This window comes from Pseudomonas sp. RC3H12 (assembly GCF_018596375.1).
Taxonomy (GTDB): domain Bacteria; phylum Pseudomonadota; class Gammaproteobacteria; order Pseudomonadales; family Pseudomonadaceae; genus Aquipseudomonas.
In genome coordinates this window covers 5,022,501-5,080,171 of the sequence record NZ_CP075595.1, presented here as the reverse complement: position 1 = coordinate 5,080,171, position 57,671 = coordinate 5,022,501, and the positions used below count along the sequence as shown (strand labels likewise).

Sequence of the window (57,671 nt, the reverse complement as noted above, 5' to 3'; positions counted from 1 at the left end):
GGTGTTGCGCAGGAAGGCGAGGATCGCCGCCAGCACCAGGATCGCCTCCAGGCCCTCGCGCAGCAGGATCAACAGGCCAGAGATGTAGCTCAACGACCAGCTCAGGCCATCGCTGCCCAGCAGCTTCGAGGCCTGTTCGAGCTTGACCTTGGCTTCGGCCAGGCGCTGGTCGGCCTGGGCCACCGGCAGGCCGTCCTGCAGCGACTGACGGTAGGCCATCAGCGACTTCTCGGTGTCCTTGCGAGCCTGGGTGTCGATGTTGTCGAGCGAGCTTTCCACCAGCTCGAAGCCTTCCAGGTAAGCCGCCACCGACAAGTCGTAGGCCTGGTCGTGGTCGCCGGCGCGGTAAGCCGCCAGGCTCTTGTCCAGGGTGCTGGAGGTGTACTCGAGCAGTTGCGCCGGGCCACGCTTGACCTGCGGCGGTTGCGCCCGCTGGGCGCGGAACGCGGCCACGGCGTTTGCGCCTTCACTGGCGGCAACTTCGGCCGGGGTCTGCCGGGCCAGGTCGGCGAGGTTCCAGGTCTTGTCGCTCTTGGCCGCCTGCGGATCGGCGGTGAAGCTGGCGATGTAGGCCGCCACGTCCCAGCGCTGGCGCTCGTCGAGCTGGTCGGCGAACGAGGGCATCTCGGTGCCCTCGATGCCCAGCCCGAGGGTGTTGTACAGGTCGAACAGGCTGAGCTGGTCGAGGCGCGCGGCATCGCGCAGGTTGGCCGGCGCAGGCTCCAGGCCGACGCCGGCCGGGCCATCGCCCAGCCCGGTATCGCCGTGGCAGATCGAGCAATACTGGGCATACAGCGCTGCGCCACGGGCCGGATCCGGGGTGATCACCGGTGCCTGGCTGACCTCGTAGGCCACCGCCAGGCGTGCGCCCAGCTGGCGGGCCTGGCGAGCAACACCGGCGCCATCCTGACGCTGGTCGATGGCCTGGCGCAGGCTCTGGACACCCTGCTCCAGCGCGCCGCGCTCGGCATGCTCGGGCAGCCCCTTGACCAGCTCGGCCAGCACGCCGCTGAACTCCTGTTGCTCGCGGTATTCCCCGTCGTCCACCACCTTGCCGTCGCGCACGGTCGGCGGGTAGTCGGCACCGATGTAGTCCAGCAGATGCAACGCCTTGGTCGCCTCGGCCGGTGCTTCGGCCAGCGTCGGGGTGCTGCACAGCGCCAGTACCGGGCCAAGCAACAAGGCAGGCAGCCAGGCAAGCAGACGGGAACGGGAAATCATGGCCAATCTCGACGGAAATACGAAAGAGAACATTGTTCACTTCCACTCTCCCCCGCTCAAGGCTCACCCGCATATTTCATGAAAAATCTTGCGACAAATTGACCGGTCGACAACCTGGAAAGCGGTTTTCCGACCTGGCACGCCTGCAGAAAATGCGAAGCAATTCGCCATCACGTAGCTACTACTTTGGGTATAATCCCGCGCCGCCGTAATAGCCATTAGCAATCAAGGCGCCTCCATCGAGAGGTTCTGGCGATAAAACAGAGGGATCTGCCGCCCCCGCCCACGCGGCCAACCGTTTCAGGGAAAGAAGAAGTCCGATGGTATCCCGCGCCCTCACCCTGGCGACCCTAGTCGCCGCCGTGCAGCTCACCGGCTGCTCGGTGTTCCGCAGCTACGACAGCGAACTGCAGGAGACCAACAAGCAGTTGGCCGCCGGCAATGTCGACGCCGCCCTCGCCCTGCTGGAAAACAACAACAAGGGCGACAAGAAAGACCTGCTCTACTACTTCGAGAAAGGCGAGCTGCTGCGCTCCAAGGGCGACCTCAAGGGCAGCCAGGACGCCTGGCGCTCAGCCGACAGCGTGGTGTTCCAGTGGGAAGAGTCGGTCAAGCTCGACACCGACAAGTACCTGAGCCAGTTCGGCAGCTACCTGGTCAACGACAAGGTCCGTCGCTACGAAGGCTACGACTACGAAAAAGTCATGCTGACCACGCAGATGGCCCTGAACCTGCTGGCACAGAACGATTTCGACGGCGCCCGCACCGAGATCAAGAAGACCCACGAGCGCGAGGCGATCATCGCCGAACTGCGCGACAAGGAATACCTCAAGCGCGAGGAAGAGGCCGAGAAGGAAGGCATCAAGACCGAGTACAAGGACCTGCAGGGTTACCCGGTCGCCAGCCTCGACGCCCCTGAGGTGGTCGGCCTGAAGAACAGCTATCAGAGCGCCTTCAGCCATTACCTGTCCGGCTATGTCTACGAGGCCCTCGGCGAGAAAGGCCTGGCCGCGCCGGGCTACCGCAAGGCCGCCGAGCTGCGCCCGAACACGCCGCTGCTCGACCAGGCGTTGCTCGAACTGGACAAGAACAGCGCCAAGGCCGGTGAAAGCGACGTGCTGATCGTGGTGCAGACCGGCCTGGCCCCGGCCCGCGATTCGATCCGCATTCCCCTGCCGCTGCCGATCCAGGACAACCTGGTGATCACCCCACTGTCGTTCCCGATCATCCGCGAAGACACCTCGACCGCGCACCTGAGCGAGATCCAGCTCAACGACAAGGCCCTGGCCCTGACCGCCCTCAACAGCACCACGGCCATGTCGCGCCGCGCCCTGCGCGACGACATGCCGGGCATCATCCTGCGCACCAGCGTGCGCGCCATCAGCCGTGGCGTGGCACAGAAGAACCTGAACCAGTCCAACCCGATGGCCGGGCTGGTGGTGGGTATCGCCTCCACCGTGCTGGAAGGTGCCGATACCCGCACCTGGCGCACCCTGCCCGACGAAACCCAGGTGGCCCGTGTACGCCTCAAACAGGGCGAACACCACCTGAGCCTGCCGTCGAGCCTCGGCGGCACCCAAGTCACGGTGAAAGTCGATCGCCCCTACCAGGTGGTCAGCCTGCGCGTGGTCGGCAACCGCGTGTTCGCTGGCGGCCCGTCCGTCGAAGTCGCCCCGCAGGCCGCAGCCACCGCTGTCGCCAGCCTCAAGTAACCCAAGGATCGAACATGCGCAGAACATGCCTCGCCCTGGCCGCCGTCGCCCTCCTGGCCGGCTGCGCCACTCCACCCCCTGCCCCCGGCAGCGCCGCCAGCAAGGTGGTGACCATGGGCCAGCTGGATGACATCGAAATCGGCCAGATGCGTGTCGCCCGCGAAAACGGCTACCTCACCGTCAACGTGGCGCTGACCAACACCAGCCGCAGCAACCAGACGCTCTTCTACCGCTTCGCCTGGCTGGGCAGCGACGGTTTCCCGGTGGCCGACGAGGAGAGCTGGAAGGCCCTGCCGCTGTACGGCAAGCAGGCCAAGTTCCTCCCCGCCATCGCACCGACCCCCGCTGCCCGCGACTTCCGCCTCGAAGTCCACACCCGGTAACCCCTTTCAGGAGCACATTCGATGTTTGCACGCCTTTCCCTCGCCGCCCTCGCCATTGCCCTGGTCAGCGGCTGCAGTACCCCTTCGCCGGTTCTCGGCGGCAAGAACATCAGCTACGGCGACAGCAAGGCTGTCGAGCTGGTGACCAACGAGTTCGGCTCCACCGACCTGCAGATGATCGCCGAGAGCATGACCCGTTCCCTGGCCCAGTCCGGCGTGCTGCACGGCCGCCCGGTGGTGCAGGTGTACGACGTGAAGAACAAGACCAGCGAGTATATCGATACCCGCGAGATCACCACCTCGATCAAGACCCAGCTGATGAAGTCCGGCGCCGCCCGCTTCGCCAGCGACAACACCGACATGCAGAGCCAGGTCGACCAGCTCAAGCTGCAGAACCAGAGCGGCCTGTACAAGAAGAAGACCGTGGCCAAGACCGGCAACATGATCGCCGCCAAGTACCGCCTGGAAGGCTCCATCAGCTCGATCGTCAAGCGCAGCAGCGACTACAAGGACGTGTTCTACAAGTTCAGCCTGCAGCTGATCGACGTGGAAAGCGGCCTGGCCGAGTGGATGGACGAAAAAGAAATCCGCAAGACCACGGAGCGCTGATCGATGCGTGCATGGATGGCAATCATTGGCCTGGCCTGCGCCTTCGGCGCGCAGGCAGCCCCCAAGGTGGCGGTGACCGACCTGGCTTATCAAGCGCAGGTGGAGGAGTACATCCACACCATCAACGCCCAGAGCAGCGGCCAGGCCGGCATGTACCACGCCAGCGGCCAGTCGAGCTACAGCGAGTACGAGAGCCTCAACAGCTACATCGAGCAGACCGAGCTGCGCAAGTTCGGTGGCGACATCAAGGGTGAGATCCTCAAGACCGGCATGTTCCAGCTGGTCCAGGGCCGTCCTTATACCGCCGACTCGCAGGAAGACGTCTACGACGTGATCCGCCGCATCAAGAACGGCGCGTTCAAGGGCGCCGACTACGTGCTGTTCGGCACCCTGTCGGACATCGACTTCCAGCAGGACATCAACTCGCTGGACCACACCGACAGCTACTCGGCGGTGCTGGGCCTGACCGTGGTCGCCGACTTCAGCCTGATCAACACCCGCACCTACGAGATCACCTCGGCGTTCACCGCCATGGGCGAAGGGCAGGACACCAAGCTGGTGAAAAGCCAGGACCGTCGCGTGACGTTGAACCGTCCGCGGGTGGTGCGGGATGTATCGAAGGCACTGGGCGAGGATGTGGCGCAGCAGCTGGCCGAGCAGTTGGGCGGCTCGGTGCCTGGGCAGGCGAAGCAGCCGCGTGGGCGGGACAACCTGCCACCGGATGAGCCGGCGCAGATTCTGCAGTGAGGGTAGTCAACGCCCGACCTAAAGGTCGGGCGTTTTCGACGACAGCACATATCTGATTAGAGCCACAAGTGTTGTCAGGACACTAAGTATGGCCACCAACGTCCCGGATATGAACCATCTTCGTTGTGATATGCGTCTTTGAGTCAGTTGATTCTTCTAGGAAGAACGTCACGCGCTGTCGTTGGCTAAGTCGCAACTGCCACTGATGTTGACCTGGGCGAATATTTTTTTTCAGAATTTTCAAATCAACATCTCCCAAATTATCGGCAGCTTCATGCGCCCCTACCTGCGGAACCATTTCCAGGAAGCGCTGATACTGGCCTGCTAATAAAGGAGGCAACTCCTGTACGATACGCTCATTCTTCCGGTTCAATTCCCACACAATCTTGTTCTTTGACTCCGCACTTCCCGATAGCCGCGAGACCGCCGAGCCTTTCTTATTTTTTGCAGGCGATATGACATTCGTGTCAATGGCGGGTCCTGGTGTCCGCCCTCCGTAGCCGATTGCAGCAAGCCTCATTTCGAAAGAGGTAGACCTCTGGGGCTTGGGTTTCTTACCTCCTCCCATGTGCCCTGAAGGATCTGTCTGGTTAACAGGATCCCCCAGAACATATGCATAGGCATTCACACCGCCCTCACCGAATGGACTCCAATCGTCCGGGCTGTTGAACCGCATCAAGACCGGGTTGTACAGCCGGAAACCTTGGCCCAGCAGGTAATGACCAATCACGGGCTCCTGCCGTTCCCCGTTGAAACCAAGGCGGCAGTCCTCAACCCCTTCGGCGTGGCGAAACCCATAGGGTGGATAGGCAAAAGGGGGCGTCTGGCGGGCCAGCCATACCCTTAGAATCGATCCTTGCCAATCTGTTGTCAGCAACTGGTTTTGCCTGACCTTCCGGGCCATCATTGTCTCCTGGGTAAGCTGCCAGTAACGCTAGATTGCGGCCCTGTTCAATTGACGTCTACTGACAGAAATGCCAGCTCTACTGACCGTGCAGGGCAGCGTACCTCAGCGCTGAGCGCTGCCCTTCCAGCCCCCACCCAGCGCCAGAAACACCCCGATCTGCCCCATCGCCACCTGACTGTTGGCCGCCGCCAGCTGCGCCCTTACATCGGTGTAGGTCCGCGTCGCCTGCAGGTCGGCCAGGAACGACTCGCGCCCAACCTGATAACGCAGATGCGTCTGGTCCGCCGACTCCTTGGCGGAACGCTCCGCCTCGGCCAAGGCGTCGCGCCGGTCCAGCAGCGCGCTGTACTGCGCCAGACGGGTCTGGGCTTCGCGAATGGCATTCAGCACCACCCCGTCGAAATGCGCCAGCGCGGCCTGGGTCGAGGCCTCGGCCATGCGGATGCGCGCGCGGGTGCCGTTGGTGGGGATGGTCCAACTGACCTGCGGGCCGAAGCCCCAGCGGTTGGTGGCCGGCTCGCCGAGGTTCTCGAGAATGCCGATGGTGCCCACCTGGGCGCCGATGCTGATATCCGGATACAGCGCGCCGGTGGCCACACCGATGGTGGCAGTGGCTGCCGCCAGCTGGCGTTCGGCCTGGCGCACATCCGGGCGGCGCTTGAGCAGAGCGGCGCCATCGCCGACCGGAACCAGTTGCGACAGCTGTGGCAGCTCGGCGCAATCGGCGGTGTCGGCAGGCAATTGCTCGACAGGCTTGGCCAGCAACGCGGCCAGCGTGTAGAGGCCCGCCTCGCGCTCGGCCTTGAAGCGCGGCAGCTCGGCGCGCAAGGACTTGAACTGGGTCTGCGACCGGGTAACCTGGCTCTCGTCGCCACGGCCGGCGTCGCGCAGACGCTGGGTCAGTTGCACGCTCTGCTGCTGCAGGTCCAGCGACTCGCGGGCGATGTGGTACTCCTCATTGGCCGAGCACACCTGGGTGTAGGCCTTGACCACATCGGCCACCAGGGTGATGCGCGCGGTGTCGGCGGCGGCCTGCACGGCATCGGCATTGGCCTTGGCGGCCTCGGTGCCGCGTTTGAAAGTCCCCCACAGGTCGAACTGGTAGCTGGCGCTGATGATCGCCTCGCCGATGTTGGCCACCGGCACTTTCTCCGGCAGCAGGAACGCTTCGCCGGACTCCTGCAGGCGCTGGGCACCCAGCTTGACGCCACCATTGAAGCCACCCTGCGACTCGGCCACCTCCACCTGGGCGCGGGCCTTGGCGATGTTGGCGGCAGCCACGCGCAGCTCGGTGTTGGCACCGAGCGCTTCGCGCACCAGTTGGTTGAGCCGTTGATCCTGATACAGCTGCCACCAGCCCTCGGGCACCGGCGCCGAGACCACGCTGTCGGCGTCCTGGCGCAGCGGACCGTTGAGGTCGCCGCGCTGCACGGCGGCCTCCTTGGGCAGCTCGTAGTCCGGGCCGACCATCATGCAAGCGCCGAGGGACAGGCACAGCCCCGCCAGGATCAATTGTTTCATGGGCGTTGGTCCTCGATGATCGACACCGTGGCGGTACGTCCGGCGATCATGCGAAAGTCTGCCGGCACTTCGTCGAAGGTGATGCGTACCGGGATCCGCTGGGCCAGGCGCACCCAACTGAACGCCGGGTTGACGTTGGGCAGCAGGTTGGCGCCGCTGCTGCGGTCGCGGTCCTCGATACCGGCAGACAGGCTCTGCACCCGGCCGCGCAGGCGAGTGGGGTCGCCCATCACACGGATATCCACGGCGTCGCCGATATGGATCCCACCCAGCTTGGTCTCCTCGAAGTAGCCATCGACGTGGTACGAGGCGCTGTCGACCACCGACAGCACCGGGCGCCCGGCGCTGACGAACTCGTGGGCGCGCGGGGCGCGGTCGTTGAGGTAGCCGTCCACCGGGCTACGCACCACCGAGCGATCGAGATTGAGCTGGGCCACATCCACCTGCACCTGGGCCTCACTCACCGCCGAGCGGGCGCGGGCCTCGCGGGACTGGCTCTCTTCAAGCTGCTCGGCCGCCACCAGGTTGCCCAGCTTGCGGTTGCGCTGGGCCTCGCGGGAGGCCTGCGCCAGGGTTTCCTGGCGCTCGGCCAGGGTTGCCTTGGCCTGGCGCAGGGCCAGGGTGAAACGGTCCTGGTCGATGGTGAACAGCACGTCACCGCGCTTGATGGTCTGGTTGTCGCGCACCTCGACCTGCTGGATCAGCCCGGAAACATCCGGGGCGATCTGGATCACGTCAGCGCGGATATGACCGTCGCGGGTCCAGGGGGCGAACATGTAGTACACCACCATCTGCCACACGAGCACGGCGGCGAAGGTCACTACCAGCAAGGTCAGGACCACGCGGCCCAGGGTCAGCAAAGGTTTTTTCATGGCAGCATCAGGCTTCGGCAAAAGTGGTCCACCGCGCCAAGCAGCACGGCATACAGGGCAACGTTGAACAGCGCCCGGTGCCAGACCAGGCGGTAGAAATGCAGGCGCACCAGCACCGCGTGCACCCCCAGGTACAACAGGTAGGTGCCAAACATCATCACCAGCAGCGTGGGCAGGAACACCCCGCTGATATCCAGTTCACCGATCACAGGGGTGCTCCGTCGAGGCCCGGGGGCAGTTGCGTTTGTTCGGCGGGCTCGAGCATCACCTCGACACCTGGCAGCAGCGCCAGGCGCAAACCGGCCAGGGCGTGCAGCAGGTGGGTGCGGGCATCGCCGCGCTCGTAAAGCTCATCGAGGTTCAGCGCCTGGCGCGCGCGCTCCATATTGCGCAGCAGTGCCGCCGGGGCATGCAGGCGCTCGCCGGTGCGCAGGCAGGCGGCGTAGTGCGCGCCGACTTCCTCGATCACCGTCTGCAGGCGCTCGCGAGCCTGGGCGCCGGCGCGGGGCATGTAGGCCAGCAGGTCGAGCAGGTTCAGGCCCACGCGCAGGTCGCGCAGGGCCACCCCGCTGTCCTGGCCGGTCTGCGACAGGCGTGGCAGGTGCTGCATCAGGCGGTCGAGCATCTGCACCCCGACCTGGCGGTGCTCGGCCAGGGTGGCCGGCGCGGTCATCTCGACGATGTCGCGCCAGGCGAAGCGGGTCATGCGCTTGGCCGCCAGCTCCACGCCGAACGGGCGTACCACCAGGGTCCAGATAAAAGCGAACAGCAGCCCCACGGGGCCGGCCAGGTTGGAATTGAGGAATGTGAAGAAGTCGGCGTCGTAGGCGCCCTGGATGCTGATGAAGGTCGAGGTGTTGACGATGGTCAGCAAGGTGCCAAGATAGAAACGCGGCTGCACGGTCAGGGTGCCGACGCAGATGAACGGCACGGCGAAGGCCAGCACCAGCATGGCGAAGTCGTGCAGGTTGGGCAGCACCAGGAACAGATACAGGCTGGAGAAGATCACCGACATCAGCGTCCAGAAGAAGAACCGGTAGATCTGCGGCGCCGGGTCGTCCATGGCGGCGAAGAAACTGCACGACACGGCGGCGAGGATCACCGCGCTGGCGCCGTCGTTCCAGCCCAGGCCGATCCACAGGCCGCAGGCGACGACGATGGCGGTGACCGTGGAAAACACCGAGTAGAGCATCAGGCCGCGGTCGAAGAACGGTGTCAGCCGGCCCAGGCGCCAGTGACGGTAGACCGCGCGCCAGGGCGTGGCGTCGTCCTTGCGCAGGGCGTGCTGCAGGCTGCAGCAGTCCTGCCAGAGGTCGGCCCATTCGGTCAGGCGATAGAGGGCGTTGGACAGCAGCAGCTCAGAGCGCTGGTCGAGGGCGGCGGCGCCCGGCTGCAGGCGGTCGATCTGCTCGTGCAGGGCGGTCCAGCGTGCCACCGAGGCGCTGTCGGCGGTGCCTTCGAGCCATTCACGGGCGCTGCCCAGCACCGGTTGCAGCAGCGCGAACTGCGCCGGGGCGCGACCTTCAAGGGCGATCAGGGCATCGTCGAGCGCGTCGATCACCGGCAGCAGATGGATCATCCGCCCGCGCAATTCGCGGGCGTTCTTCAAGGTATGCGGGCCGGCGCCTTCATGGCCGAGCTGGCCGATCATCAGCTCCAGCGAGTTGAAGGTGGCGACCATCGCGCCACGCATGCCGCCGACCTTGTCGGCGCCGGCTTCGCGGGCCAGGTAGGTGTCGCAGTAGCGGATCGCCTCGCCGAACCAGCTGCCGGTGGCGCCGACCACCACGGGCGCCAGCCGGCGCGGCCAGAACACCGCGCCAACCACCGCCGCACAGACGATCCCCAGGCAGATTTCCTGGGCCCGGGACGAGGCCACGTCGAACACTGCCAGCGGGTTGTCGACCACCGCCAGGGCGATCATCGGCAGGGTGTAGCCGGCCAGCATCAGCACGTAGTTGTTGGCCGTGCGCAAGTTCAGCGAGAGGAATAGCAACGTGCCGGTCCACAGGGCGATGGCGATGCTCAGCAGCAGCGGGGATTGCACCAGCGGCGGCACCAGCAGGATTGCCCCACCTGCGCCCAGCAGGGTGCCCAGGGCGCGATACAGCGCCTTGGAGGTGGTCGGGCCGAGGAATGGGCTGGAGACGATATAGACCGTGGCCATGGCCCAGTAAGGGCGTGGCAGCTGCATCAGCAGGGCGATATACAGGGCAATCATCGATGCGGCGAAGGTGCGCACGCCGTAGAACCAGTCGCGGGCCGGCGGGACCGAGCTGAAGAAACCATTCATGGCTGCATGCCTGCCTGTTCGAAGGCATGGATGACCCGCAAGGTGGCCTCCAGGTCGGCCTGGTCGATGCCTCCAAGCACCTCACGACGCAGGCGTACCAGCTCGCCTTCAATGGACTCGGCCAGGGCGCGGCCCTCGACGGTCAGGCTCAGCGCCTTGGCACGACGGTCCAGAGGGTCCTCGCTGCGGCATACCAGGCCAGCCTTGCACAGTTGGTCGAGCAGGCGCACCAGCGACGGGCTTTCCAACCCGGCCGCCTGGGCCACCGCCACCTGATGCACGCCATCGCCCAGGCGCACGATCATCAGCAAGGGGACGGCGCAGGCTTCGGAAATGCCATAGCCGGTCAGGGCGCCCTGACACAGGCGGCGCCAGTGCCGGGCAGCCACAACCATGCCGCTGCTGATCTTCAGGTGCAGTGCGTCGAGGGACATGTGAGAACCGAGGATATTCATAGTTTGCTAACTATCAATATACGCCCTGCCCTCCCCCTGTCGTCAACCGCAGGTGACGGAGGGAAAAGATGAAAGGTTGTTCATGATCCCTGCAGGCACGCTGCGCTCAAGGCTGGATCTGGTCTTCCAGCTTCATGGTCAGCGCCAGCGTGCTGCCCAGCTGGATCGCCTGGTCGCGCCAGCCAAGGTAGCGCGCTGCGTCGCGGCTGCTGAAATGCACCGCCAGCTCCTCGGCGGCCTGCATCACCCCGGTCGCCGCCGCCAGTTCCAGCCAGTACAGGCCGGCCTTGGTGTCAGCCTCCACATACACGCCATGCAGCAATCGGTAGCCCACCTCGAAGCGACAGCGCTTCTCACCACGCTCGGCGCCACGCAGAAACCATTGGTAAGCCTCGAGCGGATCGACCTGCCACACCTGGTCGCCCTCGCACACCTCCTCCTCGTACAGATCGCCCAGCGCCGCAGCGGCATGCACCATGCCCCGCTCGAAAGCATGGCGGTAGTATTCGGCCGCATTGACGTAGGAAACATCGACGCCCTTGCCGAAGTAGTGCTGCTGCCCAAGGTTGAACCAGGCCGCAGCATTGCCCTGCAACGCCGCCATGCGCAACAGGTGCCCCGCCAGCACCGTGTCGCCGCGCCAGTATTTGCCATTGAGCCAGATCCAGCCCAGGTCATTGAGCGCCGCGACATTGCCCAGCAGGGCCTGGCGGCAGAGGTCGTGGTAGACCGCCTGCAGGTCCACTGCCTCGTCCAGGCGGTCGATCAGGCCAAAGCGCTCGCCGCTCAGGGCCTGCTGGGCGGGCATGCCCACCCCGGCGAACAGCCGGTGGCGCTGCCCGGGGCGGGCCGGCGCCGGAACGATCCGCTCGGGTAGAAGCCGGGCAAGCAGCGAATGGATATTGCTGGCGGCAGACATGTTCATCCTCATTGAACGACCCACAGCTCCAACCTCCACTGTGGTGAGGCGTGATTCTGCGCGATGCCACGACAAAACCTGTCGCGAACGAATTGATCCCAGGCAACCAAATGCATCTTCCTTGATCTGAGCAGGCTGTGGCCAATTGCCATGCCCTGCCCGTGCCGCCATCCTATGCCGGCAAGCCTAGACAAGGACGTTTCCTTTTGCCGTTCGCCACCACCCGCGCCACCCTCAGCCGCCAATGGGCATTGCTGCGCCAGCTACCCAGCCGCTCTCCCGGGATCACCAGTGCCGAACTGGTGTGGCGCCTGCGTGACGTGGGCTTCAATGTCAGCAAGCGCACGGTCGAGCGCGACCTCAACGAGCTGTCGCTGATCTTTCCGCTGGAGCGCAACGACAAGAGCATCCCGTTCGGCTGGCACTGGTCGGCCAACGCCGGCGGCGAGTTGCGTGGGAACTTCGACCTGCAGGGGTATTTGCGCGGCGATACGTTGCAGCCTGGCCAAGGGGAAGGCATCGAACTGCAGGCGTGGATCAGCGACTTGCTGGCTCGCCGTCTGCGCGAGACGCCGCTGACCGCCGACATGCAGTTGACCGCGCTGGATCAGGGGCACCGATTGCGGGCAACCGTGGCGGATGGCTGGCCCTTGCGCTGGTGGTTGCTGAGCCAGGGGGATGGGCTGGTGGTGGAAGCGCCGCAGGCATTGCGCGAGGAGATTGCGCGGACGTTGGCCAGCGCAGCGGCGCAATACCTGGAATGACTGGAGGCCCAATCGCGGGGCAAGCCCGCTTGTATGGTTAGACTTGAAGGGGTGGTGGGACTAAATGCCCGATTCTGACTGTTCGCATCAGTACAGACCGTGGGAGACATCGCCCCACCCCTTCCACCAAAGCGCCGATAAAGAATGCATCGTTTGCAAGCGACGATAGAAGCAAGCCAGCGCCTCTTGGTGAAACCCCTTCAAGCCCAAAAACCATAACGTGAGGAAGCGCCCATGGCAATGCAGGTTGGCAAGCTGATCGTGGGTGCGGATGTCGCGAAAGCTGAACTGGTGATTCATCACGATGATCGCGATGAGGTCATCAGGCTGAAAAACTCCAAACTCGAAATCAAAAGATGGCTGAAGCGACAGCCCCTCAACACGGCTATTGCTGTTGAGGCGACTAATGTTTATCACCTCGATCTGGTTGAACTGGCTCATAGCCTGGGCTTCGAGGTGTATGTCATTGATGGATTCCAGCTGAGCAACTACCGGAAAAGCGTGGGTGGACGAGTAAAAACGGATCCTTCTGATGCTCGGCTGCTGTCCCGGTTTTTGAAAAACGAGGGGGAAGACCTTCGCCCTTGGACTCCTCCTCCCGCCGTCTACGGCAAGCTACAGAGCCTTCTTCGACGTAGATCGGCCTTGGTGACTGCTCGCACTGCAATGACGCAGAGCTGGGCTAATGAAGCCTTGTTGAAAGCCGCCTTCAAAACCTTTGTAAAATCCATAGACCGGCTGGATCTGCTGATCCAAAAGAAGATTAAGGAGGTGCTGCGAGAAGCTGGCCTGCACGAACAAGTTGCCCGCTGCCAAGCAATAGAGGGCATTGGTTTTCTCACCGCTACGGCATTGGTGATGGCCTTTATGCGGGGCGAGTTCAAAGGCAGTGACTCGTATATTGCATTCCTGGGAATGGATCTACGAGTCAGTGATTCAGGGCAGAAGAGTGGACGCCGCCGCCTGACGAAACGAGGCTGCTCGGAGATCAGGCGTCTATTGCATAACGCCGCCATGGCGGCGAGCCGATCGGCTGCTTGGAAAGACGTCTACGAACAGTATCGGAAAGCCGGTAAAGCAACGACACAAGCGCTGGTAATCCTGGCTAGAAAGCTTGCACGGGTGGCATTCGCCCTGATGAAAAATCAGGACGAATATGTCACCAAAGGTGGAAAACTGGCTTGCTGCAAACCATAGAATCTCCCACGATGTGGCCCTGAATCTCTGCGTGGGAGCGGGCTGGCCCCGCGATCGGGCGCGGATATCTAGCGCTGCATCCCCCAGCGTCGCACGGTCAGCCGTTCGAGGGTGTTGAACACCAGCCCCTCCACCAACAGGCCGATCAGGATCACCACTGCCAGCCCGGCGAACACCTTGTCGGTATACAGCTCGTTGCGGTTCTGGAAGATGTACCAGCCAAGCCCACCCTTGCCGCTGCTGGCGCCGAACACCAGCTCGGCGGCGATCAATGTGCGCCAGGCGAAGGCCCAGCCGATCTTCAGCCCCGACAGGATCGACGGCAGCGCCGCCGGCACCAGGATGTGCAGCACCAGGCGCAGGCCACGCAGCCCGTAGTTGCGCCCGGCCATGCGCAGGGTCTCGGATACGCCGAGAAAGCCTGCGTAGGTGTTCAGCGCCAACGCCCACAGCACCGAATGCACCAGCACGAAGATCAAGCTGTTGTCGCCCAGGCCGAACCAGAGCAAGGCCAGCGGCAGCAGGGCTATGGCCGGCAGCGGGTTGAACATCGAGGTCAGCGTGCCCAGCAGGTCGCGCCCCAGCTGCGTCGAGACAGCCAGGCTGGTCAGGCCGAATGCCAGGACGATGCCCAGCACATAGCCCTTGAGCAGCACCACCAGCGAAACGCCGACCTTGGCCGGCAGCTCGCCGCTGAGCAGCCCGTCCCACAATGCGCTGGAGGTTTGCAGGAAGCCCGGCAGCAGCAGGTCGTTGCCGGTATAGCGAGCCACCGCCTCCCAGGCCACCGCGAGCAGCATCAGGATCACGGCCTTGCGCAGCCAGCCCTGTTGCCACAAGCGTTGCACCAGCGGCAACTCGCGCTCCAGCGGCACACCCGGCAGGGGTTGCAGCTGCACTTCGTATTCCTGGCGTACAGGTGTCGTGGTCATGTCCTGGCTCCTGTTCAGTAGGCAATACGGATATCGTTGAAGCCCAGATCACCCGTGCTTTCCGGGGCGTCGGCCTGGTCGAACAGCAACCGGTGGATGCGCCGGCCACTAGCCTGGAAGTCGCTGGCGCCGAGGCTGCCGAGGTCGTACTGATGGCTGTGCACCTCGGCCCGCACGCGCCCGGGATGCGGCGACAACAGCAGGATGCGGTTGCCCACCACCAGCGCCTCTTCGATGGAATGGGTGACGAACAACAGGGTGAAACGCACCTCTTCCCACAGCAGCAGCAGCTCCTCCTGCATCTTGCGCCGGGTGAGCGCATCGAGCGCGGCGAACGGCTCGTCCATCAACAGGATCTTCGGTTGCGTGGCCAGTGCCCGGGCGATCGCCACGCGGGCTTTCATGCCGCCGGACAAGGTATGGGGGTATGCGTCGGCGAAGGCGGCCAGGCCGACCTTCTCCAGGTAATGCAGCGCCCGCTCTTCGGCCTCGGCGCGCTTGAGCTGGCCGGACACCAGCAGCGGGAACATCACGTTCTGCTTCACCGTCTTCCAGGGCGGCAGCTGGTCGAATTCCTGGAACACCACGATGCGGTCGGGCCCAGGGCCGCGCACCGGCTGGCCCTGCAGCAGGATCCGCCCTTCCCGGGGTTCGATGAAGCCAGCCACGGCCTTGAGCAAGGTGGACTTGCCGCAGCCGGACGGGCCGAGCAGGACGAAACGGTCGGCGCGGTCGACTTCGAAGCTGACTTGATGGGTGGCCCGCACCACGCGTTGGGCAGTGCGGTATTCGAGGCTCAGGTTGTCCACCGCCAGCAGCGGTGGCGTGGCGACACGGCTCAGGGTGCTGGCCGCGTGGCCTGGCAATGGGGCGGTCATTGGCGGTCAGCTCCCTTGCAGCGGGCGTTCATCCTGGAAGAAATAGTCCTTCCACGATTCGGGTTTGTGCTTGATCGCGCCGACCCGGTAGAGGAACTCGGCCAGCTTGTAGGTGTTCTTCGGAGTGACGGTGAATTCGTACTGCGGATTGTCGATCAGCTTGATCAGCGTCTCGCGGTCGATCTTGGCCTTGGTCACGCGGATGTAGGTATCGGCCGCGGCGGCCTTGTCTTTCTGGGCGAAGTCGGCGGCTTCGGCAAGGGCATCAACGAAGGCCTTGTAGGTCTTGGGATTGTCCTTGCGGAATTTCTCGGTGGCGAACAGCAGGGTCGGTGAGTTGGGGCCGAGCAGGTCGTAGCTGTTGAGCACCACGTGCACGTTCTTGTTGGCCAGTACCTGGTCCTGGAACGGCGGGTTGGAGAAGTGCCCGTTAAGCTCGGTGCCGCCGGCCAGCAAGGCTGCAGTGGCGTCCGGGTGCGGCACGGCCAGGGTGTACTTGTCCAGGCGGTTGTATTCCTTGTCGCCCCACTGCCGTGCGGCGGCATACTGCAGGAAGCGCGACTGTACCGAAACCCCCACCGCTGGGACGGCGATACGATCTTTCTCGGAAATATCGGCGATGGTCTTCACATTGGGATTGCTGCTGACCAGGTAGTAGGGGAAGTTGCCCAGTGAGGCAACGGCCTTGACGTTCTGGCGGCCCTTGGTGCGATCCCACACGGTGAGCAGCGGCCCGACGCCGGCGCCGGCGATGTCCACCGAGCCGGACAGCAACGCGTCGTTGATCGCCGCGCCACCGGAGAGCTGGGCCCAGTCGACCTTGATGTCGAGACCCTGCTCCTTGCCGTGCTTCTCGATCAGTTGCTGGTCACGGACCACGTTGAGCAGCAGGTAGACGATGCCGAACTGCTCGGCGATGCGGATCTGCCCTTCGGCGTGAGCCACGGTGGGCGCCGCCAGACTGCCAACAACCAGGCTGGCGCCCAGGCCGATACTTGCCGCCAGGCGGCTGATGGATTTGCGCATGGTGTATTTCCTCAGTCGTCAGAACGGGGCATCGCCCTGGATGGTGGTGCGGTACAGCTTGCGGCGCAGGTGCGCGGGGCAACCGGTGGCCAGGTGGATCAGCGAGCGGTTGTCCCAGAACACCAGGTCGTGGGGCTGCCAGTGATGGCGGTAGAGGTTCTGCTCCAGCACGCTCAGGGCGTACAGCTGTTGCAGCACGTCGCGGCTTTCGTCATCCGGCAGGCCGACGATACGGGTGGTGAAGCCTTCGCTGACGAACAGCGCCTTGCGGCCGTTCTCCGGATGAGTACGCACCACCGGGTGGATGACCTCCTGGACCTGGGCCAGTTGCTCGGCGGTCAGCGTCGGGCGCCAGTTGCCTTCGAACTTGGTCTCGGCATAGCGGGCGGTATAGGAATGGGCGGCACTGCGGCCCTCGACGACCCGGCGCAGGGCTTCGGGCACCGCGTCCCAGGCCTTGTGCATGTCGGCGAACAAGGTGTCGCCGCCCTCGCTGGGCAGCTCCTGGGCGTGCAGCATCGAGCCCAGGCTCGGCAGTTCCTTGTACGACAGGTCCGAGTGCCAGAACTTGCCGGCGTCGCCCAGTCCGACGTTGCGACCGTTCTCGACGATGTTGGACACGATCAGGATCTCGGGATGGCCGGTGAGCAGGAACTGCTTGAGCACATGGATCTGCAGTTCGCCGAACCGGCGGCTGAAGGCGATCTGTTGTTCAGGGGTGATGCGCTGGTCGCGAAACACCAGGACATGGTGGTCCAGGTGGGCGCGGTGAATGCGGGTGAAATCCTCGGCATTGACCGGACGGCTCAGGTCGAGGCCGATGATCTCGGCGCCAACGGCGCCGGGGAACGAGCGGATGTCGAAGGTTTGCGGTTGGGCGCTGTCGATGGTCGACAAGGCGTTCGAGGCGGCTGGCATTGTTCACTCCCACGCAGTGCGCGACTCCAGGGCGCGCAACGATCGGAAACGCACGGGGATTGCCCGTGTGGGTTCGAGTCGTGCGGCGCGCCGATTGGTCAGCGGGTACGCAGTGGGGTGACTATAAAGTCATAAGAACCGCAATTTAAATACCTTTATTGCATATCCATATGAATATGCTAAGCCCTGCTCCAGCCTACAAAGCGAGGGCGTGGGAGAGGGCTTGCCCCGCTCCCACAGGATTTCCGCCCCCGCGCGCGATCAACGCTCGCGCAAGGCTTCGGAGCGCGCCTTGATGATCGGCTTGAGCAGGTAGCTCATGATGGTCTTCTTGCCGGTCATGATATCCACCGTGGCCACCATCCCCGGGATGATCAGCAGCGGCTTCTCGTCGGTGCCCAGGTGACTCTTCTCGGTACGCAGCTTGATCAGGTAATAGGTGGTCTTCTTGTCTTCGTCGGTGATGGTGTCGGCACCGATCTGCTCGAGCTTGGCCTTCATCCCGCCGTAGATGGTGTAGTCATAGGCGGTGAACTTCACCGTGGCTTCCTGGCCCGGGTGCAGGAAGGCAATGTCCTTGGGCAGGATCTTCGCCTCGACCACCAGGGTGTCGTCCAGCGGCACGATCTCGATGATGTCGCTGCCCGGCTGGATCACGCCGCCGATGGTGTTGACCAGCAGCTGCTTGACGATACCGCGCACCGGCGAGATGACCATGGTGCGGTGCACGCGGTCGTCCAGCGCCTTGCTGGTGGCAGTGGCCTTGTTCAGCTCGGTACGGGCCTCGTTGAGCTGGGTCAGCGCCTCGCTGCGGAACTTGCCGCGGGTCTCCTCGATCTTGCTCTCGACCTCCTTGATCGCCGCCTCGGCCCGCGGGATGGCCAGGGTGGTGGAGTCCATCTGGCCCCGGTTCTCGACCTCGGCGCGGCGCAGGCGCAGCACCTCGACCTGGGAAATAGCACCCTGAGCCACCAGTGGCTCGGACATCGAGATTTCCTGGCGCAACAGCTGCAGGCTGTTGGCGTACTGGGCGCGCTTGGAATTGAACTCGCGCAGCTCCTGCTGCTTCTGCACCAACTGCTGCTGCAGGCCGCCGATCTCATCCTGCAACTGCTGGCGACGGCTCTGGTACAGCGATTGCTCGTTGGCGGCCTGGCTCGGCGCGGCCTTGCGCAGCTCTTCGTCGATCTGCAGCGGCTTGTCCTCGACCTCGGCCGTGAGGCGCTGCACGCGCAAGGCCATGGCCAGACGCGAAGCCTCGGTCTCGTCGACATTGGAGGCGAAGCGGGTCTCGTCCAGACGCAGCAGCGGCTGGCCGACTTCGACGATCTCCCCCTCCTTGGCGAAGATCTCGGCAACGATACCGCCTTCGAGGTTCTGGATCTTCTGCACCTTGGACGACGGGATGGCCTTGCCCTCCCCGCGCGTCACCTCGTCGATGGGCGCGACGCTGGCCCAGACGATGAGAAACAGGAAGAACGCGATCACTCCCCAGATGGTCAGGCGCACCACTCGCGGCGCGTCCTCGATCAGCGCCTTGTTGACCTCGGGCAGCGGCTGCCCGGCCAGCGACTCGGAGCCCTTGAAGTAGCGGCGCAGGTTGTCCTTGAAACGCCCCATATCCAGCTTATGCAACACTGATCTGCCCCTTCTTCAGCGCATCCATGACGGCGGCTTTCGGGCCATCCGCGACGATCTGTCCACGATCGATGACGATCAACCGGTCCACCAGCGACAGCAGCGACGCCCGGTGGGTGACCAGCAGCACGGTCTTGTTCTCGATGACTGCGGCCAGGCGCTGCTTGAGGCGTTCCTCACCGGTGTTGTCCATGGCGCTGGTGGGTTCGTCGAGCAGCAGGATCTGCGGGTTGAGCAGCAGCGCCCGCCCCAGGGCGACGTTCTGCCGCTGGCCACCGGAGAGGTTCTGCCCGCGCTCGCCGACCTGCAACTCGTAGCCGTCGGGGTGCAGGCGGGCGAACTCGTGCACGCCCGCCAACTCGGCGGCTTGCAGGATCAGCTCGTCCTCGATGTAGCGGGCGCCACTGACCAGGTTGTCGCGCAGGGTGCCCGCCAACAGCTGGATATCCTGGGGCACATAGCCGATGTTATGGCGCAGTTCACTGACATCGATCTGACGAATGTCCACGCCATCGACCAGCAGCGAGCCGTTGTCCGGCTCGTACAGGCCGACGATCAACTTGGCCAGCGAGCTCTTGCCCGAGCCGCTGCGGCCGATGATGCCGACCTTCTCGCCTGGGCGGATGTTCAGGTTGATGCCCTTGAGCGCCTGGTTCTGCTGGTTCGGGTAGGTGAACTCGACGCCGCGGAACTCGATGGCGCCCTGCAGCACCTGGCGGCTCAGCGGACGCTCTTCGAAGTTGCGCTCCTGGGGCAGTTCCATCATCTGGTCGGTGGCGACCATGGTCACCTTGGCTTGCTGGTAGCGGGCCAGCAGGCCGTTCAGCGAGCCCAGCGGGCCAAGGGCGCGACCGCTGAGCATGTAGCAGGCCACCAAGCCACCCATGCTGAGGTTGCCGTCGATGATCAGGTACACGCCCACACAGATCATCGCCACGCCGGCCAACTGCTGGATCAGCAGGGTGATGTTCATGGCCAGGCCTGAAAGCACCTTGACCCGCAGCTCGAGGCGGCTGAGGGTGCCGAGGGTCTGCTCCCACATGTACTGGCGCTCGCTCTCGGCGTTGTTGACCTTGATCCCGTCCAAGCCGGCCAGGGTCTCGATCAGGCTCGACTGGCGCTCGGAGGCCAGGGCCATGGTGCGTTCCATGGTCGCCATCAGCGGCTTCTGCAACGCGTAGCCGATACCCAGGGCCAAGGGGAAGGCAAGGACCGGGATCCACACCAGGTGCCCGCCGATGATGGCGATGACCATCAGGATCAGCAGGGTGAACGGCAGGTCGATCAGGCTCGTCAGCGTCAGCGAGGCGAGGAAGTCGCGCAGGCCCTGGAACTCATGGATGTTCTGGGCGAAGCTGCCGACCCGCGCCGGGCGGTACTTCATGGCCATGCCGACGATGCGCTCGAACAGCGTCGCCGAGATGATCAGGTCGGTCTTCTTGCCGGCCAGGTCCAGACAGAGGCTGCGCAGCCCCTTTAGAATCAGGTCGAAGACATAGGCCCCGGCGATACCCACCGCCAGCACCCATAGCGTCGAGGTGGCCTGGTTGGGCACGACGCGGTCGTACACGTTCATCACGAACAGCGGCGCGGCCAGGGCGATCAGGTTGATCACCAGGCTGGCGGCGATGGCATCGATGTACAGCCATTTGCTGCGCAGCAGCGTGTCGCGGAACCAGGAGCGCGCGCGTGGGATCAGGTTGCCGTGGTTGACGTCGAACTTGTGCTGGGGCTGGGCGAAGAACACCTTGCCGCTGTAGTCGCCCAGCAACGCCTCACGGGTGACATGCACTTCACCGCCGTCGCTCTCGCTGAGCAGCAGCCGCGCGGTGTCCTCGTTTTCCCAACCCAGCAGCACCGCGCAGCGGCCTTCCTTTAGCAGCAGCATCGCCGGCATGGCGATGCTGGGTATCTGCTCCAGCTTGCGCTGCAACAGGCGCCCCTGCAGCCCGGCCCGGGCGGCCGCACGCGGCAGCAGCTCGGCGGTCAGGCGTTGCGAGGGCAAGGGCAGCCCGGTGGTCAGCATGGCCCGGCTGGCGGGCTTCTGATGCAGGACACACAGGGTCAGCAGACTGTCCAGCAGCGGGTCGTCATGCTGACTGCGTGGATCGTGGCTGAGTTGGACTCGACTGACTTCGGATTCCACGCGGCGCTCTCTTCATCCTTGCGGGGGTGGGTTCAAGGCGCCTTTCAGTTCATGCCTGGCAGGTTCACCTTGGGTTTCAGGTCGTTCTGCACAACGGTGCCAGCGGTGCTACGACACCCTGACTCTTGAGCAGTTGGCCAATGGTCGCCTTGATTCGGTACTGAGTAAACATTTGTATGTTCTTCACCTCTACCAGACGACGCTGGGCGGTGAAGGTTTCATTCTCGCTGTCGAGCAGGGTTCGCTCGCCCAGGCCGAACTGCTGTTGGTAGGCGCTGCGCACCCGGTTGCTGTGATCGACGTACTGCTGGGCGATCGGCACCTGGGCGTTGGCGTTTTCCAGAGCATTCCATGCCAAGCCTAACTCCTCATTGAGCTGGCGCAAGGCGTTGTTGCGAATGTCCGACTCGGCCGAACGCAGGATCGGACTGTCCTCAATCAACTGATGACTGCCTCCTCAGGGTGGCCGGCAGCAGGTCGAGAAATGGCGCAGGCGTGCTCAATTCGCCGGGCATCTGTCCGACGACGCTCAGGTAGTTGGTGTTGGCATCGGCCAGGTTGGTCTGCTCGGTGATCAGGTTGTTGCGGGCTTGGGCAAAACGCGCTTCGGCCTGGTCGAGGTCGGCCAGGCGGCCCACACCACGGCTGGTACGCAGTTTGATCGGATCAAGGATGCGTTCGTGGTTGCGCAGGTTGTCTTCGGCCAGACGCACCATCTCACGGCGCGACAAAACGTCCAGGTAGACCTGGGCGACGCTCAGCACGGTGCGCTCGGAGGTCCCCAGCAAGGAATAGGCGCGAGCGTTGACAGTGGCCTGTTGACGACCGACCTCGCTGGAGGTGACGAAGCCGTCGAATACCATCTGCCGCAGGCGGATCGCCGATTCGCCACGGCTGAGCGTCTCCCTGCGGTTGCGGGTGCCTGGGCTGTCGGTGCCCTCGCGGCCATAACCAGCTGTCACATCGACCCGCGGCAAATAGCCTCCTTGAGCGGCGTGCAACTGATAGTCCGCCGCCGCGCTGGCGTTCAACCCGGCCTGGATTTCCGGATGCACCTCGAGGGCTTTCTGTATGGCTTCGGGCAACGTCTGGGTTTGAACAACAGTAGTGATGAAAGTGAAAGGCAGGACGGCGCACAAGGACACACGCATTCAACTGATTCTCGGAAAAATACTGGCACAGACATAAAAACTAATTTTTTCTAACTTTTTAAAGTGAAAGCTCACTTGTGGTCGTGGGAATTCTTCCTCAATCATGTACGACAAGTAGGAATATTCTTCAGGCAGGCCACTACCAATATGAGGCGCTTGAATTATTGCTTAGCATTATCCGAAAGATGCCAAAGACTCAGGCACACAAACCTGGGACTTGTGCAAATAGTAGTCTAGCGGCGATCAGGCAAGGCAAAAACAGGCGAGGAACGGGCCGAGTCGCGCTCGGCTTTACAGGCTATAAATGAACACCCCAAGCCTATTTTCAACGCGACATAGTCGTCGCGCAAGTAAAACCTAAAGCCTGCCCTACACACCTAAGTACGCCAAACCCAAGTTAAACACCAACATGATCGCCACTATGGCAGACCACCAAATACAATTCTGGAGATTTAAATGAGCACTGTTGTCGCCATCGTCAAAAGCATTGTTGGCCAGGTTATCGCAGTTTCCCCAGAGGGTATCCAGCGTGTATTGATCGAGGGTGACCGCTTACTTGCCGGAGAGCAACTGGACACCGGCATCGGTGGCTCGGTGGCCCTTGAACTGGCCGATGGCCGCATCCTCGAACTGGGTCGCAACACCCGGTGGACCGGCTCCCCCCCAGACAGCAGCGACCTCAGTAAGGCCGCATCGTCGACTGAAGCGCTGCAGCAGACCATCATGGCAGGCACAGACGCAACTATCGAGTTCGAAACCACAATCGTCGCCCCAAACGCCCCTGATGACGGTGGCCACAGCAGCGTGATGCTACAAGAAACCGCGGGAAAGGTTGCCCCGAGCATCGGCTTCCCAACCAAGGCAGGCACGCCATCGAGCTGTAACGATCTCCACGACTCGCCTGGCAATGCATATACCGTAAGCAATCGGGCGCACAACACGCTCCATGCATCTACCGCGACGCCATCCTTTACTGATCAGCCGCAGGCCTACGTCGACATCAATCTGAACGAGGGAGATGACAGCTACACCGGTACCGCCGATCACAATATCGTTGTGGCAGACATCGCGGGCTGGCGTGTCCTGCCTGGGCAGAACTACAACCTTGCGTTCATCGTCGACACCTCTGCCAGTATGAAAGAGGAAGGCGTAAGTGCAGCGAAAAAGTCCCTCGAGTCAGTATTCAAGATATTGGCCGCCAGCGCCCAGGGCCCACACTCAGGCAGCGTGAACATTCTCCTGGTGGACTTCTCCTCCGAGGTCAACAGCATCGTTTCGGTAACCCTGAACGATGCAGGCCTACAGCAATTGCTCGGTAGCTTGAACACCCTCAAAGTGGGAGAGGGCCAAAACGGGGGCACAAACTATGAAGATGCATTCAAGACAACTGCCAACTGGTTCAATAATCTCCAGAGCGCTGGCAGCTCCGCCAGCAACCAGACATTCTTCATCACCGATGGCGTGCCAACCCATTATCAAGAAGAGCGCATCAATCCGACACTGGGTGACTCAGGCATTACCCTGGACATTTTTCTGAGCACGATAGGCTATCAGCAGGGCATGGTATACAACGGCCATCTGGACAGGGGCACCACCACTATAAACATCGACAGCGATGGCAGCCTGAAGCTGAACTATCTCAGCGATAATACATGGGAGTATGAGTTTCTTGGAAAACTGCGCGCAAATGGCAATGGCGCTTACGAACTGTCAACTGTAGTACTTGAAAACCCAAAGAAAGGCCCTAACTCCCATATCAATGCACTTGCCAGCTTCAAACTGCTGACAGGCCTGTCCAATGTCGAGGCCATCGGCATGAATGACAGTATCAAGCTTACGGAGCTGAACCCTTTTGACTCCGACGGCGAGCCGCAGGCCAATATCGACCCCAGCAAGCTGGCCGGGGCTATCTTCGGAAATACCGAGTACATCCGACCGGGTAACGATACCGTCAATGGTGGTGGCGGCAACGACATTCTTTTCGGCGATCTGATCAGCTTCGACGGCATCGCCAGCGCTGGTGTTCATGCGATTCAAGCTTACGTCGCCGACAAATTGAGCATGACAGTGAATGCTGTGAATACCGAAACCATGCACAATTTCATCACCGAGCACAGCGCCGAGTTTAACGTTTCGGGCAGCAATGATGGGGCCGACACTCTGCTGGGCGGTGCCGGCCAGGACATTATCTTCGGCCAGGGTGGCGACGATCACATAGAGGGTGGCAAAGGTAACGACGTGATGATCGGAGGCAAGGGAGCCGATACCTTCATGTGGAGGGTCGGCGACCAAGGTAAGGATGTGATCAGGGACTTCAACGTTCGGGAAGGCGACCGACTCGACCTGCGCGATCTGCTACAGAGTGAGGAGGACATTGCCATCGATAACTTCCTCAGAATCACCACCATCGACGACGAGACCACGCTACAAGTGAGCAGCGACGGCAAGTTGAACGCTGCCGGCGGCTTGGCAAATGCCGATGTCAGCATCAAGCTCGAGGGTGTCAACTGGTCGAACACCACGATCCACTCACTGATCAGCGGTGCCGATCCGACCATCAAGATCGACCACTCCAACAGCTGAACCCGCTCCCACCAACGACCTGCAGCCGCCGCTGGAAGGAGCCGGGGATACTCAAGACTTCCCTCAGTTCATACCCGGCAGGTTCACCTTGGGCTTCAGGTCGTTTTGCACAACCGTTGCCATCGGCGCGACGACACCCTGGCTCTTGAGCAACTGGCCAATGGTCGCCTTGATTCGGTACTGAGTAAACATTTGTATGTTCTTCACCTCTACCAGACGACGCTGGGCGGTGAAGGTTTCATTCTCGCTGTCGAGCAAGTCGAGCAGGGTTCGCTCGCCCAGGCCGAACTGCTGTTGGTAGGCGCTGCGCACCCGATTGCTGTGATCGACATACTGCTGGGCGATCGGCACCTGGGCGTTGGCGTTTTCCAGAGCATTCCATGCCAAACCTAACTCCTCATTGAGCTGGCGCAAGGCGTTGTTGCGAATGTCCAGGGCCTGGTTGGCCAGATACGACTTCGATTCCAGGTCCGCCTTGTTGCTGCCGCCGGCGTACAGGTTGAAGTTCATGCGCAGCATGGCCTGCCACTCATTGTTGTGGCCCACCGCGCCGTCGAGGTTGTTGTCGGCCGTTCGTCCGAGTTCGGCATCGAAACGCGGATAGAAAGTAGACTTTGCCGCTTCGTATTGCTTCTCGGCAGCCGCGATGTCCGACTCGGCCGAACGCAGGATCGGGCTCTCTTCGACCAGTTGGTGACGCGCCTCTTCGAGGGTGGCCGGCAGCAGGTCGACAAATGGCGCAGGCGTGCTTAACTCGTCGGGCATTTGCCCGACGACGCTCAGGTAGTTGGTGTTGGCATCGGCCAAGTTGGTCTGCTCGGTGATCAGGTTGTTGCGGGCCTGGGCCTGGCGCGCTTCGGCCTGGTCGAGGTCGGCCATGCGGCCTACGCCACGGCTGGTGCGCAACTTGATCTGGTCGAGGATGCGCTCATGGTTGCGCAGGTTTTCTTCGGCCAGGCGCACCATCTCACGGCGCGACAGGACGTCCAGGTAGACTTGGGCGACGGTCAGCGCGGTGCGCTCGGACGTCCCCAGCAGGGAGTAGGCGCGAGCGTTGACGGTGGCTTGTTGACGCCCGACCTCGCTGGAAGTGGCAAAACCGTCAAAGACCATCTGCCGCAGGCGGATCGCCGATTCGCCACGGTTGAGCGTCTCCCAGCGGTTGCGGGTGCTTGGGCTGTCGGTGCCCTCGCGGCCATAACCGGCCGTCACATCGACCCGCGGCAAGTAGCCGCCCTGGGCTGCACGCAGTTGGTAGTCCGCAGCCGTACGGGCGTTCACGCCGGCCTGGATTTCCGGGTGTACCTCGAGGGCCTTCTGCATGGCTTCAGGCAAGGTTTGTGCTTGAGCGAAAGAGGCGGCGAGAGCGAAAGGAAGAGCGGTGAACAGTGACGCACGCATTTTTACTGGTTCCCGAGAGAGCTGTTGTCCCAAATCACAGCCGAAGCCGTGCCTGCCTTGGAAAATGGCGAACCCTGATCTGTATGTAGGAAGCTTCCGAATAGGCAGTGCGATTAATACAAAAGAAAGGGGTTGGCTGGCCAAATATCAATGTGACATTACCTTGGCGATTGTTTAGGATGGCAGCCAGAAGGTCAATAGTTTGGCATAAACTTAATAGCCAGAAATTATAGACGTAAAATTGACGCAATTATGCGTCAAAAACATTATTGAAACATTCCATCAGTCGCCGCCTTCGAATGCCGGCCGGGCATGGAAGCCAACTGAACGGGTAGTCCGGAGAGTCCAATGAGCACTGTTGTTGCCATCGTCAAAAGCATTGTTGGCCAAGTCATCGCAGTTTCCCCAGAAGGCATCCGGCGCGTACTGATCGAAGGCGATCGCCTGCTTGCCGGTGAACAGGTAGACACCGGCACTGGCGGCGCGGTCACTCTGGAGCTGGCCGACGGCCGTCTGCTCGACCTCGGTCGCGACACCCAGTGGAGTGCCGACGCCCCCGACAGCAGCATCGACCTGAGCCAGGCCACCGCCCAGGCGGCGCCCTCGGTGGAGGAGCTGCAACAAGCCATCGCCGCCGGCGTCGACCCGACCACCGAACTGGAGGCCACCGCTGCCGGCCCGGCCGCGGCAGGCGGCGGTTCGGTAGGCGGCGGGCATAGCTTCGTCCTGCTCCAGGAAACCGCCGGGGTGGTCGACCCGACCATCGGCTTCCCCACCGGCCCAATAGGCTTTGCCAACGGGCTGGGTATCGATGAGCAGGGCGGGCTGGACGGCAACAACGCCAGTACCAACACCACCAACGCCCCGCTCACCACAGGGCTGACCCTGAGCGCCACTCCCACGATCACCGAGGCGGGTGGCGTAATTGTCTATACCGCCACCGTCGGCCAGCCACCGCTGACCAACCTGACCGTGACCCTGTCCAATGGCGCTGTCATCGTGATCCCGGCGGGCCAGACCACCGGCACCGTCAACGTCAATGTCCCGGCCAACGACACGCCCTACATCGATGGCGGCCAGATCTCCGCGACCATCACCGGAACCAGCGGCGGCAACGGCCTGATCGTCACGCCGAGCACCACGCCGGCGGTGACCGAGGTCACCGACACCATCGATACCACCACTGCCACGCTGACCGCCAACCCAAGCGTGACCGAAGGTGGCGTGATCACCTATACCGTGACCCTGACCAACCCGGCCCAGACCCCAGTCACCGTCACCCTGTCCAATGGCCAGACCGTCACCATCGAAGCCGGCAAGTCGTCAGGCAGCGTTGATTTCCAGACCCCAGCCAATGACGTCTATAACAACGGCAGCACCGTCAGCACCACGATCACGGGGGCAACGGGCGGTAATTTCGAGAATCTGGTGCCAAACCCGGCACCAGCGGAAACAAAGATCAACGACTCCGTCGACACTACCACCGCCACCCTGACCGCGACCCCAAGCGTGACCGAAGGTGGCGTGATCACCTACACCGTGACCCTGACAAACCCGGCCCAGACTCCGGTCACCGTCACTCTGTCCAATGGCCAGACCGTCACCATCGAGGCTGGCAAGTCGTCCGGCAGCGTCGATTTCCAGACCCCGGCCAACGACGTCTATAACAATGGCAGTACTGTCAGTACCACGATCACGAGCGCAACGGGCGGCAACTTCGAGAAACTGGAGCCGAACTCGGCACCAGCGGAAACGAAGATCAACGACTCGATCGACACCACCACCGCCACTCTGACCGCGACTCCAAGCGTCACCGAAGGCGGCGTGATCACCTACACCGTGACCCTGACCAACCCGGCCCAGACTCCGGTCACCGTCACTCTGTCCAATGGGCAGACTATTACCGTCAAGGCCGGCGAAAGCACTGGCAGCGTCGACTTCCAGACCCCGGCTAACGACGTATTCGTCAACGGCAGCACGGTCAGCACCAGCATCACTGGTGTCACCGGTGGCAACTTCGAGAAGCTGGAACCCGACACTACGCCGACCCAGACCGTGATCAGCGACAGCATCGACACGGTGACCGTCAGCATCGCCAGCAATGGCAACGTGACCGAGGCCGAACAGCCGACCTTCACTGTATCGGTCAGCCAGAAGCTCGACCATGACCTGACCGTGACCCTGTCCAATGGCGCCACTGTGGTCATCAGCGCCGGCCAGACCCAGGCCACCTACAGCCTTCCGGCCCAGGGCGACGACGTATTCAACGACGCCGGCTCCGTGACCCTCGCCGTGACCGATGCCAGCGTGGCGGGCAAGACCTTCGAGAACCTGCAGTTGGGTGGCGATGCCACCGTGCAGATCACCGACACCGTCAGTGAAGTGGTCGCAACCCTCACTGCCGACAAGACCACTGTGTCCGAAGGTGGCCAGATCACCTACACCGTGACCCTGACCAATGCCCAGGGTCTGCCGGTCAGCGGCCATAATGGCCTGACCTTCACCCTGACCGATGGCACCAAGGTCACCATTCCGGCAGGCAGCACCAGCGGCACCTTCACCATCACGGCTCCTGACGACGTATTCGTCGGCGGCCAGCCTTCGATCGTCAACAAGATTGAATCCGTTGCCGGTGGCGACAACTTCGAGAAGCTGACCCTCGGCGACAACTCGGTCACCACCACCGTGACCGACGAGCCAGGTACCGGCACTCCAGGCACCGACAACCAAGGCGACAAGGTCACCGTCACCATCGTCGGCAAGGGCGATGTCACCGAAGACCAGCAGCCGGCCTTCACCGTCAAGGTCAGCCAGAAGCTCGACCACGACTTGACCGTCACCCTGTCCAATGGCGACAAGGTGGTGATCCCTGCTGGCCAGACCGAAGCCGAGTACAAGGCCAAGCCCCAGGGCGATGACGTATTCAAGGATGGCGATACCCTGACTGTCGGCATCACCGATGCTGCCGTCGATAGCAAGGCCTTCGAGAACCTGGAACTGGGCGGCAACACCTCGGTGCAGATCACCGACACCATCAGCGAAGTCGTCGCGACCCTGACCGCCGACAAGACCACTGTGTCGGAAGGTGGCCAGATCACTTACACCGTCACCCTGACCAATGCCCAGGGTCTGCCGGTTAATGGCCACAACGGCCTGACCTTCACCCTGACCGATGGCACCAAGGTCACCGTACCGGCCGGCAGCGCCAGCGGCACCTTCACCATTACCGCACCGGATGACGTGTTCGTCGGCGGCCAACCAACCATCACCAACAAGCTGGAAGGCGTCACCGGCGCCGACAACTTCGAAAAACTGACCCTGGGTCAGGACGAAGTGAAGACCTCCGTCACAGACGAGCCGGGCACTGGTACCCCAGGCACCGACAATCAGGGCGACAAAGTCACCGTCACCATCGTCGGCAAAGGCGATGTCACCGAAGACCAGCAACCGGCCTTCACCGTCAAGGTCAGCCAGAAGCTCGACCATGACCTCACCGTAACCCTGTCCAACGGCGACAAGGTGGTGATCCCAGCAGGCCAGACCGAAGCCGAATACAAGACCAAGGCCCAGGGCGACGACGTCTTCAAAGACGGCGATACCCTGACTGTCGGCATCACCGATGCTGCCGTTGACGGCAAGTCCTTCGAGAACCTGGAACTGGGTGGCAACGCCTCGGTTCAGATCACCGACACCATCAGCGAAGTGGTCGCAACCCTGACCGCAGACAAGACCACCGTCACCGAAGGTGGCCAGATCACCTACACCGTGACGCTGACCAATGCCCAAGGTCTGCCGGTCAACGGCCACAACGGCCTGACCTTCACCCTGACCGATGGCACCAAAGTCACCATTCCGGCGGGCAGCGCCAGCGGCACCTTCACCATCACCGCACCGGATGACGTGTTCGTCGGCGGCCAGCCTTCTATCGTCAACAAGATCGAATCGGTCGCCGGTGGCGACAACTTCGAGAAACTGACCCTCGGCGACAACTCGGTCACCACCACCGTGACTGACGAGCCAGGTACCGGCACCCCAGGCACCGATAACCAAGGCGACAAGGTCACCGTCACCATCGTCGGCAAAGGCGATGTCACCGAAGACCAGCAGCCAGCCTTCACCGTCAAGGTCAGCCAGAAGCTCGACCATGACCTGACCGTCACCCTGTCCAATGGCGACAAGGTTGTGATCCCGGCCGGCCAGACCGAAGCCGAGTACAAAGCCAAGGCCCAAGGTGATGACGTCTTCAAGGACGGCGATACCCTGACCGTCGGCATCACCGACGCTGCCGTTGACGGCAAAGCTTTCGAAAATCTGGAGCTGGGCGGTAACGCTTCCGTCCAGATCACCGACACCATCAGTGAGGTCGTCGCAACCCTGACTGCGGACAAGACCACCGTCAACGAAGGTGGCCAGATCACCTACACCGTGACCCTGACCAATGCCCAAGGTCTGCCGGTCAACGGCCACAACGGCCTGACCTTCACCCTGACCGATGGCACCAAGGTCACCGTTCCTGCCGGCAGTGCCAGCGGTACCTTCACCATCACCGCTCCTGACGACGTATTCGTCGGCGGCCAGCCGAGCATCGTCAACAAGATCGAATCGGTTGCCGGTGGCGACAACTTCGAGAAGCTGACCCTCGGCGACAACTCCGTCACCACCACCGTGACCGACGAGCCAGGTACCGGCACTCCAGGCACCGACAACCAAGGCGACAAGGTCACCGTCACCATCGTCGGCAAAGGCGATGTCACCGAAGACCAGCAACCAGCCTTCACCGTCAAGGTCAGCCAGAAGCTCGACCACGACCTGACCGTGACCCTGTCGAACGGCGACAAAGTCGTCATTCCAGCCGGTCAGACCGAAGCCGAGTACAAAGCCAAAGCCCAGGGCGACGACGTCTTCAAAGACGGCGACACCCTGACTGTCGGCATCACCGCTGCTGCTGTCGACGGCAAGTCCTTCGAGAACCTGGAACTGGGCGGCAACGCCTCGGTGCAGATCACCGACACCGTCAGTGAAGTGGTCGCGACCCTCACCGCTGACAAGACCACCGTGTCCGAGGGCGGCCAGATCACCTACACCGTGACCCTGAACAATGCCCAAGGTCTGCCGGTCAACGGCCACAATGGCCTGACCTTTACCCTGACCGATGGCACCAAGGTCACCGTTCCTGCCGGCAGTGCCAGCGGTACTTTCACCATCACCGCTCCTGACGACGTATTCGTCGGCGGCCAGCCGAGCATCGTCAACAAGATCGAATCGGTTGCCGGTGGCGACAACTTCGAGAAGCTGACCCTCGGCGACAACTCGGTCACCACCACCGTGACCGATGAGCCGGGTACGGGTACCCCAGGCACCGACAACCAAGGCGACAAGGTCACCGTCACCATCGTCGGCAAGGGCGATGTCACCGAAGACCAGCAGCCAGCCTTCACCGTCAAGGTCAGCCAGAAACTGGACCACGACCTGACCGTAACCCTGTCGAACGGCGACAAAGTCGTCATTCCAGCCGGTCAGACCGAAGCTGAGTACAAGGCCAAAGCCCAGGGTGATGACGTCTTCAAGGACGGTGACACCCTTACCGTCGGCATCACCGATGCCGCCGTCGATGGCAAGGCCTTCGAGAACCTGGAGCTGGGTGGCAACGCCTCGGTACAGATCACCGACACCATCAGCGAAGTCGTCGCAACCCTGACCGCTGACAAAACCACCGTCACCGAAGGCGGCCAGATCACCTACACCGTGACGCTGACCAACGCCCAGGGTCTGCCGGTTAACGGTCACAATGGCCTGACCTTCACTTTAACCGATGGCACCAAGGTCACTATTCCTGCGGGCAGTGCTAGCGGTACCTTCACCATCACCGCTCCGGATGACGTGTTCGTTGGTGGTCAACCAACCATCACCAACAAGCTGGAAGGCGTCACCGGCGCCGACAACTTCGAAAAACTGACCTTGGGTCAGGACGAAGTGAAGACCTCCGTCACTGACGAGCCGGGCACCGGCACTCCAGGCACCGACAACCAAGGCGACAAGGTCACCGTCACCATCGTCGGCAAGGGCGATGTCACCGAAGACCAGCAGCCGGCCTTCACCGTCAAGGTCAGCCAGAAGCTCGACCACGACCTGACCGTAACCCTGTCGAACGGCGACAAAGTCGTCATTCCAGCCGGTCAGACCGAAACTGAGTACAAGGCCAAAGCCCAGGGTGATGACGTCTTCAAGGACGGTGACACCCTTACCGTCGGCATCACCGATGCTGCCGTCGATGGCAAGGCCTTCGAGAACCTGGAACTGGGTGGCAACGCCTCGGTGCAGATCATCGACACCATCAGTGAAGTCGTCGCGACCCTGACCGCTGACAAGACCACCGTCACCGAAGGCGGCCAGATCACCTACACCGTGACGCTGACCAATGCCCAGGGCCTGTCGGTTACCGGCCATAACGGCCTGACCTTCACCCTGACCGATGGCACCAAAGTCACCGTTCCGGCCGGCAGCGCCAGCGGGACCTTCACCATCACCGCCCCGAGCGACGTATTCGTCGGCGGCCAGCCCTCGATCGTGAACAAGCTCGAAGGTGTCAGCGGCGCGGACAACTTCGAGAAGCTGACGCTCGGCAAGGAGACACTCACCACTACTGTCACTGATGATCCGGATACCGGCAACAAGGTATCTGTCACCATCGTCAGCAACGGCGATGTCACCGAAGACCTGCAGCCGTCCTTCACCGTCAAGGTCAACCAGAAGCTGGACCAGGATCTCACCGTCACCCTGAGCAATGGCGCCAAGGTGGTGATTCCGGCTGGCCAGACCCAGGTCGAGTACAAGGCGGATGCCCAGGGCGATGACGTCTTCAAGGATGGCAGTTCGCTGACCGTCGGCATCACTGATGCAGTCGTTGATGGCAAGACCTTCGAGAACCTGCAGCTGGGTGGCGATGCCACCGTGCAGATCACCGATACCGTCAGCGAAGTCGTCGCGACCCTGACCGCCGACAAGACCACTGTGTCCGAAGGTGGCCAGATCACCTACACCGTGACCCTGACCAATGCCCAGGGTCTGCCGGTCAGCGGCCATAATGGCCTGACCTTCACCTTGACCGATGGCACCAAGGTCACCATTCCGGCAGGCAGCACCAGCGGCACCTTCACCATCACGGCTCCTGACGACGTATTCGTCGGCGGCCAGCCTTCGATCGTCAACAAGATTGAATCCGTTGCCGGTGGCGACAACTTCGAGAAGCTGACCCTCGGCGACAACTCGGTCACCACCACCGTGACCGACGAGCCAGGTACCGGCACTCCAGGCACCGACAACCAAGGCGACAAGGTCACCGTCACCATCGTCGGCAAGGGCGATGTCACCGAAGACCAGCAGCCGGCCTTCACCGTCAAGGTCAGCCAGAAGCTCGACCACGACTTGACCGTCACCCTGTCCAATGGCGACAAGGTGGTGATCCCTGCTGGCCAGACCGAAGCCGAGTACAAGGCCAAGGCCCAGGGCGATGACGTATTCAAGGATGGCGATACCCTGACTGTCGGCATCACCGATGCTGCCGTTGACGGCAAGGCCTTCGAGAACCTGGAACTGGGCGGCAACGCCTCGGTGCAGATCACCGACACCATCAGCGAAGTCGTCGCGACCCTGACCGCCGACAAGACCACTGTGTCGGAAGGTGGCCAGATCACTTACACCGTCACCCTGACCAATGCCCAGGGTCTGCCGGTTAATGGCCACAACGGCCTGACCTTCACTTTGACCGATGGCACCAAGGTCACTATTCCTGCGGGTAGTGCCAGCGGCACCTTCACCATCACCGCGCCGGACGACGTGTTTGTCGGCGGTCAGCCTTCGATCGTCAACAAGCTCGAAAGCGTCAGCGGCGCGGATAGCTTCGAGAAGCTCACGCTCGGCAAGGACACCCTCACCACGACCGTGACCGATGAGCCAGGTACTGGCACGCCCGGCACTGGCAACGAAGGCGACAAGGTTTCCGTGACCATCGTTGGCAACGGCGCAGTCACCGAAGATCAGCAGCCGTCGTTCACCGTCAAGGTCAGCCAGAAACTCGGTCAGGACCTGACCGTAACCCTGAGCAACGGCGATAAAGTGGTGATCCCGGCCGGCCAGACCGAAGCCGAGTACAAAGCCAAGGCCCAAGGTGATGACGTCTTCAAGGACGGCGACACCCTGACCGTAGGGATTTCCGACGCCTCGGTCACCGGCAAGACCTTCGAGAACCTCGAGCTCGGCGGCAACGCCAGCGTTCAGATCAACGACACCATCAGCGAAGTCGTAGCGACCCTGTCTGCCGACAAAACCACCGTCAGTGAAGGCGGCCAGATCACCTACACCATCACCCTGACCAATGCCCAGGGCCTGTCGGTCACCGGCCACAACGGCCTGACCTTCACCCTGACCGACGGCACCAAGGTCACCGTGCCAGCGGGCAGCGCCACCGGCACCATCACCATCAATGCGCCGGACGACGTATTCGTCGGCGGTCAACCTACCATCACCAACAAACTGGAAGGCGTGACCGGTGCCGACAACTTCGAGAAACTGACCCTGGGTCAGGACGAAGTGAAAACCTCCGTCACCGACGAGCCAGGCACCGGCACTCCGGGCACTGGCAACGAAGGCGACAAGGTCTCGGTCACTATCGTCGGCAACGGCGCGGTGACCGAGGACCAGCAGCCGTCGTTCACCGTCAAGGTCAGCCAGAAACTCGGTCAGGACCTGACCGTAACCCTGAGCAACGGCGATAAAGTGGTGATCCCAGCGGGTCAAACCCAGGTCGAGTACAAGGCTACCGCCCAAGGCGATGACGTCTTCAAGGATGGCGACACCTTGACCGTAGGGATTTCCGACGCCTCGGTCACCGGCAAGACCTTCGAGAACCTCGAGCTCGGCGGCAACGCCAGCGTTCAGATCAACGACACCGTCAGCGAAGTCGTAGCGACCCTGACCGCCGACAAGACCACCGTCAGTGAAGGCGGCCAGATCACCTATACCGTAACCCTGACCAATGCCCAGGGTCTGCCGGTCAACGGCCACAATGGCCTGACCTTTACCCTGACCGATGGCACCAAGGTCACCGTTCCTGCCGGCAGTGCCAGCGGTACCTTCACCATCACCGCTCCTGACGACGTATTCGTCGGCGGCCAGCAGAGCATCGTCAACAAGATCGAATCGGTTGCCGGTGGCGACAACTTCGAGAAATTGACTCTGGGTGACAACACAGTCACCACGACCGTGACCGACGAGCCAGGTACTGGTACCCCAGGCACCGACAACCAGGGCGACAAGGTCACCGTCACCATCGTCGGCAAAGGCGATGTCACGGAAGACCAGCAGCCAGCCTTCACCGTCAAGGTTAGCCAGAAACTGGACCATGACCTGACCGTCACCTTGTCGAATGGCGACAAAGTCGTCATTCCTGCTGGCCAGACCGAAGCCGATTACAAGGCCAAAGCCCAAGGTGATGACGTCTTCAAGGACGGCGATACCTTGACCGTCGGCATCACCGATGCCGCCGTCGATGGCAAGGCCTTCGAGAACCTGGAGCTGGGTGGCAACGCCTCGGTACAGATCACCGACACCATCAGTGAAGTGGTCGCGACCCTCACTGCCGACAAGACCACCGTCACCGAAGGTGGCCAGATCACCTACACCGTGACGCTGACCAATGCCCAGGGGCTGCCGGTCAACGGCCACAATGGCCTGACCTTCACCCTGACAGATGGCACCAAGGTCACCATCCCGGCCGGCAGCGCCAGCGGCACATTTACTATCACCGCGCCGGACGACGTGTTCGTCGGCGGCCAGCCTTCGATCGTCAACAAACTTGAAGGCGTCAGCGGTGCGGGCAACTTCGAGAAGCTCACGCTCGGCAAGGACACCCTCACCACGACCGTCACCGACGAGCCAGGTACTGGTACTCCGGGCACCGGCAACGAAGGCGACAAAGTCTCGGTCACCATCGTCGGCAACGGCGCTGTCTCCGAAGACCAGCAGCCAAGCTTCACCGTCAAGGTCAGCCAGAAACTCGGCCAGGACCTGACCGTCACCCTGTCGAATGGCGATAAAGTCGTCATCCCGGCCGGTCAGACCCAAGTTGAGTACAAAGCCACCGCCCAAGGCGATGACGTATTCAAGGATGGCGACACCCTGACCGTCGGTATTTCCGATGCGTCGATTACCGGCAAGACCTTCGAGAACCTCGAGCTCGGCGGCAACGCCAGCGTTGAGATCACCGACACCGTCAGCGAGGTCGTCGCCACGCTGACCGCCGACAAGACCACTGTGTCTGAAGGCGGCCAGGTCACCTACACCGTGACCCTGACCAACGCCCAGGGCCTCTCGGTCACCGGCCACAATGGCCTGACCTTCACTCTGACCGATGGCACCAAGGTCACCGTACCGGCCGGCAGCGCCAGCGGCACCTTCACCATTAACGCACCGGACGACGTGTTCGTCGGCGGCCAGCCTGCGATCGTCAACAAGATCGAAGGCGTCAGCGGCGCAGAAAACTTCGAGAAGCTCACCCTCGGCGACAACACGGTCACCACGACCGTGACCGACGAGCCAGGCACCGGCACTCCAGGTACCGATAACCAAGGCGACAAGGTCACCGTCACCATCGTCGGCAACGGCAATGTCACCGAAGACCAGCAGCCGTCGTTCACCGTCAAGGTCAGCCAGAAACTGGCGCAGGACCTGACCGTGACCCTGAGCAACGGCGACAAGGTCGTGATCCCGGCCGGTCAGACCCAGACCGAGTACAAGGCTGCCGCCCAGGGCGACGATGTGTTCAAGGATGGCAGCTCGCTGACCGTCGGCATCACCGATGCCGCAGTCACCGGCAAGACCTTCGAAAACCTGGAGCTCGGTGGCAACGCCACTGTGCAGATCACCGATACCATCAGTGAAGTCGTCGCGACCCTCACCACCGACAAGACCACTGTGTCCGAAGGTGGCCAGATCACCTACACCGTGACCCTGACCAATGCCCAGGGCCTGTCGGTCACCGGCCATAACGGCCTGACCTTCACCCTGTCCGACGGTACCAAGGTCACCATCCCCGCCGGCAACGCTACCGGCACTGCCACCATCAATGCACCGGACGATGTGTTCGTCGGCGGCCAGGCGACCATCAGCAACAAACTGGTGACCGTCAGCGGTGCCGACAACTTCGAGAAACTGACCCTCGGCCAAGGTGAGGTGCAGACCTCCGTGACCGACGAGCCGGGCACTGGAACCCCGGGCACCGACAACCAGGGCGACAAGGTCTCCGTCACCATCGTCGGCAATGGCAATGTCACCGAGGACCTGCAGCCCTCGTTCACCGTCAAGGTCAGCCAGAAGCTTGGATACGACCTGACTGTCACCCTGTCCAACGGCGACAAGGTGGTGATCCCGGCCGGTCAGACCCAGACCGAGTACAAGGCTGCCGCCCAGGGCGACGACGTGTTCAAGGACGGCAGCTCGCTGACCGTCGGCATCACCGATGCCACGGTTCCAGGCCATACCTTCGAAAACCTGGAGCTGGGTGGCAATGCCACCGTGCAGATCACCGACACCATCAGTGAAGTCGTGGCTACCTTGTCCGCCGACAAGACCACCGTGTCCGAAGGCGGCCAGGTCACCTACACCGTGACCCTGACCAACGCACAGGGCCTCTCGGTCACCGGCCACAACGGCCTGACCTTCACCCTCACCGATGGCACCAAGGTCAGCATCCCGGCCGGCAGCGCCACTGGCACCGCCACCATCAATGCGCCGGACGACGTGTTCGTCGGTGGTCAGCCGACCATCAGCAACAAGATCACCGGCGTCACCGGCGCGGACAACTTCGAGAAGCTGACCCTGGGTCAGAACGAAGTGAAGACCTCCGTCACTGATGAGCCGGGCTCGGGCACACCAGGCACCGGCAACCAGGGTGACAAGGTCTCGGTCACCATCGTCGGCAATGGTAACGTCACCGAAGACCAGCAACCGTCGTTCACCGTCAAGGTCAGCCAGAAACTGGCACAGGACCTGACCGTGACCCTGAGCAACGGCGCCAAGGTGGTGATCCCCGCCGGCCAGACCCAGGTCGAGTACAAGGCCGCCGCCCAGGGCGACGACGTGTTCAAGGACGGCAGCTCGCTGACCGTCGGCATCACCGATGCCGCAGTCACCGGCAAGACCTTCGAGAACCTGGAGCTCGGTGGCAACGCCACTGTGCAGATCACCGATACCATCAGTGAAGTCGTCGCGACCCTCACCGCCGACAAGACCACTGTGTCCGAAGGTGGCCAGATCACCTACACCGTGACCCTGACCAATGCCCAGGGCTTGTCGGTGGTCGGCCACAACGGTCTGACCTTCACCCTTTCCGATGGCACCAAGGTCACTATCCCGGCCGGCAGCGCCACTGGTACCGCTACCATCAACGCGCCGGACGACGTGTTCATCGGCGGCCAGGCCACCATCAGCAACAAGATCACCGGCGTCACCGGCGCCGACAACTTCGAGAAACTGACCCTGGGTCAGAACGAAGTGAGGACCTCCGTCACCGACGAGCCGGGTTCGGGCACTCCAGGCACCGGCAACCAGGGCGACAAGGTCTCGGTCACCATCGTCGGCAACGGCGATGTCAACGAAGCCCAGCAGCCATCGTTCACCGTCAAGGTCAGCCAGAAGCTCGACCAGGACCTGACCGTCACCCTGAGTAATGGTGCCAAGGTGGTGATTCCCGCCGGCCAGACCCAGGTCGAATACAAGGCGCCGATCCAGGGCGACGATGTGTTCAAGGACGGCGGCCCGCTCACCGTTGGCATCAGCGATGCCAGCGTGGTCGGCAAGACCTTCGAGAACCTCGAGCTCGGCGGCAGCGCCACCGTGCAGATCAACGACACCATCAGTGAAGTCGTGGCCACCTTGTCCGCCGACAAGACCACCGTGTCCGAAGGCGGCCAGGTCACCTACACCGTGACCCTGACCAACGCACAGGGCCTCTCGGTCACCGGCCACAATGGCCTGACCTTCACCCTGTCCGACGGCACCAAGGTCAGCATCCCGGCCGGCAGCGCCACTGGCACCGCAACCATCAATGCGCCGGACGACGTGTTCGTCGGTGGTCAGCCGACCATCAGCAACAAGATCACCGGCGTCACCGGCGCGGACAACTTCGAAAAACTGACCCTCGGCCAGAACGAAGTGAAGACCAGCGTCACCGACGAGCCAGGTTCGGGCACGCCGGGCACCGGTAACCAGGGTGACAAGGTCTCGGTCACCATCGTCGGCAATGGCAACGTCACCGAAGACCAGCAACCGTCGTTCACCGTCAAGGTCAGCCAAAAACTGGCACAGGACCTGACCGTGACCCTGAGCAACGGCGCCAAGGTGGTGATCCCCGCCGGCCAGCCCCAGGTCGAGTACAAGGCCGCCGCGCAGGGCGACGACGTGTTCAAGGACGGCAGCTCGCTGACCGTCGGCGTCACCGAGGCCGTAGTCACCGGCAAGACCTTCGAGAACCTGGAGCTGGGTGGCAATGCCACCGTGCAGATCACCGACACCATCAGTGAAGTGGTCGCCACGCTGTCCGCCGACAAGACCACCGTCACCGAGGGCGGCCAGGTCACCTACACCGTGACCCTGACCAATGCCCAAGGTCTGTCGGTAGTCGGGCACAACGGCCTGACCTTCACCCTGACCGACGGCACCAAGGTCAGCATCCCGGCCGGCAGCGCCAGCGGCACCTTCACCATTACCGCCAAGGACGACCCGTACCTCGGTGGCCAACCGAACATCGTCAACAAGATCGAGTCGGTCGCCGGTGGCGACAACTTCGAGAAGCTGACCTTGGGCAGCAATACCGTCACCACCAGCGTCACCGACGAGCCGAGCGGCCAGGGCGACCTGACCACTGTCGGCATCAGCGGCGACACCTCGGTGACCGAAGGCGACACCGCCCACTACAACCTGACCCTGAGCAATCCGTCGAAGTCCGAGGTGACCATCACCCTGACCTACAGCGGCACCGCCACCGACGGCCAGGACTTCACCGGTGTGGTCACCGTGAAGATCCCGGCCGGCAGCAGCGGCACCACCTTCGACATCAAGACCATCGACGACAAGCTGGTCGAGGGCTCGGAGAACTTCACAGTCAAGATCAGCGGTGCCACGGGCGGCGGCTTCGAGAACCTGCAGGTCGACGCCGGCAAGTCCAGCGTCACCACCACCATAATCGACAACGACCATGCACCGGTGTCGACCGGCGGCGCGGTGACCGGCAGCGAAGACACCGACTACGTGTTCAAGTGGGGCGACTTCAACGTCAGCGACGCCGATGGCAACACTGGTCTTTCGGTGACCATCAGCAAGCTGCCGGACCTGGGCGGCCTGAAGTTCTTCAACGGCACCTCCTGGGTCGATGTCTCGCTCAACCAGAATATCAGCCAGGCTGACATCGCCGCCGGCAAGCTCAAGTTCGTGCCGCAGGCCAACCAGTCGGGCGTCGACGGTTATGGCGGCAGCGGCGTGGGCAACAAGCAGGCCGACTACGCGCAGATCAAGTACAAGCCCAACGACGGCACCAACGCCGGCGGCGAAGTGACCATGAAGGTCGATATCGCGCCTGTAGCCGATAAGCCTGACCTGAACATCGGCAACAACAACGTCAACTCCATCGGCCTGCTCAAGGAAACCTGGAACAGCCTCACCGGCCTGGGCAGCAACGGCAACGGCATCACCGGCGATGCGCTGAAGAATGTCTTCGCCAACGCCGGCAATGCCAGCAAGAGCGAAACTGTCACCGGTGTCGACACCGTTGCCAGCGTGACTGCGGGCAGCGGCTCGAAGACTTCCGGCCTGATCTACCTGGAAGCCGGCAAGACCTACGCGTTCAGCGGTACCGCCGATGACAGCCTGCAGATCGTCGTGGGCGGCAAGAACGTCGCCAGCGGCACCTGGGGCTCGGGCAGCGGCGCCATCTCCGGCAGCTTCACCCCGACCACCAGCGGCTACTACACCCTGGAGATCTACAACGCCAACCAGGCCGGTCCTGGCAGCCTGGACGTCAACATCAAGGTGGGCAACGGCGCGGTCACCGACCTCAACAGCGCGAACATCCCGATGTACCCGAGCGTCAAGGACCTGACCAACGCCGGCGTGACCGTCGGCGACCTGCACGGCAGCAACAACCAGGGCTACTACGACGGCTACAAGCTCAACGAAGGCAGCGAGAACGGCGCCCCGGTCAAGCTGGTGGGCATCAGCACCAACCTCACCGACACCGACGGCTCCGAGTCCCTGAGCGTCAAGCTCAGCGGCATCCCGGCAGGCTCGGTACTGGCCGATAATGCCGGCCATACCTTCACCGTCGGCAAGGACGCGGTGGACGTTACCGGCTGGAACCTGGGCAGCCTGACCATCAAGCCGCCGGCCTACTACCAGGGCCAGTTTGACGTGAAGGTCAGCTCGACCTCCACCGAGAGCGTCGGCGGCAGCACGGCAACCAGCGAAGGTACCATCAAAGTTACCGTCTACCCGCAGGCCTACACCACCAGCAACCTGTCCTCGGACAGCGACAACATCACCGGCACCGACGGCAACGATGTAGTGGTTGCCGACGTCACCGGCCTGCACGTGGTGCCGGGCCAGGACTACAACCTCGCCTTCATCGTCGACACCTCGGGCAGCATGGGCTCGTCCGGCGTGGATGCGGCGAAGAAATCCCTGGAATCGGTGTTCAAGACCCTGGCCGCCAGCGTCAAGGGCGACCAGTCGGGTACCGTGAACGTCCTCCTGGTGGACTTCGCCACCCAGGTAAAGAGCAGTGTTGCGGTGACCCTGAACGATGCCGGCCTGCAGCAGTTGCTCAACGCCCTGAACAACCTGCGGGCAGACGGCGGCACCAACTACGAGGACGCCTTCAAGACCACCGCCAACTGGTTCCAGAACCTCAAGGATGGTGGCAATACCGGCAGCAACCAGACGTTCTTCATCACCGATGGCAAGCCGACCTACTACCAGACCAACGAGAACTCCAACCCGACCCTGGGCACCTCGGGCATCACCCTGGACACATTCCTGGCTTCGATCAACTACAAGCCGGGCATGGCGTACAACGGCTACATCGACAGCAGCAACACCAACTACGTCAGCATCGACAATGCCGGTAACCTGCAGGTGCAGTACTACCGCAACGGTTGGAAATACGGCGTATCGGGCGAGCTGCACGCGGAAGGTAACGGCACCTACGAGCTGTCTTCGCGTGGTGGCCTGGGCTACGACACCAACAGCACCACCACGAACAACTCGCAGGACAGCTTCAAGTTGCTCTCGGGCCTCTCCGAGGTCGAGGCCATCGGCCTCAACAATGGCGTCAACACCAACGACCTGAAACCGTACGACACTGACGGCAAGCCGCAGACCAACATCGACCCGAGCAAGCTGGCCGAGGCCATCCTCGGCCATACCGAAGTCACCCAACCGGGCAACGACACGGTCAATGGTGGCGACGGCAACGACATCATCTTCGGCGACCTGATGGTCTTCGACGGTGTTGCCGGTACCGGTGTCGAGGCGATCCGCGGCTATGTCGCCGACAAGCTGGGCGTAGACGCGGGCAGCGTGGACGCACGGGCGATGCACAAGTACATCACCGAGCACTACACCGAGTTCGACGTCTCACGCAGCAACGACGGCGCCGACACCCTGCTGGGCGGCAACGGCAACGACATCATCTTCGGCCAGGGTGGCAACGACTACATCGACGGCGGCAAGGGCAACGACATCCTGCTCGGCGGCACCGGCAACGACACCCTGCTCGGCGGTGAAGGCAACGACATCCTGTTTGGCGGTGCCGGCAATGACATCCTCATCGGCGGCAAGGGCGATGACATCATGACCGGTGGCAGTGGTGCCGACACCTTCGTGTGGAAGGCCGGCGACCTGGGCAATGACGTGATCAAGGACTTCAAGGCAAGCGAAGGCGACCGCCTCGACCTGAGAGACCTGCTCCAGGGCGAGAAGGCCAGCACCATCGACAACTTCCTGAAGATAACCACGGTCAATGGCGAGTCGACCCTGCAAGTCAGCACCGAAGGCAAGCTCAACGCCGCCGGCGGCCTGGCCAACGCCGATGTGAGCATCAAGCTCGAAGGGGTCAACTGGTCCAACACCACGATCAACTCGTTGATCAGCGGTGGCGACCCGACCATCAAGATCGACAACTCCAACAGCTGATCCCCACCCCCGCGGCAGCCGGCAACGGCCGCCGCGTCGGGGGCGGGCTTTCCCCGCCAACGCTTCACGCGCATACTCGTGCACCGGGCCTACACGCCCGGTGAACTTTGCCTATGCTGCTGACTACCAACAAGGAATCATCGTGACGAGGGACGCCGCCATGTTCTACGTGCAACGCGACGCTGACGGCCGTTTGCTGCGAGTGGAAGCCGCCGGGTTTGATGGATTTACGGACATGGTCCCCGCCGACAGTGCCGAGATCCAGGAATGGTTCGCCGACGATGTCGTTGAGAACAGCCTCAAGCAGCTCAAGCAGAGCGATCTGGACATGATCCGGGTGCTGGAAGACCTGATCGAGGTGCTGACTGCCAAAGGCGTGTTCAGCATCACCGACCTGCCGCCCGGCGCCCAGGCCAAATTGCTCAACCGCTCCACCGCGCGCAAGGCGCTGGGTAGCCTGAACAACCTGATCGAGGAAGACGAGGAAGGCGGGCTGATCTGACCATGCTGGCGGCGCATCGCGGTGTGAATTGCCCCGCGATGACGCCGGGTTTGCTCAACGCCAGGGCGCCGGCCCACCCACCAGTTGCCCCTGGATACCCTGCACGCCCATCTCCCGCAGCACCTTCAACTCCCCTTCGGTCTCCACCCGCTCGGCGATCAGCGGCAGGTCGATGCTGTGCGCAGCCCGCTGGATGGCTTCGATGAACAGGCGCTTGTGCCGTTCCTGGTCAATGTTGCGGATATAGCCACCATCGACTTTCAGGTAGGCCAGCCCCAGGTGGGCCAGATTGCCGATCATGCTGAAGCGCCCGCCGAAGCGTTGCAGCGCCAGGCTGAAGCCCAGGGTGCGCAGGCGCCGGGTGAGTTGCTCGAGCACTGACTGCTCGGGCAACTGCTCCTCGCCGATCTCGAAGGTCAGCCGCTGCCCCAGCGCGCCGTGCTGCCCCAACAGCTCATAGACGCGCTGCAACGCCTTGGGGTCGGCCAGGGTGGCGGCCGACAGGTTCAGCGCCAGCGCTTCGCCATGCCCTTGCAGATGCTTGAGCACCTTCTCCAGCACCAGCAGGTCCAGCCGCGCCATCCAGCCGAAGCGCTCCAGCCAGGGCAGGAAGCGGCCGGCCGCCAGGGCTTCGCCCTCCTCGTCGTGCAGGCGCGAGATGACCTTGTAGTGCAGCACCCGCTCCGGCGCCTTGGCGTCCACGACCGGTTGGAAGAACAGTGCGAACTGGCCCTTGCCCAGCGCCTGGTCCAGGCGCGTGTGCCAGGCGTGGTGGCTGTCGGCGGCCTGGCCCGCAGCGCCCTGCTCCAGGCATACCCAGCCCGGCGTGGGCTGGCTCTCGGCGCGAGCCAGGGCCTCGTCGGCAAGCTTGAGCAGCGCTTGCGGGGCATCGCCGGGGCTGTAGGGGGCAAGGCCGATGCAGGCCACCGGGTCGACATCGCTGGCACCGGTCTCGTGCAGGCTCTGCAAGGTAGCCTCCAGGGCCTGGGCCAGCTGGATCGCCTCGTCATGGACCATGCCCGGCGCCAGCACCGCGAACTCGCCGCCACGGCTGCGGGTGATCAGGTCGTTGGTCTCCGGGTAGTTCGCACAGGTACGGCGCAGTTGCTCACCCACCGCCTGCAGCAACTGGTCGGTGCGTTGGCCACCCAGGCGGGCATTGAGCCCGGCCAGGTCCTGGACCCGCAGCAGCAGCAGGTAGCCGGTACGGGCCTCCTCCAGGTTGCTGACCCGGGCATTGAGCTGCATTTCGAAGTAACGTCGATTGGCAAGGCCGGTGAGGCTGTCCTGGTACGACTCCGCCCGCAGCTTCTCGCTGCGCTCGGCCTGCTCGGTGAACAGTGCCTTGAGCTTCTCGACCATCTGGTTCATCGCCTGCACCACTCGGCGCAGCTCGGGGGTGCGTGGCAGCTCGGGCAGGCTGAGGAACTCACGACGGGCGATAGCGTGGGACTGCGCCACCATGTAGTCGAGCGGGCGCAACTGACGGCGCAGCAGCATTGCCCCAAGCACCGCGCTCACCGCGCCGCACAGCAGCAGCCAGCCAAGGCTGCCCAGGGCGCTCTGCCAGAGTTTGCCCAGGGCAAACATCGGGTGGCTGATCACCTCGACCCGCGCCGCCTGCTGCCAGCCGCGGCTGACGAGGGCATCACCACCGGCCGGCTCCAGGCCGATGAGCTGGATGAACCAGCCCGGCACACCGCCGGCGTCAGGCTCGGCGTGGCGCTCGACCAGCACGGCGTTGGAGTCCAGGTCGATGACCTTGATACTCGAGTAGTAGCCACTGTCGAAAATCGAGCTGACCATCAGCTCGACCATCGCTGGGTCGTCGATGTTCGGCGTCAGCGACAACGCCAGCGCGGTCGCGGCGTCCTGGGCATGGGAACGCAGCTGGTTGACGTACTGGCTGCGCGAGCTCTCCAGGCTGACCATGAAGCTGCCACTGAAGGCGATCACCAGGAACAGGCAAATGGCTAGCAGCAATTGTTTGAACAGTGACATCTGTGCTCCTTCAGTAAACCGGTTCGGCCGGGAACCCTTCGGCCTGCATTTTCTTCAGCAGATCCTGCCAACGCGACAGGCGCTTGGTGTCGCCGACCTTCTTGTTGCCGCCCGCGCCGGTCAGCCACAGGCCTTCACCGTTGAAGGCATACACCGGCAGCAGGTCGGTACGCTGGCTGGCCGGCTTGATCGCGTCCATCAGGCTGTCCAGCACAAGCGGCTGGGCCTGTGGGCTTGAATAATAGGTCAGGACCATGTGCGCACGGTTCTGGCGCAAGGCCTTTACGTAGGTGATGCGTAGCTTTTCCGCCGGAATGCCCATGCGCCGCAGGCTGAAGTACTTGGCGATGGCATAGTCCTCGCAGTCGCCCGCACCCTTTATCAGCGATTGTACCGGCGTGGCCCAGTAATCGACCTCGTGCCACAGGTCGATGTCTTCGACATAGCGCAGCTGCTTGTTGAAGAACAGGTTGACCACCTGCAGCTGCTCCAGTTCGCTGCCCTGCTTCTGTGTCGCCATCAGGTTCTGCCAGGCATCGATACGCCCCTGGCCCGCGCCCATCGGGCCATAGAGCGCCTGGGCGCGGCGACTGATCTGCGAGAAGTCCCAATCAGCCTGGGTGACGCCCAGCCACAGGCAACCGAGCAGCACGGCAAGGCCGAGCCGGCGTGCGGTCGCATTGAGAGGCCAAGGTATCGCCACTGCGGACACCCGTTCAGATCAGTCGAAAGCAGCGATGGTGCGGGCTGGAGACGCAAAAGACAATGGCACCGTGCGATCATGCTGCCAACTGTCGGCAAACCCGCTTCGTACAAGGGCTGGCGACCTTGGCTATCTTCCCAATGCCGGCAACTTGCTTCACGATAGCCGCGTTTTGACTCTGCGCCACGGCGCATCGCTTGATCAATCCGTTTGACAAGCGCACCCTTCCCTCACTAGGGTTATTGGATCCAATTTTCATGTTGCCGAGGCGAACCCCGCGTGGCTGAGAAACCCAAACTCCTGAGCACCGTACTGGGTAGCGAACAAGTACCACCGCACCTGGCCCGGGGTGTTATCGAAGAGCGCCTGCGCAGTGCCATCCTTGATGGCCGCCTGCCCCCGGGCACCGCCGTGCGCCAGCAAGAGCTGGCGACTTTGTTCGGTGTCAGTCGCATGCCTGTGCGCGAGGCGCTGCGCCAACTCGAAGCCCAGTCGCTGCTGCAGGTGGTGATGCACAAAGGCGCCGTGGTAGCGCCATTGATCGGTGAGGACGCCGTCGACACGTACGCCCTGCGCGTACTGCTCGAGACCGAGGCGTTGCGCCAGTCGATCCCCTTGCTCGATGCCGGCGACATCGCCCAGGCCAGGGCTTACATCCGTCAACTGGAGACCGAGACTCGTCATGCCGAAATCGGTCGGCTCAATCGCCTGTTCCACATGGCCCTCTACAGCAAGGCGCAGAACCAGAAACTGCTGCGCATGATCGAGATCGAGCTGAACGAAGAGGAACGCTTCCTGCGTTTCCATCTGTCCTCGATGGGCCTGGGCAAACTCACTCAGGATGACCACATTGCCCTTGTCGATGCCGCCAACGACAGACTGGTGGACGAGGCCGTGAAGCTCCTGGAAGAACACCTCAACCATGCCGCGCGCACCATCAGGAAATACCTCGACAGGCAATCGGCCAACTGATCCTGCCCAACCGCGCAGCCGCCCCAGGCGACCACCCCGCTGCGCCGACACGATCCGCCACAAGGAACGGCAGTGCACGTGCAGACTCGACAGGACACAATGCCCGACCAGCCGCCCAGGATTCGCCTGATCTGCCTGGCAAACACACGGCAGCAACTTGCCCAGTACCGCACCTGGGCAAGGACCCTGAGCGACCCCATCGAGCTGGTCGCGGTCGATGTCCCCTCCATTGCCGACCTCGAACAATCTCTGCCCATTTCCGGGCGCCTGACCCAGGCCCTGGTAGAGCAGCTCCAGCCCTACCTTATGCAGCCACATGCCGTGTATGCCCAAGGCCTGGGCGCGCACATCGCCTTGGCCTTGATCCAGCAAGTGCAAGGTGCTTGTCCGGGCCTGACCCGTCACTTGTTTGTTTCAAGCTGTGACAGCCCACAATTCAGTACCACTTACCTGCCCCTGCATATCCCCATGACCGTGCTCTATCCGCCGGGCTCGCTGGCGGCGATGCTCGGCTGGCACAGCCTGGTACGCCGGGAGCTGGAGCTGATTGAGCTACCGGTGCAAGCGGTCGATACTTCGCTGCTTAACCAGCGCCTGGTGCGCATCTTCAACGCCCACCTCGGGTTGCTGAGCTTCTAATCCTCCCTTTGCCATCCGTGCGCTGATCAAGGCTTTTCCGCTGCCTGGTCAGTGCCTGGCCATGGCAGTGCCAGCATTTTGGGCACACTCTACCCCCCGCAGCGGCCGCTGATCATCAGACGTGGACCTGGCCGTTTGCCTCCTCATTCACCTGCAGAAGGAACCTGGCACCGGGGCAAGGACCGCAAGCGATCAGCAGCCCCTCAATAGTCACTCTCTCCATCTCCGTTCATTCGTGCTCCGAGTGAGGCATTCACTCTGTGTCATTTTTCTGATCGCTAATTATCGGAAGGAGCACGTATTGCCAAAATAAAACTTACTCAACGTTTTATTCAGGCACTTACATTCCAAGAAAAGTCCGAAGATAAAATAATCAAAAAAACAATTGCGACAAACTTTGAAGTTGTTCTAACTTTTATATCGCCAGCCAAGGGCAGCCAGGCGTCACCGTGGACGCCTAGCCAAACAAGCCCTGCCGGCCTCTGCCTGTTGTTCGAATTCGAGTTTTCACTCGAGGCCGTCATTCGCCCGGCATTTAGTTGCCTTGCAACTTCCAGAGCATAACGCCCTTGTATATCACCTCTAAACGGATCTCATTATGAGCACATTGAAGCGCACACTTTCCGACAAGAAACATGAACTTTCCCTGCACCCGCTATTTTCCGAAATCGACTCTATTGAGACCCTGCGTGGGTTCATGGAAACCCACGTGTTCGCCGTCTGGGACTTCATGTCGCTGACCAAGCGCCTGCAGCAGGAACTGACCTGCGTCAGCCTGCCCTGGCTGCCACCGACAGACCCGGCTGCGGCGCGCCTGATCAACGAGATCGTCCTGGGCGAGGAATCGGACGATTGCCTCGATCATGGTCACTACAGCCACTTCGAGCTGTACCTGGATGCCATGCGCGAAGTCGGTGCCAGCACCCTGGCCATCGAGCGTTTCGTCAGCCTGCAGCAACAAGGCGTCGCGGCATTCGACGCGCTGCAACGCTGCGGCGCCAGTGAAGCCGCGCAGCGGTTCGTTCGCGATACCCTCGAAGTGGCCATCGAGGCACCGCCCCACCAGGTTGCCGCCGCCTTCCTGCACGGGCGGGAAAGCGTCATTCCATCGATGTTCCAGCAGATTCTCGACGAGTGGGGCATCGGCACCGAGCAGGCGCCGACCTTCCGCTACTACCTGCAACGTCACATCGAAGTCGACTCCGAGGACCACGGCCCCGCCGCCGAGCAATTGCTGGCACGCCTGGTCGATCATGATCCGCTGCGCCAGGAAGACGTCTACGTGGCCGCCATCGCCGCAGTGGACAGCCGCATGGCCCTGTGGGACCGCCTGCGTACGTCGCTGAAAACGGCTGTTGCCGAGGTCACCCCATGAATGCCCTCGAGTATCGCTCCTTTGCCGAGGCCTGGGAGGCCAGGGCGACCATTCGCACCCGGCCCCGGCGCCTGGTGGAGGATGACCAGCGCCTGATCTACCCCCTGAGCCGCCAACCCCTGGTTCTTGGCGCGACGTTCCAGCGCGAGTGCCCGCAGCTGCGCGACTTCGTGCTGGTACAGAGCCTCTACAAGTTCATCAATGACGTGGTGATCTTCGAGACCGAGATCGTCGACCGCACCGCCCGGCGCATCGCCAAGGACCGCTTTGCCGTGCGTTTCCCGTTCGCCTGCCGCTACGACGCGATGACCGTGGTGGTGGACGAGGACTATCACGCCCTGGTGGCGATGGACTTCCTGCAGCAGACCATCGCCCTGACCGGGATCGAGCCGATCACCCTGCCCCAGGAAATCGAACTCAGCCGCGCCATTCCAGCCGCGCTGGAACAGGTGCCCGAGGCCCTGCGTGACGCCTTGGAGCTGATCTGCGTGGGCATCGCCGAGAACACCCTGACCGACGATGTCGCGGCCTTTGCCCGCGACGACTCGGTCAAGCCCTCGGTGAAGGGCCTGATGGCCGATCACCTGCTGGACGAAGGTCGTCACTCGAGCTTCTGGGCGCGCCTGACGCGCATCTACTGGCATACCGCGCCCGAGGCGGATCGCCAGATGATCGCCAAGGTACTGCCGTTGTTCCTGCGCCAATACCTGACCAACGACATCCAGCAGGCTTTCGACTGTGCCCTTATCGACGCCTTGCCGGTGACCGACACGGTGCGCCAGGCCCTGCGTGAGGAAGTGCTGGGCCTGGCCTACCCGATCAACCGCCAGCATCCGCTGCTGGGCAACATCCTGCGTTTCTTCCGCAGCAGCTCGATGCTCGAGTCGCCCTGCGTACAGGACGCCTTGCGCGACTATCTACCCTGAGGACCTAGACATGAGACGCCTCGACATACTCCTGGTGGGCACCAGCCCTCCCCTGGAGGAGTTCGCCCGCATGCTCGCCGAGCACGGACATGGCTCGACCAGGGCCGATAGCGCCCAGGCCTTGCCCCGGCAGCTGTCGGCCCATCCCGACCTGGTGGTGGAGGATGGCAGCCTGGCACTGAGCAGCAGTGATTGGCAGCCCCTGGGCGGCACGCCGCTGCTCAGGCTGCGCCTGGGTGCGAGCTGCGCCGACACCCTGCCGCAACTGGAGGCCCTGTGCTGGTGCGGCAGTGCCAGCGCCCAGCGCCTGATCCATCGCGTGCCGATACACACGCCGCGCTCCGGTAATGGCCAACAACTGCGTGAGGACACCTTGCAAGCCCTGTGCGAGCAACTGGCACTGCAGGTCACCCGCTTCGCCCGCAACCCGTTGCATTTGCAGGAAACGCCTGCGGTGAACCCGGGAGATCAGGAGCGCGAGCACAGCCTGGACTGGCTGGACACTTTGGCTTACCGACATCCGTTCAACCGCACGCTACGCGCCGATTTGCTGGAGAAGGCCGAAACAGACCTGATCGGCGACCTGGAACACAGCCTGCGTGTGTACGCAGAGTGTCACGCCGTGAGCCACGACGGCCTGCGTTGCACTTATGAGCAGCTGCATGCCCGCACCGCCGTCATCCAGCAGGCCTTGTTGCCGCTGTTGCCCAACGCCGGGGAACAGCCGCCTGTGGTCGCCGTGTGCATGGGCAAGTCACCCGAGCTCTACGCCAGCCTGTTGGCGGTGCTGGGCTGCGCCGCCATCTACCTGCCAGTGGATCCGGCCACGCCGGCCGAGCGCCGCCAGCTGATCCTCGACGACGCTGGCGCCTGCGTTCTGCTGCACGACGGTCAGGCGCCTGTGGATATCCCTGATGTTGATGTGCGCAACCTTCCTTTGCCGCAGGACTTGCCGCTGCCCAGCCTGGCGTTGCGCCAGGCTGCCGCCGACCAGGCCTGCGTGGCGATCTACACCTCCGGCACCACCGGCCAACCCAAAGGCGTGTTGCTCACCCAGGGCAACCTGGCGCACTTCATGGCCTGGTATCGCGAGCATGTGGGCTTGGACCGGCACAGCCGGGTCCTGCAGTTCTCCACCATCGGCTTCGACGCCTCGCTACTGGATATCCTGCCGACGTTCGCCTGTGGCGCGGAACTGGTCCTGCCCAGTGAGGACCAGCGTCGCGATCCGCAGCTGCTGATGCAACTTATCCACAGAGAGGAGGTGAGCCACGCGTTCCTGCCACCGGCGCTGCTGAGTATCCTTCCCCGTGATCTGCACCTGGGCCTGCGTCACCTGGTGACCGGTGGCGACGTCTGCGAACCGGAAGTCATCGCTCGATTGGCCGGGCAATGCCACATGCACAACATCTACGGGCCGACCGAAACCACCGTGCTGGCCACGACCCGCGTGTTCGGCGCAGGCGACGACAACCGCAACCTGGGGTTACCGATTGCCAACGCCCAGGTGCTGATACTCGACCAGCACCTGCAGCCGGTTTGTGAGCAGACCCCCGGCGAGCTGTACATCGCCGGGCCAGGTGTCGGCCTGGGTTACCTGAACAATCCCGAACTGAGCGCCGAACGCTTTGTCGAGCTGAGCTTGCCCGCGGGCCGCACACTGCGCGCCTACCGCACGGGAGACATCGGCAAATGGACCGAGCGGGGCATCGAGCTGTGCGGCCGGCGAGACAACCAGGTGAAGATCCGAGGTTTCCGGGTTGAGCCCGAAGAAATCGAGCACTGCCTGCGCGATAGCCAGCTGTTCGCCCAGGTGGCGGTGGTGATCGACGCCCAGCGGCGGGTCCTGGCCTTCCTTGCCCACCCGCAACGGGCCGATGCCGAAGCCTTGCTGCGCGAGCATGCCGAGCGACACCTGCCCGACTACATGCGCCCGACGTTCTATCAGGTACTGCAGCAGATGCCCTATACCGCCAACGGCAAGGTGGATCGCCGGGCGTTGTCGTTGCGTCCACTGGCCTTGCCAACCAGCCAGCGCATCGAACCACGGACCGCGACCGAGGAGCGCCTGCGCCGGCTGTGGAGCACGCTGCTGGAGCTCCCACAAAGCGAAATTTCCGCCGACGACAGCTTCTTCAATCTCGGCGGTCACTCCATCCTGCTGTCGCGCCTGCTGCTGGAGGTCAGGGAGCACTTCGGCCAGGGGGTTGCCATCAACCGCTTCATCGAACAGCCGACCCTGCAGCGCCTGGGCGCGCTGCTCGATGGCGATCACGAGGCGTTGCAGACCTCCCTGGTACGCCTGGAGCAAGACGCCAACCGCGAACTGGACCTGCAAGTGCAACCGATGGAGCGCCTGGGTGATGTGCACAAGGTGATCGTCACCGGAGCCAACAGCTTCCTTGGCGTGCATCTGGTCGAGGCCCTGCTGGAGTGGGGCGCGAGTGAAGTCGCTTGCCTGGTACGCAGCGCCGCAGGGATGTCCGCCGATGAGCGTTTCTCCCAGGCCCTGCGGGACAACCACGTCACCCTGGACCGCAGCCGCGTGCGGGTATTCGAAGCGGACCTGCGTATGCCACTGCTGGGTCTGGCCCAGGCCGACTACGACTACCTGGACAGCAACTATGGCGCGTTGCTGCACAACGCCGCGCAGGTCAACCATGTACTCGACTACGAGGTACTGGCAGCCGACAACATCGAGCCGTTGTTCGAATGCCTGCGCTTGTGTGAGGGACGGCACAAGAAGATCTTCAACTTCGTCTCCACCCTGTCCGCCTGCAGCGCCGTGGATGGCGAGGGCCATGTGCTGGAGAGCGACCCCGCAGACACCCCGCCGATCTACATCCGCAATGGCTACAACCTGAGCAAATGGGTCGGCGAGCGCATCCTCAGCCGTGCCCGTGAACAAGGCGTGTGGGTCAACCTGTTCCGCCCCGGCAACATCACCTTCGATAGCCGCACAGGGGCCTGCCAGCCTCAGCGCAACCGGCTGATGCTGATGCTCAAGGGCTCGCTGCAGTTGGGCCAGGTGCCGGAGCTGGAAATCGACTTCGACCTCATGCCGGTGGACTTCCTGTCCCGCTTCATCGCTTTCCACAGCAGCCGTCACCAGGCCGGCCGGTGCGTGTTCAACCTGCATAACCCCGAACCCCTGCGCTGGCGTGACTACCTGGCTTCGTTCCATGCCCAGGGCCATGCCTTCGAACTGGTCAGCATCGAGCAGTGGCAGCGCCAGTTGGCCAGGGTCGATAGCGACAACGCGCTGTACGACGTCCTGGGCTTCTACCTGGACGGTTTCGAAGAAGACATCGGTGACATCTCCGGCATCGCCCACGACAACGCCCGCGCCGGCGTGCAGCGCATGGGCGCGCGTTACCCAAGCAAGGACCCGGCGCTGCTCAGTCGCGGCTGCCGCTACCTGGCCGACATCGGCTTTATCTGATCCCTTTCATGTACAACAGGAGCAACATCCCAATGCAAGCACTCAAACCCGATACCCTGATCCGCAACCCGCAAGGCTGTCTTGTGGTTTCCAGCGTGGAGATCGCCGCGCCGGCGGCCAACGTGTGGAACATCGTCGGCAACTTCGCTGGCTTCCCGGTGTTCATTCCTGCCCTGGCGCATATCGAGATGACCGGCAGCGGCGTGCGCTCGGTGCGCAAGAAGCTGTTCAAGGATGGCAACGTGGTGATCGAGCAGTTGAACACCCGTGACGATCAGGCCATGAACATGACCTGGAGCCTGATCTACACCAGTTTGAACATCGGCAATCTGTGGGCGGCCATGCAAGTGCAGGCGATCGATCCCCAACACAGCCGGGCCACCTGGACCATCCAGGCCGAGCCATGGGCAAGCGGGCCGGAGGCACTGCCGGGCTTCCAGGCATTTCTGCAGGGCTTTGCCGATGAGGCGATGGGGAATGTGCGTAACCTGCTGAGCTGATATCACTGGAAGGGGCTTGTGCCCCGATGGCAAAAAAGGCCGCTCCCGACCGGGAGCGGCCTTTTTTTGTCTTGAACATCAAGGGAGCTCTTCGGGCTGTGCTGTTGCACAGCAAAAAGAGATCTCTGTAGGAGCGGCTTTAGCCGCGATGCAAGCAACTCGGTGACTGGCACCCGCTTCGCGGGTGATCGCGGCTGAAGCCGCTCCTACAGGGGCCGTGCTGTGCTTTTGAATACTGCCAGCGCAGGGAGCTGGACGATCTCATACGAGAACTTCACGCATCGATACCCTGAAAAGACAAAGCCCCTGATCGCATCGCGATCAGGGGCTTTGGAATTGAATCTTGACGATGACCTACTCTCACATGGGGAAACCCCACACTACCATCGGCGATGCATCGTTTCACTGCTGAGTTCGGGATGGGATCAGGTGGTTCCAATGCTCTATGGTCGTCAAGAAATTCTGTGTGCTGGTCCGTCCTGGGGACGCACCTGCGAATCTCTGTAGTCTCTACTTAAAGACAAAACCCCTACCTGCTCGCGCAGATAGGGGTTTTGCGAAATGAATCTTGACGATGACCTACTCTCACATGGGGAAACCCCACACTACCATCGGCGATGCATCGTTTCACTGCTGAGTTCGGGATGGGATCAGGTGGTTCCAATGCTCTATGGTCGTCAAGAAATTCGGTTGCCAGTACGTCTTTGCAGACATGCCAGCCAATTCGGATATGCGATATTTGTGGTCCGTCGCGAACTTTCGGTTCGTTTCGTCTTCACCACCACAATTTGGCCTCAGCGCAAATTGCTTGGGTGTTATATGGTCAAGCCTCACGGGCAATTAGTATTGGTTAGCTCAACGCCTCACAGCGCTTACACACCCAACCTATCAACGTCGTAGTCTTCGACGGCCCTTCAGGGAGCTCAAGGCTCCAGTGAGATCTCATCTTGAGGCAAGTTTCCCGCTTAGATGCTTTCAGCGGTTATCTCTTCCGAACATAGCTACCCGGCAATGCCACTGGCGTGACAACCGGAACACCAGAGGTTCGTCCACTCCGGTCCTCTCGTACTAGGAGCAGCCCCTCTCAAATCTCAAACGTCCACGGCAGATAGGGACCGAACTGTCTCACGACGTTCTAAACCCAGCTCGCGTACCACTTTAAATGGCGAACAGCCATACCCTTGGGACCGGCTTCAGCCCCAGGATGTGATGAGCCGACATCGAGGTGCCAAACACCGCCGTCGATATGAACTCTTGGGCGGTATCAGCCTGTTATCCCCGGAGTACCTTTTATCCGTTGAGCGATGGCCCTTCCATACAGAACCACCGGATCACTAAGACCTACTTTCGTACCTGCTCGACGTGTGTGTCTCGCAGTCAAGCGCGCTTTTGCCTTTATACTCTACGACCGATTTCCGACCGGTCTGAGCGCACCTTCGTACTCCTCCGTTACTCTTTGGGAGGAGACCGCCCCAGTCAAACTACCCACCATACACTGTCCTCGATCCGGATAACGGACCTGAGTTAGAACCTCAAGGTTGCCAGGGTGGTATTTCAAGGATGGCTCCATGAGAACTGGCGTCCCCACTTCAAAGCCTCCCACCTATCCTACACAAGCAAGCTCAAAGTCCAGTGCAAAGCTATAGTAAAGGTTCACGGGGTCTTTCCGTCTAGCCGCGGATACACTGCATCTTCACAGCGATTTCAATTTCACTGAGTCTCGGGTGGAGACAGCGCCGCCATCGTTACGCCATTCGTGCAGGTCGGAACTTACCCGACAAGGAATTTCGCTACCTTAGGACCGTTATAGTTACGGCCGCCGTTTACCGGGGCTTCGATCAAGAGCTTCGCTTGCGCTAACCCCATCAATTAACCTTCCGGCACCGGGCAGGCGTCACACCCTATACGTCCACTTTCGTGTTTGCAGAGTGCTGTGTTTTTAATAAACAGTCGCAGCGGCCTGGTATCTTCGACCGGCGTGGGCTTACGCAGCAAGTGCTTCACCCTCACCGGCGCACCTTCTCCCGAAGTTACGGTGCCATTTTGCCTAGTTCCTTCACCCGAGTTCTCTCAAGCGCCTTGGTATTCTCTACCTAACCACCTGTGTCGGTTTGGGGTACGGTTCCCAGTTATCTGAAGCTTAGGAGCTTTTCTTGGAAGCATGGCATCAACCACTTCGTCGCCTAATGGCAACTCGTCATCAGCTCTCGGCCTTGAGATCCCGGATTTGCCTAAGATCTCAGCCTACCACCTTAAACTTGGACAACCAACGCCAAGCTGGCCTAGCCTTCTCCGTCCCTCCATCGCAATAACTGGAAGTACAGGAATATTAACCTGTTTTCCATCGACTACGCTTTTCAGCCTCGCCTTAGGGACCGACTAACCCTGCGTCGATTAACGTTGCGCAGGAAACCTTGGTCTTTCGGCGTGCGAGTTTTTCACTCGCATTGTCGTTACTCATGTCAGCATTCGCACTTCTGATACCTCCAGCAAGCTTCTCAACTCACCTTCACAGGCTTACAGAACGCTCCTCTACCGCATCACCTAAAGGTGATACCCGTAGCTTCGGTGCATGGTTTGAGCCCCGTTACATCTTCCGCGCAGGCCGACTCGACTAGTGAGCTATTACGCTTTCTTTAAAGGGTGGCTGCTTCTAAGCCAACCTCCTAGCTGTCTAAGCCTTCCCACATCGTTTCCCACTTAACCATGACTTTGGGACCTTAGCTGACGGTCTGGGTTGTTTCCCTTTTCACGACGGACGTTAGCACCCGCCGTGTGTCTCCCATGCTCGGCACTTGTAGGTATTCGGAGTTTGCATCGGTTTGGTAAGTCGGGATGACCCCCTAGCCGAAACAGTGCTCTACCCCCTACAGTGATACATGAGGCGCTACCTAAATAGCTTTCGAGGAGAACCAGCTATCTCCGAGCTTGATTAGCCTTTCACTCCGATCCACAGGTCATCCGCTAACTTTTCAACGGTAGTCGGTTCGGTCCTCCAGTCAGTGTTACCTAACCTTCAACCTGCCCATGGATAGATCGCCCGGTTTCGGGTCTATACCCAGCGACTAAAGCGCCCTATTAAGACTCGCTTTCGCTA

General features: G+C 62.3%; 32 protein-coding genes, 3 rRNA genes and 1 pseudogene (2 of these 36 cut by a window edge). 15 read left to right on the top strand and 21 right to left on the bottom strand.

Annotation, left to right across the window (positions count from 1 at the left end; genetic code table 11):
- Positions 1-1,254, bottom strand: the 5' portion of a protein-coding gene (locus KHO27_RS23175) for an FTR1 family protein (RefSeq protein ID WP_214500831.1). Its footprint begins 690 nt before the window's first position; the window shows 1,254 of its 1,944 coding nt (coding positions 1-1,254); its start codon is at positions 1,252-1,254; its stop codon lies off the left edge, out of view.
- Between the two features lie 287 nt (positions 1,255-1,541).
- On the opposite strand from KHO27_RS23175, the gene KHO27_RS23170 reads away from it, so the two are divergent.
- The 4 genes from KHO27_RS23170 to KHO27_RS23155 are packed head-to-tail and all read left to right on the top strand — an operon-like array spanning position 1,542 to position 4,672.
- Positions 1,542-2,933 (top strand): COG3014 family protein, encoded by a 1,392-nt coding sequence (locus KHO27_RS23170; protein ID WP_214500830.1) that lies wholly within the window; start codon positions 1,542-1,544, stop codon positions 2,931-2,933.
- Between the two features lie 14 nt (positions 2,934-2,947).
- On the top strand, positions 2,948-3,316 hold the full coding sequence (locus KHO27_RS23165; protein ID WP_214500829.1) for a YcfL family putative periplasmic lipoprotein: 369 nt from the start codon (positions 2,948-2,950) through the stop codon (positions 3,314-3,316).
- A 21-nt stretch (positions 3,317-3,337) separates the two neighbouring features.
- Positions 3,338-3,925 (top strand): penicillin-binding protein activator LpoB, encoded by a 588-nt coding sequence (gene lpoB / locus KHO27_RS23160; RefSeq protein ID WP_023632455.1) that lies wholly within the window; start codon positions 3,338-3,340, stop codon positions 3,923-3,925.
- A 3-nt stretch (positions 3,926-3,928) separates the two neighbouring features.
- The gene (locus KHO27_RS23155; protein WP_214500828.1) at positions 3,929-4,672 is read left to right on the top strand and encodes a penicillin-binding protein activator LpoB; all 744 of its coding nucleotides are present in this window, start codon (positions 3,929-3,931) and stop codon (positions 4,670-4,672) included.
- 82 nt (positions 4,673-4,754) lie between these two features.
- Here the strand turns inward: KHO27_RS23155 and KHO27_RS23150 are convergent, their stop codons facing one another.
- The 7 genes from KHO27_RS23150 to KHO27_RS23120 all read right to left on the bottom strand — a co-directional run bounded on the left by KHO27_RS23150 (position 4,755) and on the right by KHO27_RS23120 (position 11,639).
- Positions 4,755-5,576: an RHS repeat-associated core domain-containing protein gene (locus KHO27_RS23150; protein ID WP_250888390.1), complete on the bottom strand. Its 822-nt coding sequence runs from the start codon at positions 5,574-5,576 to the stop codon at positions 4,755-4,757.
- 105 nt (positions 5,577-5,681) lie between these two features.
- The gene (locus KHO27_RS23145; protein WP_214500826.1) at positions 5,682-7,100 is read right to left on the bottom strand and encodes an efflux transporter outer membrane subunit; all 1,419 of its coding nucleotides are present in this window, start codon (positions 7,098-7,100) and stop codon (positions 5,682-5,684) included.
- Positions 7,097-7,972, bottom strand: coding sequence for an efflux RND transporter periplasmic adaptor subunit (locus KHO27_RS23140; RefSeq protein WP_102684980.1), 876 nt, complete (start codon positions 7,970-7,972; stop codon positions 7,097-7,099). The genes KHO27_RS23145 and KHO27_RS23140 overlap by 4 nt, the downstream gene beginning before the upstream one ends.
- A complete protein-coding gene (locus KHO27_RS23135; RefSeq protein WP_011531590.1) occupies positions 7,969-8,181 on the bottom strand; it encodes a DUF1656 domain-containing protein in 213 nt (70 codons plus the stop codon). The genes KHO27_RS23140 and KHO27_RS23135 overlap by 4 nt, the downstream gene beginning before the upstream one ends.
- A complete protein-coding gene (locus KHO27_RS23130) occupies positions 8,178-10,265 on the bottom strand; it encodes an FUSC family protein (protein WP_110700122.1) in 2,088 nt (695 codons plus the stop codon). The genes KHO27_RS23135 and KHO27_RS23130 overlap by 4 nt, the downstream gene beginning before the upstream one ends.
- Positions 10,262-10,699, bottom strand: coding sequence for a MarR family winged helix-turn-helix transcriptional regulator (locus tag KHO27_RS23125; protein WP_110700120.1), 438 nt, complete (start codon positions 10,697-10,699; stop codon positions 10,262-10,264). Before KHO27_RS23125 ends, KHO27_RS23130 begins: the two co-directional genes overlap by 4 nt.
- Positions 10,700-10,826: 127 nt before the next feature.
- Positions 10,827-11,639: a tetratricopeptide repeat protein gene (locus KHO27_RS23120; protein ID WP_110700118.1), complete on the bottom strand. Its 813-nt coding sequence runs from the start codon at positions 11,637-11,639 to the stop codon at positions 10,827-10,829.
- Between the two features lie 206 nt (positions 11,640-11,845).
- Between KHO27_RS23120 and KHO27_RS23115 the strand changes: the two genes are divergently transcribed.
- Positions 11,846-12,403 (top strand): WYL domain-containing protein, encoded by a 558-nt coding sequence (locus KHO27_RS23115; RefSeq protein ID WP_102684983.1) that lies wholly within the window; start codon positions 11,846-11,848, stop codon positions 12,401-12,403.
- 234 nt (positions 12,404-12,637) lie between these two features.
- On the top strand, positions 12,638-13,600 hold the full coding sequence (locus KHO27_RS23110; protein ID WP_214500825.1) for an IS110 family RNA-guided transposase: 963 nt from the start codon (positions 12,638-12,640) through the stop codon (positions 13,598-13,600).
- A 68-nt stretch (positions 13,601-13,668) separates the two neighbouring features.
- Here KHO27_RS23110 and KHO27_RS23105 read toward each other — a convergent pair whose 3' ends face one another.
- From KHO27_RS23105 to KHO27_RS23075, 7 genes and pseudogenes are all read right to left on the bottom strand, one after another.
- Entirely contained in the window at positions 13,669-14,532 is an 864-nt protein-coding gene (locus tag KHO27_RS23105; protein ID WP_110700116.1) for an ABC transporter permease, read from the bottom strand.
- Between the two features lie 14 nt (positions 14,533-14,546).
- Positions 14,547-15,410, bottom strand: coding sequence for an ABC transporter ATP-binding protein (locus KHO27_RS23100; protein ID WP_214500824.1), 864 nt, complete (start codon positions 15,408-15,410; stop codon positions 14,547-14,549).
- Positions 15,411-15,416: 6 nt separating this feature from the next.
- Positions 15,417-16,436 carry an ABC transporter substrate-binding protein gene (locus KHO27_RS23095; protein ID WP_102684986.1) on the bottom strand — a complete coding sequence of 340 codons (1,020 nt, stop codon included), beginning with the start codon at positions 16,434-16,436 and terminating at the stop codon, positions 15,417-15,419.
- 18 nt (positions 16,437-16,454) lie between these two features.
- The gene (locus KHO27_RS23090; protein ID WP_214500823.1) at positions 16,455-17,354 is read right to left on the bottom strand and encodes a TauD/TfdA dioxygenase family protein; all 900 of its coding nucleotides are present in this window, start codon (positions 17,352-17,354) and stop codon (positions 16,455-16,457) included.
- 261 nt (positions 17,355-17,615) lie between these two features.
- Complete coding sequence (locus KHO27_RS23085) at positions 17,616-18,974, bottom strand: HlyD family type I secretion periplasmic adaptor subunit (RefSeq protein ID WP_173862469.1); 1,359 nt, start codon at positions 18,972-18,974, stop codon at positions 17,616-17,618.
- A 7-nt stretch (positions 18,975-18,981) separates the two neighbouring features.
- The gene (locus KHO27_RS23080) at positions 18,982-21,138 is read right to left on the bottom strand and encodes a type I secretion system permease/ATPase (RefSeq protein ID WP_046857557.1); all 2,157 of its coding nucleotides are present in this window, start codon (positions 21,136-21,138) and stop codon (positions 18,982-18,984) included.
- A gap of 44 nt (positions 21,139-21,182) precedes the next feature.
- Positions 21,183-22,289: pseudogene (locus tag KHO27_RS23075) on the bottom strand (TolC family protein).
- Between the two features lie 456 nt (positions 22,290-22,745).
- Here KHO27_RS23075 and KHO27_RS23070 point away from each other — a divergent pair.
- Positions 22,746-24,872 carry a retention module-containing protein gene (locus KHO27_RS23070; RefSeq protein WP_214500822.1) on the top strand — a complete coding sequence of 709 codons (2,127 nt, stop codon included), beginning with the start codon at positions 22,746-22,748 and terminating at the stop codon, positions 24,870-24,872.
- A gap of 63 nt (positions 24,873-24,935) precedes the next feature.
- Here the strand turns inward: KHO27_RS23070 and KHO27_RS23065 are convergent, their stop codons facing one another.
- Positions 24,936-26,273: a TolC family outer membrane protein gene (locus tag KHO27_RS23065; RefSeq protein ID WP_102684990.1), complete on the bottom strand. Its 1,338-nt coding sequence runs from the start codon at positions 26,271-26,273 to the stop codon at positions 24,936-24,938.
- A 348-nt stretch (positions 26,274-26,621) separates the two neighbouring features.
- On the opposite strand from KHO27_RS23065, the gene KHO27_RS23060 reads away from it, so the two are divergent.
- On the top strand, positions 26,622-43,514 hold the full coding sequence (locus KHO27_RS23060) for an immunoglobulin-like domain-containing protein (protein WP_214500821.1): 16,893 nt from the start codon (positions 26,622-26,624) through the stop codon (positions 43,512-43,514).
- Positions 43,515-43,674: 160 nt separating this feature from the next.
- Positions 43,675-44,016, top strand: coding sequence for a hypothetical protein (locus KHO27_RS23055; RefSeq protein WP_046857559.1), 342 nt, complete (start codon positions 43,675-43,677; stop codon positions 44,014-44,016).
- Positions 44,017-44,070: 54 nt separating this feature from the next.
- On the opposite strand, the gene lapD is transcribed toward KHO27_RS23055, so the two are convergent.
- A complete protein-coding gene (gene lapD, locus KHO27_RS23050) occupies positions 44,071-46,017 on the bottom strand; it encodes a cyclic di-GMP receptor LapD (RefSeq protein ID WP_214500820.1) in 1,947 nt (648 codons plus the stop codon).
- A 10-nt stretch (positions 46,018-46,027) separates the two neighbouring features.
- On the bottom strand, positions 46,028-46,729 hold the full coding sequence (gene lapG / locus KHO27_RS23045; RefSeq protein WP_110700102.1) for a cysteine protease LapG: 702 nt from the start codon (positions 46,727-46,729) through the stop codon (positions 46,028-46,030).
- A gap of 270 nt (positions 46,730-46,999) precedes the next feature.
- Here lapG and KHO27_RS23040 point away from each other — a divergent pair, with 270 nt between their 5' ends.
- The 6 genes from KHO27_RS23040 to KHO27_RS23015 all read left to right on the top strand — a co-directional run bounded on the left by KHO27_RS23040 (position 47,000) and on the right by KHO27_RS23015 (position 54,574).
- The gene (locus tag KHO27_RS23040; protein WP_102685160.1) at positions 47,000-47,692 is read left to right on the top strand and encodes a GntR family transcriptional regulator; all 693 of its coding nucleotides are present in this window, start codon (positions 47,000-47,002) and stop codon (positions 47,690-47,692) included.
- A gap of 99 nt (positions 47,693-47,791) precedes the next feature.
- A complete protein-coding gene (locus KHO27_RS23035) occupies positions 47,792-48,331 on the top strand; it encodes a hypothetical protein (RefSeq protein WP_214500819.1) in 540 nt (179 codons plus the stop codon).
- A 598-nt stretch (positions 48,332-48,929) separates the two neighbouring features.
- Positions 48,930-49,706, top strand: a complete 777-nt coding sequence (locus KHO27_RS23030; protein ID WP_214500818.1) for a DUF3050 domain-containing protein — start codon at positions 48,930-48,932, stop codon at positions 49,704-49,706.
- Positions 49,703-50,632 (top strand): diiron oxygenase, encoded by a 930-nt coding sequence (locus KHO27_RS23025; RefSeq protein ID WP_110700096.1) that lies wholly within the window; start codon positions 49,703-49,705, stop codon positions 50,630-50,632. The genes KHO27_RS23030 and KHO27_RS23025 overlap by 4 nt, the downstream gene beginning before the upstream one ends.
- Positions 50,633-50,642: 10 nt before the next feature.
- Positions 50,643-54,074, top strand: coding sequence for an amino acid adenylation domain-containing protein (locus tag KHO27_RS23020; RefSeq protein ID WP_214500817.1), 3,432 nt, complete (start codon positions 50,643-50,645; stop codon positions 54,072-54,074).
- A 32-nt stretch (positions 54,075-54,106) separates the two neighbouring features.
- Entirely contained in the window at positions 54,107-54,574 is a 468-nt protein-coding gene (locus KHO27_RS23015) for an SRPBCC family protein (protein ID WP_214500816.1), read from the top strand.
- Positions 54,575-54,915: 341 nt separating this feature from the next.
- On the opposite strand, the gene rrf (KHO27_RS23010) is transcribed toward KHO27_RS23015, so the two are convergent.
- From rrf (KHO27_RS23010) to KHO27_RS23000, 3 genes are all read right to left on the bottom strand, one after another.
- Positions 54,916-55,031 (bottom strand): 5S ribosomal RNA (rrf, locus tag KHO27_RS23010).
- A 109-nt stretch (positions 55,032-55,140) separates the two neighbouring features.
- Positions 55,141-55,256 (bottom strand): 5S ribosomal RNA (gene rrf / locus KHO27_RS23005).
- Between the two features lie 137 nt (positions 55,257-55,393).
- Positions 55,394-57,671, bottom strand: a 23S ribosomal RNA gene (locus KHO27_RS23000) (it continues 616 nt past the right edge of the window).

Excerpts from the sequence above, each read along its gene's own strand:
- KHO27_RS23170 (WP_214500830.1), top strand. The coding sequence starts at position 1,542 with ATGGTATCCCGCGCCCTCACCCTGGCGACCCTAGTCGCCGCCGTGCAG.
- KHO27_RS23165 (WP_214500829.1), top strand. The coding sequence starts at position 2,948 with ATGCGCAGAACATGCCTCGCCCTGGCCGCCGTCGCCCTCCTGGCCGGC.
- lpoB (WP_023632455.1), top strand. The coding sequence starts at position 3,338 with ATGTTTGCACGCCTTTCCCTCGCCGCCCTCGCCATTGCCCTGGTCAGC.
- KHO27_RS23155 (WP_214500828.1), top strand. The coding sequence starts at position 3,929 with ATGCGTGCATGGATGGCAATCATTGGCCTGGCCTGCGCCTTCGGCGCG.
- KHO27_RS23150 (WP_250888390.1), bottom strand. The coding sequence starts at position 5,576 with ATGGCCCGGAAGGTCAGGCAAAACCAGTTGCTGACAACAGATTGGCAA.
- KHO27_RS23145 (WP_214500826.1), bottom strand. The coding sequence starts at position 7,100 with ATGAAACAATTGATCCTGGCGGGGCTGTGCCTGTCCCTCGGCGCTTGC.
- KHO27_RS23140 (WP_102684980.1), bottom strand. The coding sequence starts at position 7,972 with ATGAAAAAACCTTTGCTGACCCTGGGCCGCGTGGTCCTGACCTTGCTG.
- KHO27_RS23130 (WP_110700122.1), bottom strand. The coding sequence starts at position 10,265 with ATGAATGGTTTCTTCAGCTCGGTCCCGCCGGCCCGCGACTGGTTCTAC.
- KHO27_RS23125 (WP_110700120.1), bottom strand. The coding sequence starts at position 10,699 with ATGTCCCTCGACGCACTGCACCTGAAGATCAGCAGCGGCATGGTTGTG.
- KHO27_RS23120 (WP_110700118.1), bottom strand. The coding sequence starts at position 11,639 with ATGTCTGCCGCCAGCAATATCCATTCGCTGCTTGCCCGGCTTCTACCC.
- KHO27_RS23110 (WP_214500825.1), top strand. The coding sequence starts at position 12,638 with ATGGCAATGCAGGTTGGCAAGCTGATCGTGGGTGCGGATGTCGCGAAA.
- KHO27_RS23105 (WP_110700116.1), bottom strand. The coding sequence starts at position 14,532 with ATGACCACGACACCTGTACGCCAGGAATACGAAGTGCAGCTGCAACCC.
- KHO27_RS23100 (WP_214500824.1), bottom strand. The coding sequence starts at position 15,410 with ATGACCGCCCCATTGCCAGGCCACGCGGCCAGCACCCTGAGCCGTGTC.
- KHO27_RS23095 (WP_102684986.1), bottom strand. The coding sequence starts at position 16,436 with ATGCGCAAATCCATCAGCCGCCTGGCGGCAAGTATCGGCCTGGGCGCC.
- KHO27_RS23090 (WP_214500823.1), bottom strand. The coding sequence starts at position 17,354 with ATGCCAGCCGCCTCGAACGCCTTGTCGACCATCGACAGCGCCCAACCG.
- KHO27_RS23085 (WP_173862469.1), bottom strand. The coding sequence starts at position 18,974 with ATGGGGCGTTTCAAGGACAACCTGCGCCGCTACTTCAAGGGCTCCGAG.
- KHO27_RS23070 (WP_214500822.1), top strand. The coding sequence starts at position 22,746 with ATGAGCACTGTTGTCGCCATCGTCAAAAGCATTGTTGGCCAGGTTATC.
- KHO27_RS23065 (WP_102684990.1), bottom strand. The coding sequence starts at position 26,273 with ATGCGTGCGTCACTGTTCACCGCTCTTCCTTTCGCTCTCGCCGCCTCT.
- KHO27_RS23060 (WP_214500821.1), top strand. The coding sequence starts at position 26,622 with ATGAGCACTGTTGTTGCCATCGTCAAAAGCATTGTTGGCCAAGTCATC.
- KHO27_RS23055 (WP_046857559.1), top strand. The coding sequence starts at position 43,675 with ATGTTCTACGTGCAACGCGACGCTGACGGCCGTTTGCTGCGAGTGGAA.
- lapD (WP_214500820.1), bottom strand. The coding sequence starts at position 46,017 with ATGTCACTGTTCAAACAATTGCTGCTAGCCATTTGCCTGTTCCTGGTG.
- KHO27_RS23035 (WP_214500819.1), top strand. The coding sequence starts at position 47,792 with ATGCCCGACCAGCCGCCCAGGATTCGCCTGATCTGCCTGGCAAACACA.
- KHO27_RS23030 (WP_214500818.1), top strand. The coding sequence starts at position 48,930 with ATGAGCACATTGAAGCGCACACTTTCCGACAAGAAACATGAACTTTCC.
- KHO27_RS23025 (WP_110700096.1), top strand. The coding sequence starts at position 49,703 with ATGAATGCCCTCGAGTATCGCTCCTTTGCCGAGGCCTGGGAGGCCAGG.
- KHO27_RS23020 (WP_214500817.1), top strand. The coding sequence starts at position 50,643 with ATGAGACGCCTCGACATACTCCTGGTGGGCACCAGCCCTCCCCTGGAG.
- KHO27_RS23015 (WP_214500816.1), top strand. The coding sequence starts at position 54,107 with ATGCAAGCACTCAAACCCGATACCCTGATCCGCAACCCGCAAGGCTGT.